At 57.1% G+C, this 56,540-nt stretch carries 50 protein-coding genes and 1 pseudogene (1 of these 51 running past the window's edge); 32 read left to right on the top strand and 19 right to left on the bottom strand.

Features of this window, described 5'->3' with window-relative positions; translation table 11 throughout:
* Both dusA and pspG read left to right on the top strand, forming a co-directional pair.
* Nucleotides 1–285, top strand: the final stretch of a protein-coding gene (dusA, locus tag EDF75_RS25005) for a tRNA dihydrouridine(20/20a) synthase DusA (RefSeq protein WP_133601251.1). It extends 714 nt beyond the left edge of the window; the window shows 285 of its 999 coding nt (coding positions 715–999); the start codon falls outside the window, past its left edge; the stop codon is at nt 283–285.
* Between the two features lie 138 nt (nt 286–423).
* Nucleotides 424–666, top strand: a complete 243-nt coding sequence (gene pspG / locus EDF75_RS25000) for an envelope stress response protein PspG (RefSeq protein WP_133601250.1) — start codon at nt 424–426, stop codon at nt 664–666.
* 589 nt (nt 667–1,255) lie between these two features.
* Here pspG and EDF75_RS24995 read toward each other — a convergent pair.
* The gene (locus tag EDF75_RS24995; protein WP_133601249.1) at nt 1,256–2,239 is read right to left on the bottom strand and encodes a quinone oxidoreductase; all 984 of its coding nucleotides are present in this window, start codon (nt 2,237–2,239) and stop codon (nt 1,256–1,258) included.
* Nucleotides 2,240–2,302: 63 nt separating this feature from the next.
* On the opposite strand from EDF75_RS24995, the gene dnaB reads away from it, so the two are divergent.
* From dnaB to EDF75_RS24970, 5 genes are all read left to right on the top strand, one after another.
* Nucleotides 2,303–3,718 (top strand): replicative DNA helicase, encoded by a 1,416-nt coding sequence (gene dnaB, locus EDF75_RS24990; RefSeq protein ID WP_045853454.1) that lies wholly within the window; start codon nt 2,303–2,305, stop codon nt 3,716–3,718.
* 143 nt (nt 3,719–3,861) lie between these two features.
* Nucleotides 3,862–4,941 carry an alanine racemase gene (gene alr / locus EDF75_RS24985; protein ID WP_133601248.1) on the top strand — a complete coding sequence of 360 codons (1,080 nt, stop codon included), beginning with the start codon at nt 3,862–3,864 and terminating at the stop codon, nt 4,939–4,941.
* Between the two features lie 219 nt (nt 4,942–5,160).
* On the top strand, nt 5,161–6,354 hold the full coding sequence (gene tyrB / locus EDF75_RS24980; RefSeq protein ID WP_133601247.1) for an aromatic amino acid transaminase: 1,194 nt from the start codon (nt 5,161–5,163) through the stop codon (nt 6,352–6,354).
* A gap of 288 nt (nt 6,355–6,642) precedes the next feature.
* Complete coding sequence (gene aphA / locus EDF75_RS24975) at nt 6,643–7,356, top strand: acid phosphatase AphA (RefSeq protein ID WP_133601277.1); 714 nt, start codon at nt 6,643–6,645, stop codon at nt 7,354–7,356.
* Nucleotides 7,357–7,594: 238 nt separating this feature from the next.
* On the top strand, nt 7,595–7,951 hold the full coding sequence (locus EDF75_RS24970; protein WP_045853451.1) for an MmcQ/YjbR family DNA-binding protein: 357 nt from the start codon (nt 7,595–7,597) through the stop codon (nt 7,949–7,951).
* Here EDF75_RS24970 and uvrA read toward each other — a convergent pair whose 3' ends face one another.
* Nucleotides 7,952–10,777, bottom strand: coding sequence for an excinuclease ABC subunit UvrA (gene uvrA, locus EDF75_RS24965; RefSeq protein WP_133601246.1), 2,826 nt, complete (start codon nt 10,775–10,777; stop codon nt 7,952–7,954).
* A gap of 252 nt (nt 10,778–11,029) precedes the next feature.
* Here uvrA and ssb1 point away from each other — a divergent pair, with 252 nt between their 5' ends.
* Entirely contained in the window at nt 11,030–11,566 is a 537-nt protein-coding gene (ssb1, locus tag EDF75_RS24955; protein WP_123709998.1) for a single-stranded DNA-binding protein SSB1, read from the top strand.
* A 31-nt stretch (nt 11,567–11,597) separates the two neighbouring features.
* Here ssb1 and EDF75_RS24950 read toward each other — a convergent pair whose 3' ends face one another.
* Nucleotides 11,598–11,933 (bottom strand): hypothetical protein, encoded by a 336-nt coding sequence (locus tag EDF75_RS24950; RefSeq protein ID WP_133601245.1) that lies wholly within the window; start codon nt 11,931–11,933, stop codon nt 11,598–11,600.
* Nucleotides 11,934–12,003: 70 nt separating this feature from the next.
* Between EDF75_RS24950 and EDF75_RS24945 the strand changes: the two genes are divergently transcribed.
* From EDF75_RS24945 to EDF75_RS24935, 3 genes are all read left to right on the top strand, one after another.
* Nucleotides 12,004–13,092: a cellulase family glycosylhydrolase gene (locus EDF75_RS24945; RefSeq protein ID WP_133601244.1), complete on the top strand. Its 1,089-nt coding sequence runs from the start codon at nt 12,004–12,006 to the stop codon at nt 13,090–13,092.
* A 45-nt stretch (nt 13,093–13,137) separates the two neighbouring features.
* A complete protein-coding gene (locus EDF75_RS24940) occupies nt 13,138–14,532 on the top strand; it encodes an MFS transporter (RefSeq protein WP_133601243.1) in 1,395 nt (464 codons plus the stop codon).
* A gap of 275 nt (nt 14,533–14,807) precedes the next feature.
* The gene (locus EDF75_RS24935) at nt 14,808–16,151 is read left to right on the top strand and encodes a carbohydrate porin (protein WP_133601242.1); all 1,344 of its coding nucleotides are present in this window, start codon (nt 14,808–14,810) and stop codon (nt 16,149–16,151) included.
* 40 nt (nt 16,152–16,191) lie between these two features.
* On the opposite strand, the gene EDF75_RS24930 is transcribed toward EDF75_RS24935, so the two are convergent.
* A complete protein-coding gene (locus EDF75_RS24930; RefSeq protein WP_208113328.1) occupies nt 16,192–16,992 on the bottom strand; it encodes an SDR family oxidoreductase in 801 nt (266 codons plus the stop codon).
* 206 nt (nt 16,993–17,198) lie between these two features.
* On the opposite strand from EDF75_RS24930, the gene EDF75_RS24925 reads away from it, so the two are divergent.
* Nucleotides 17,199–18,101: an AraC family transcriptional regulator gene (locus EDF75_RS24925; protein WP_133601241.1), complete on the top strand. Its 903-nt coding sequence runs from the start codon at nt 17,199–17,201 to the stop codon at nt 18,099–18,101.
* A gap of 69 nt (nt 18,102–18,170) precedes the next feature.
* Here the strand turns inward: EDF75_RS24925 and EDF75_RS24920 are convergent, their stop codons facing one another.
* The gene (locus tag EDF75_RS24920; protein WP_133601240.1) at nt 18,171–19,721 is read right to left on the bottom strand and encodes an MltF family protein; all 1,551 of its coding nucleotides are present in this window, start codon (nt 19,719–19,721) and stop codon (nt 18,171–18,173) included.
* An 83-nt stretch (nt 19,722–19,804) separates the two neighbouring features.
* Complete coding sequence (locus EDF75_RS24915; protein ID WP_115193780.1) at nt 19,805–20,155, bottom strand: helix-turn-helix transcriptional regulator; 351 nt, start codon at nt 20,153–20,155, stop codon at nt 19,805–19,807.
* Between the two features lie 650 nt (nt 20,156–20,805).
* On the opposite strand from EDF75_RS24915, the gene bamA reads away from it, so the two are divergent.
* Both bamA and iraM read left to right on the top strand, forming a co-directional pair.
* Nucleotides 20,806–23,229: an outer membrane protein assembly factor BamA gene (gene bamA / locus EDF75_RS24910; RefSeq protein ID WP_133601239.1), complete on the top strand. Its 2,424-nt coding sequence runs from the start codon at nt 20,806–20,808 to the stop codon at nt 23,227–23,229.
* Between the two features lie 442 nt (nt 23,230–23,671).
* A complete protein-coding gene (gene iraM, locus EDF75_RS24905; RefSeq protein WP_133601238.1) occupies nt 23,672–24,022 on the top strand; it encodes an anti-adapter protein IraM in 351 nt (116 codons plus the stop codon).
* A gap of 11 nt (nt 24,023–24,033) precedes the next feature.
* Here iraM and EDF75_RS27445 read toward each other — a convergent pair whose 3' ends face one another.
* Nucleotides 24,034–24,501: a hypothetical protein gene (locus EDF75_RS27445; RefSeq protein ID WP_241784026.1), complete on the bottom strand. Its 468-nt coding sequence runs from the start codon at nt 24,499–24,501 to the stop codon at nt 24,034–24,036.
* Between the two features lie 21 nt (nt 24,502–24,522).
* Nucleotides 24,523–25,401: a winged helix-turn-helix domain-containing protein gene (locus EDF75_RS24895; protein WP_133601237.1), complete on the bottom strand. Its 879-nt coding sequence runs from the start codon at nt 25,399–25,401 to the stop codon at nt 24,523–24,525.
* 470 nt (nt 25,402–25,871) lie between these two features.
* On the opposite strand from EDF75_RS24895, the gene EDF75_RS24890 reads away from it, so the two are divergent.
* From EDF75_RS24890 to EDF75_RS24865, 6 genes are all read left to right on the top strand, one after another.
* A complete protein-coding gene (locus EDF75_RS24890; RefSeq protein WP_133601236.1) occupies nt 25,872–26,447 on the top strand; it encodes a LuxR C-terminal-related transcriptional regulator in 576 nt (191 codons plus the stop codon).
* A 140-nt stretch (nt 26,448–26,587) separates the two neighbouring features.
* The gene (gene ecpA / locus EDF75_RS24885; protein WP_133601235.1) at nt 26,588–27,172 is read left to right on the top strand and encodes a common pilus major fimbrillin subunit EcpA; all 585 of its coding nucleotides are present in this window, start codon (nt 26,588–26,590) and stop codon (nt 27,170–27,172) included.
* 58 nt (nt 27,173–27,230) lie between these two features.
* A complete protein-coding gene (locus EDF75_RS24880) occupies nt 27,231–27,899 on the top strand; it encodes an EcpB family pilus assembly chaperone (protein WP_041143617.1) in 669 nt (222 codons plus the stop codon).
* Nucleotides 27,900–27,923: 24 nt separating this feature from the next.
* A complete protein-coding gene (locus tag EDF75_RS24875; protein ID WP_133601234.1) occupies nt 27,924–30,452 on the top strand; it encodes a CS1-pili formation C-terminal domain-containing protein in 2,529 nt (842 codons plus the stop codon).
* A 40-nt stretch (nt 30,453–30,492) separates the two neighbouring features.
* Complete coding sequence (gene ecpD / locus EDF75_RS24870; RefSeq protein WP_076947886.1) at nt 30,493–32,085, top strand: fimbrial adhesin EcpD; 1,593 nt, start codon at nt 30,493–30,495, stop codon at nt 32,083–32,085.
* Nucleotides 32,075–32,770, top strand: a complete 696-nt coding sequence (locus tag EDF75_RS24865) for a fimbria/pilus periplasmic chaperone (protein ID WP_133601232.1) — start codon at nt 32,075–32,077, stop codon at nt 32,768–32,770. The genes ecpD and EDF75_RS24865 overlap by 11 nt, the downstream gene beginning before the upstream one ends.
* Here the strand turns inward: EDF75_RS24865 and EDF75_RS24860 are convergent.
* Genes EDF75_RS24860 through EDF75_RS24850 form a run of 3 tightly spaced genes read right to left on the bottom strand, consistent with a single transcriptional unit; the run spans nt 32,767 to nt 35,325 of the window.
* Nucleotides 32,767–33,528 carry an inositol monophosphatase family protein gene (locus EDF75_RS24860; RefSeq protein ID WP_133601231.1) on the bottom strand — a complete coding sequence of 254 codons (762 nt, stop codon included), beginning with the start codon at nt 33,526–33,528 and terminating at the stop codon, nt 32,767–32,769. The two genes, EDF75_RS24865 and EDF75_RS24860, sit on opposite strands and share 4 nt — an antisense overlap.
* Nucleotides 33,529–33,538: 10 nt before the next feature.
* Complete coding sequence (locus tag EDF75_RS24855) at nt 33,539–34,558, bottom strand: LacI family DNA-binding transcriptional regulator (RefSeq protein WP_133601230.1); 1,020 nt, start codon at nt 34,556–34,558, stop codon at nt 33,539–33,541.
* Nucleotides 34,555–35,325, bottom strand: a complete 771-nt coding sequence (locus EDF75_RS24850) for an MBL fold metallo-hydrolase (RefSeq protein WP_133601229.1) — start codon at nt 35,323–35,325, stop codon at nt 34,555–34,557. Before EDF75_RS24850 ends, EDF75_RS24855 begins: the two co-directional genes overlap by 4 nt.
* Before the next feature lie 171 nt (nt 35,326–35,496).
* Between EDF75_RS24850 and EDF75_RS24845 the strand changes: the two genes are divergently transcribed.
* The 4 genes from EDF75_RS24845 to EDF75_RS24830 all read left to right on the top strand — a co-directional run bounded on the left by EDF75_RS24845 (nt 35,497) and on the right by EDF75_RS24830 (nt 39,471).
* Nucleotides 35,497–36,546 carry an ABC transporter ATP-binding protein gene (locus EDF75_RS24845; RefSeq protein ID WP_133601274.1) on the top strand — a complete coding sequence of 350 codons (1,050 nt, stop codon included), beginning with the start codon at nt 35,497–35,499 and terminating at the stop codon, nt 36,544–36,546.
* Nucleotides 36,547–36,575: 29 nt separating this feature from the next.
* A complete protein-coding gene (locus EDF75_RS24840; RefSeq protein WP_133601228.1) occupies nt 36,576–37,715 on the top strand; it encodes an ABC transporter substrate-binding protein in 1,140 nt (379 codons plus the stop codon).
* Nucleotides 37,716–37,783: 68 nt separating this feature from the next.
* The gene (locus tag EDF75_RS24835; protein WP_123709977.1) at nt 37,784–38,614 is read left to right on the top strand and encodes an ABC transporter permease; all 831 of its coding nucleotides are present in this window, start codon (nt 37,784–37,786) and stop codon (nt 38,612–38,614) included.
* 14 nt (nt 38,615–38,628) lie between these two features.
* Entirely contained in the window at nt 38,629–39,471 is an 843-nt protein-coding gene (locus EDF75_RS24830; RefSeq protein ID WP_133601227.1) for an ABC transporter permease, read from the top strand.
* A 53-nt stretch (nt 39,472–39,524) separates the two neighbouring features.
* Here EDF75_RS24830 and EDF75_RS24825 read toward each other — a convergent pair whose 3' ends face one another.
* Nucleotides 39,525–39,806, bottom strand: coding sequence for a YjcB family protein (locus EDF75_RS24825; RefSeq protein WP_133601226.1), 282 nt, complete (start codon nt 39,804–39,806; stop codon nt 39,525–39,527).
* Between the two features lie 545 nt (nt 39,807–40,351).
* Between EDF75_RS24825 and EDF75_RS24820 the strand changes: the two genes are divergently transcribed.
* Nucleotides 40,352–41,956: an EAL domain-containing protein gene (locus tag EDF75_RS24820; protein WP_133601225.1), complete on the top strand. Its 1,605-nt coding sequence runs from the start codon at nt 40,352–40,354 to the stop codon at nt 41,954–41,956.
* Here the strand turns inward: EDF75_RS24820 and soxS are convergent.
* Nucleotides 41,941–42,270, bottom strand: coding sequence for a superoxide response transcriptional regulator SoxS (gene soxS, locus EDF75_RS24815; RefSeq protein WP_041143630.1), 330 nt, complete (start codon nt 42,268–42,270; stop codon nt 41,941–41,943). The genes EDF75_RS24820 and soxS overlap by 16 nt on opposite strands.
* Before the next feature lie 86 nt (nt 42,271–42,356).
* Between soxS and soxR the strand changes: the two genes are divergently transcribed.
* The 4 genes from soxR (at nt 42,357) to EDF75_RS24790 (ending at nt 47,282) form a co-directional block, all read left to right on the top strand.
* Entirely contained in the window at nt 42,357–42,815 is a 459-nt protein-coding gene (gene soxR / locus EDF75_RS24810; RefSeq protein ID WP_133601224.1) for a redox-sensitive transcriptional activator SoxR, read from the top strand.
* A 258-nt stretch (nt 42,816–43,073) separates the two neighbouring features.
* Nucleotides 43,074–43,742 carry a glutathione S-transferase family protein gene (locus EDF75_RS24805; protein ID WP_133601223.1) on the top strand — a complete coding sequence of 223 codons (669 nt, stop codon included), beginning with the start codon at nt 43,074–43,076 and terminating at the stop codon, nt 43,740–43,742.
* 395 nt (nt 43,743–44,137) lie between these two features.
* On the top strand, nt 44,138–45,487 hold the full coding sequence (locus EDF75_RS24795) for an NCS2 family permease (RefSeq protein ID WP_045853429.1): 1,350 nt from the start codon (nt 44,138–44,140) through the stop codon (nt 45,485–45,487).
* 148 nt (nt 45,488–45,635) lie between these two features.
* Nucleotides 45,636–47,282, top strand: a complete 1,647-nt coding sequence (locus tag EDF75_RS24790; protein WP_045853428.1) for a Na+/H+ antiporter — start codon at nt 45,636–45,638, stop codon at nt 47,280–47,282.
* A gap of 85 nt (nt 47,283–47,367) precedes the next feature.
* Here the strand turns inward: EDF75_RS24790 and EDF75_RS24785 are convergent, their stop codons facing one another.
* On the bottom strand, nt 47,368–48,252 hold the full coding sequence (locus EDF75_RS24785) for a LysR family transcriptional regulator (protein ID WP_133601222.1): 885 nt from the start codon (nt 48,250–48,252) through the stop codon (nt 47,368–47,370).
* 103 nt (nt 48,253–48,355) lie between these two features.
* Between EDF75_RS24785 and EDF75_RS24780 the strand changes: the two genes are divergently transcribed.
* Nucleotides 48,356–48,766: a CidA/LrgA family protein gene (locus tag EDF75_RS24780; protein WP_133601221.1), complete on the top strand. Its 411-nt coding sequence runs from the start codon at nt 48,356–48,358 to the stop codon at nt 48,764–48,766.
* Nucleotides 48,759–49,448, top strand: a complete 690-nt coding sequence (locus tag EDF75_RS24775; protein WP_041143637.1) for an LrgB family protein — start codon at nt 48,759–48,761, stop codon at nt 49,446–49,448. Before EDF75_RS24780 ends, EDF75_RS24775 begins: the two co-directional genes overlap by 8 nt.
* A 33-nt stretch (nt 49,449–49,481) precedes the next feature.
* Here the strand turns inward: EDF75_RS24775 and actP are convergent, their stop codons facing one another.
* The 3 genes from actP to acs all read right to left on the bottom strand — a co-directional run bounded on the left by actP (nt 49,482) and on the right by acs (nt 53,588).
* Nucleotides 49,482–51,131, bottom strand: coding sequence for a cation/acetate symporter ActP (gene actP / locus EDF75_RS24770; protein WP_133601220.1), 1,650 nt, complete (start codon nt 51,129–51,131; stop codon nt 49,482–49,484).
* Nucleotides 51,128–51,442, bottom strand: coding sequence for a DUF485 domain-containing protein (locus tag EDF75_RS24765; RefSeq protein ID WP_045853423.1), 315 nt, complete (start codon nt 51,440–51,442; stop codon nt 51,128–51,130). The genes actP and EDF75_RS24765 overlap by 4 nt, the downstream gene beginning before the upstream one ends.
* Nucleotides 51,443–51,629: 187 nt before the next feature.
* Nucleotides 51,630–53,588, bottom strand: coding sequence for an acetate--CoA ligase (gene acs / locus EDF75_RS24755; RefSeq protein ID WP_045853422.1), 1,959 nt, complete (start codon nt 53,586–53,588; stop codon nt 51,630–51,632).
* A 414-nt stretch (nt 53,589–54,002) separates the two neighbouring features.
* Here acs and gltP point away from each other — a divergent pair, with 414 nt between their 5' ends.
* Complete coding sequence (gene gltP, locus EDF75_RS24745) at nt 54,003–55,313, top strand: glutamate/aspartate:proton symporter GltP (RefSeq protein ID WP_133601219.1); 1,311 nt, start codon at nt 54,003–54,005, stop codon at nt 55,311–55,313.
* Between the two features lie 197 nt (nt 55,314–55,510).
* Here gltP and EDF75_RS24740 read toward each other — a convergent pair whose 3' ends face one another.
* Both EDF75_RS24740 and EDF75_RS24735 read right to left on the bottom strand, forming a co-directional pair.
* Entirely contained in the window at nt 55,511–56,194 is a 684-nt protein-coding gene (locus tag EDF75_RS24740; protein WP_133601218.1) for a tetratricopeptide repeat protein, read from the bottom strand.
* A 189-nt stretch (nt 56,195–56,383) separates the two neighbouring features.
* A pseudogene (locus EDF75_RS24735) lies at nt 56,384–56,540 on the bottom strand (formate dehydrogenase); the annotation flags it as partial.

Here is a 56,540-nt window from a genome sequence, read left to right as displayed (position 1 = left end):
TACCAGAATCCGGGCATCCTGACCGCGGTTGACCGGGAGATTTTTGCGGCCAGTGGCGCGGATGCTGACCCGGTTGCCGTGGTGCGCGCCATGTATCCGTATATTGAGCGTGAGCTGAGCAACGGGACCTATCTTGGCCATGTAACCCGCCATATGCTGGGCCTGTTCCAGGGGATCCCCGGCGCTCGCCAGTGGCGTCGCTACCTGAGTGAAAACGCGCACAAGGCCGGGGCGGATATTAACGTCCTGGAACACGCGCTGAAGCTGGTAGCCGATAAGCGTTAACGTTTCGCTAAAATTTAGTCAAATACGCCACGCCCTGAAGTTAACTTCAGGGCGTTTTGCTTTAAATTCAATAAATTATAATTGGCGCGCTTCTTGTAATGCCTGAGTACAGAGGGTTATTGCCGGGGAGAGAAGACGATGCTGGAACTGCTATTTATTATTGGGTTTTTTGTGATGCTGCTGGTGACCGGCGTGTCGCTGCTGGGCATTATTGCCGCGATTGTCGCGGCGACGGCGCTGATGTTCGTCGGCGGCCTGTTTGCGATGATGATTAAACTGCTGCCGTGGCTGCTGTTGGCCGTTGCGGTGGTATGGGTGATTCGGGCGATAAATAAGCCCAAAATCACCCGCTACCATAGCAACAACCGCTGGCGTTATTAAGGGAGTGAGTGGTAGGTCACAACCTGAGGAATTTTGCATAAAACGGCGTAGGTTTTGCTTATTAAATCTGTCACTATTAGCGCGTTAACGAATTCATCGCGCTGTACCCTACATACAGCCGAACTAAAAAAAGTAAGGGCTTCCGAATGGAAGCCCTAAACTTTTCCCCCCCCTCCCGTCATACTTCAGACTACAGGGGCGTTGGCCGCGTTAACTCACCCCGGTCACTTACTGGAGTAAGCTCCCGGGGATTCGCTATCTTGCCGCCTTTCTGTCGCCCGAATTATTTAGGGAGGGCCTCCTCCCGTTATACTTCAGACTACAGGGGCGTTGGCTGCGTTAACTCACCCCGGTCACTTACTGGAGTAAGCTCCCGGGGATTCGCTATCTTGCCGCCTTTCTGTCGCCCGAATTATTTAGGGAGGGCCTCCTGTCATACTTCAGGCTACAGATGCGTTGGCTGCGTTAACTCACCCCGGTCACTTACTGGAGTAAGCTCCCGGGGATTCGCTATCTTGCCGCCTTCCTGTAGCCCGAATTATTTAGGGAGGTTTCCCGCCATACTTCAGGCAGCAGGGGCGTTTAACTATTACGGCAGCAGCAGGCTTGAGCCTTCGGTGGCGCGGCTTTCGAGCACCTCGTGCGCGCGTCGGGCGTCGGCCAGCGGATATTTTTGACTCTCGGCAACGTCGACGTTTATCACGCCGCTGGCGATCAGCGAAAAGAGCTCGTTACTGGCTTCTACCAGCTCTTCGCGGCTGGTGATATAGCCCTGCAGAGAAGGGCGGGTAACGTACAGCGAACCTTTCTGGTTGAGGATCCCCAGATTAACGCCGGTAACCGGACCGGAGGAGTTGCCGAAGCTGACCATCAACCCTCGACGCTGCAGACAGTCAAGCGAGGCCTCCCAGGTGTCTTTGCCTACGGAATCATAGACTACGTGCACCTTCTTACCCTCGGTAATCTCTTTTAGCCGCTCGGCGATATTCTCTTCACGATAGTTGATCGTCTCCCAGGCTCCGGCCTGCTTCGCGCGCTGCGCCTTTTGCGCGCTGCCGACGGTGCCGATGAGTCTGGCGCCCAGCGCCTTCGCCCACTGGCAGGCTATCAGCCCGACGCCACCGGCCGCGGCGTGGAACAGGAACGCCTCACCGGCTTTGATTTCGTAGGTTTTACGCAGCAAATAATAGACCGTCAGCCCCTTAAGGAAGGAGGCCGCCGCCTGCTCGAAGGAGATGGCCGCAGGCAAAATAGCGGCCTTATCGGCGGGGACGTTATGCACCGAGCTGTAGGCGCCCAGCGCCGACTGGGCGTAGACGACGCGATCGCCGGTTTTAATATGGGTGACGCCGCGCCCGACCTTTGTCACCACGCCGGCGGCTTCGGTACCTAATCCGCTAGGAAGCGAAGGGGGCGGATAGAGGCCGCTGCGAATATAGGTATCGATGTAGTTGATACCAATAGCTTTGTTCTCTACCTGTATCTCGTGCTCTGCCGGATCCCCTGCCACAAACTCCACCACCTGCAGAACTTCGGGGCCACCGTGCTTGTGAAATTCAATACGTGTTGCCATGCTTCCTCCTGAACTATGTGGTAACCTTTCGAGCCAATTTCTATTCCGGGAATTCCATTCAATATGGCAGGAAATAAACCCTTCAACAAACCCCAGACTGAACCCCGAGTTCGCGATCCGCAGGTCGCCGGGCTGAAAGTACCGCCGCACTCGATTGAAGCGGAACAGTCGGTGTTGGGCGGTTTAATGCTGGACAACGAGCGCTGGGACGACGTCGCCGAGCGCGTTGTTGCAGAAGACTTTTACACGCGTCCGCACCGTCATATCTTTATTGAAATGGCCCGCCTGCAGGAAACCGGCAGCCCGATTGACCTTATTACGCTCGCGGAATCGCTTGAGCGCCAGGGGCAGCTGGACAGCGTAGGCGGTTTCGCCTATCTGGCTGAACTCTCAAAAAATACGCCAAGCGCGGCGAACATCAGCGCTTATGCCGACATCGTGCGCGAACGAGCCGTTGTCCGCGAAATGATCTCGGTGGCGAACGAAATTGCCGAAGCGGGCTTTGACCCCCAGGGCCGCACCAGCGAAGACCTGCTGGATCTGGCGGAGTCCCGGGTCTTTAAGATCGCCGAGAGCCGCGCGAATAAAGACGAAGGTCCGAGAAATATCGCCGAAGTGCTTGATGCGACCGTGGCGCGTATCGAGCAGCTGTTCCAGCAGCCGCACGACGGCGTCACCGGCGTGAATACCGGCTATGACGACCTGAATAAAAAGACCGCGGGTCTGCAGCCGTCGGATTTGATCATCGTCGCGGCGCGTCCGTCGATGGGTAAAACGACGTTTGCGATGAACATCGTCGAAAATGCGGCGATGCTGCAGGATAAGCCGGTGCTGATTTTCAGCCTCGAGATGCCCTCTGAGCAGATTATGATGCGTACCCTGGCCTCGCTGTCGCGCGTCGACCAGACGCGTATCCGTACCGGCCAGCTCGATGACGAAGATTGGGCGCGAATTTCGGGCACCATGGGCATTCTGCTGGAAAAACGCAATATCTATATCGATGACTCCTCCGGCCTGACGCCGACGGAAGTGCGCTCCCGTGCCCGCCGTATCGCCCGCGAGCACGGCGGCATTGGCCTGATTATGATCGACTACCTGCAGCTGATGCGCGTGCCGTCGCTCTCCGATAACCGTACCCTGGAGATCGCCGAAATCTCCCGCTCGCTGAAGGCGCTGGCCAAAGAGCTGCAGGTGCCGGTGGTGGCCCTGTCGCAGCTTAACCGCTCCCTGGAGCAGCGCGCCGATAAGCGCCCGGTAAACTCCGATCTCCGTGAATCAGGCTCTATTGAACAGGATGCCGACTTAATCATGTTTATCTATCGTGATGAGGTTTATCACGAGAACAGCGACCTGAAAGGCATCGCCGAAATTATTATTGGTAAGCAGCGTAACGGCCCCATTGGTACGGTACGTCTGACGTTTAACGGGCAATGGTCGCGCTTCGATAACTATGCCGGCCCTCAGTATGATGATGAGTAAATCTCCGTAGTCCTTCACGCCGCTGGTACGTTGACGCGCCCGCCCGCCTCGGTCACTTAGCCTGTTAAGCTCCCGGGGCGCCCGGACCTGTCGCCTTCCCGCAGCGCGATGGATACCGGCGACTCTTTTATTAAGGAACTTAAATGCAAGCGGCAACTGTAGTCATTAACCGCCGCGCTCTGCGACACAACCTGCAACGTCTGCGTGAACTGGCGCCTGCCAGCAAGCTGGTTGCAGTCGTGAAAGCGAACGCTTACGGACACGGTCTTATCGAGACCGCGCGAACGCTCCCTGATGCCGACGCCTTTGGCGTCGCCCGGCTTGAAGAAGCCCTACGCCTGCGGGCGGGCGGCATCACGCAGCCGATCCTGCTGCTGGAAGGCTTTTTTGAGGCCAGCGATCTGCCGGTGATTGCCGCCGAGCGCCTGCAAACGGCGGTGCATAGCCCCGAACAGCTGGCCGCGCTGGAAAGCGCCGAGCTGAGCGAACCGGTCAGCGTCTGGATGAAGCTCGATACCGGCATGCATCGGCTGGGCGTGCTGCCGGAAGAGGCGGAGGCTTTCTACCAGCGCCTGAGCCGCTGTAAAAACGTCCGCCAGCCGGTGAACGTCGTCAGCCACTTTGCCCGCGCGGATGAGCCGGAGTGCGGCGCAACCGAGCGGCAGCTGGATATCTTCACCACCTTTACCGATGGCAAGCCTGGCCTGCGCTCTATCGCCGCCTCCGGCGGGATTTTGCTGTGGCCGCAGTCGCATTTTGACTGGGTGCGGCCGGGCATTATTCTCTACGGCGTGTCGCCGTTAGAGAATCAATCCACCGGCGCCGACTTTGGCTGCCAGCCGGTGATGTCGCTGACCTCGAGCCTGATTGCCGTTCGCGAGCATAAAGCGGGCGAGCCGGTGGGCTACGGCGGGACCTGGATTAGCGAACGCCATACCCGGCTGGGCGTAGTGGCGATGGGCTACGGCGATGGCTATCCGCGCGCCGCGCCGTCCGGTACGCCGGTGCTGGTTAACGGTCGGGAAGTGCCGATTGTCGGCCGCGTGGCGATGGATATGATCTGCGTCGACCTCGGCCCCGAGGCGCAGGAGAGGTCCGGCGATCCGGTGGTGCTGTGGGGAGAAGGTTTACCCGTTGAACGGATTGCAGAAATTACAAAAGTAAGTGCTTACGAACTTATCACGCGCCTGACTTCACGCGTTTCGATGAAATACGTCGATTAGCCCCGATTTACCGCAATATTCCCCGGCAGCGTCGCGGCCGCCGGGGCCAGGGTGCTACCCGACAGCCCGGCTACGGTGCCAGCGCTGCGGCCGGGAAAAGCCCCGCCAGCGCCCTATAGGGCGATCGTCATCGGCAATCCGCTAACATCCTCTCGACCTGCCACGGCTTCCGGTTTATTGTGTTATGACCTGCCTTTTGTAAACCTGGAGAAACATCGCGTGTTTCAGAAAGTTGACGCCTACGCTGGCGACCCCATTCTCTCCTTAATGGAGCGTTTCAAAGAAGATCCTCGCAGCGACAAAGTAAACCTCAGCATTGGTTTGTACTACAACGAAGCCGGAATTATCCCGCAGCTGAAGGCGGTGGCGGAAGCGGAAGCGCGCCTTAACGCGCAGCCGCACGGCGCCTCGCTGTATCTGCCGATGGAAGGACTGAATGCCTATCGTAGCGCCATTGCGCCGCTGCTGTTTGGCGCCGATCACCCGGTACTGCAGCAGCAGCGCGTGGCTTCCATTCAGACGCTGGGCGGTTCCGGCGCGCTGAAGGTGGGGGCGGATTTCCTCAAGCGCTACTTCCCGCAGGCGCGCGTGTGGGTCAGCGATCCGACCTGGGAAAACCACATCGCTATCTTTGAAGGGGCTGGCTTCGAAGTAAGTGCTTACCCTTGGTTTGATAATGAGACCAACGGCGTGCGCTTTGAGGCGCTGCTCGAGACGCTGCGCACCCTGCCTGAAGGCGATATCGTGCTGCTGCATCCGTGCTGCCATAACCCCACCGGCGCCGATCTGAGCCATGACCAGTGGGATGAAGTGGCAAAAGTGCTGAAAGCGCGCAGCCTGATCCCTTTCCTCGACATCGCCTACCAGGGTTATGGCGCGGGCATGGAAGATGACGCCTGGGCAATTCGCACGATTGCCAGCGCCGGGATGCCGATGCTGGTCAGCAACTCCTTCTCGAAAATCTTCTCCCTGTACGGCGAGCGCGTCGGCGGCCTGTCGGTGGTTTGCGAAGATAGCGAAACGGCGGGACGCGTGCTCGGCCAGCTGAAGGCGACCGTACGCCGTAACTACTCCAGCCCGCCGAACTTCGGGGCGCAGGTGGTTGCCACCGTGCTGAACGACGCGGAGCTGAAGGCCTCATGGCTGGCGGAAGTCGAAGAGATGCGCACGCGCATTCTGGCGATGCGTCAGGAGCTGGTGAACGTCCTGAAAGAGGCGGTCCCCGGCGTTAACTTTGACTACCTGCTCAAGCAGCGCGGTATGTTTAGCTACACGGGATTGAGCGCCGCTCAGGTCGATCGCCTGCGCGAAGAGTTTGGCGTCTATCTGATTTCCAGCGGCAGGATGTGCATGGCGGGCCTTAACTCGGGCAACGTTCAGCGCGTTGCGCAGGCATTTTCTGCAGTGATATAACCCCCCAGCAATATCTGGCCCTTTCCGACGTATAAAGGAGAGGGCAATTCCCTTCCTGAAGTGTGATCATTCTCTTTTTCTATGACATTCGAGCAGAAACCTCTTTTCATCACCGGATGCCGGGGTTAAGGTCATGGTGAATTTATAAGCACCCACATTATTGAAAATTATAATGATTCGGTTATTTACACTCGCCATCATGCAAAATGCGTCTCAGCCCCAGGGAGCGTTCGGCTAACCGTAGCCGTCAAAGAGGCCGTTTGAATGATGACGTTTATAGGGATAAATATGCGCAAAATCACCCTGGCCTTCGGGGCCGTCTGCCTGCTGTTCACGCTTAATAGCGCCGTCGTTGCCCGCGCCTCGACGCCGCAGCCCCTCTCGACGGGAACCAACGTTGCTAAGCTCGCTGAACAGGCGCCGATCCACTGGGTATCAGTGGCGCAGATTGAAAATAGCCTGCTGGGGCGCCCGCCGATTGCGGTGGGCTTTGATATTGACGATACGGTGCTGTTTTCCAGCCCAGGATTCTGGCGCGGCCAGAAAACCTTCTCGCCCGGCAGCGATGCTTACCTGAAAAATCCCGAGTTTTGGGAAAAAATGAACAACGGTTGGGATGATTTCAGCATGCCGAAAGAGGTCGCGCGTCAGCTGATTGCGATGCACGTGAAGCGCGGCGATAGCATCTATTTTGTGACCGGCCGCAGTCAGACCAAAACCGAAACGGTATCAAAAACCCTGCAGGATGATTTCCTGATCCCCGCGACAAGCATGAACCCGGTCATTTTTGCTGGTGATAAGCCGGGACAGAACACGAAAACCCAGTGGCTGCAGGAGAAAAACATCAAGGTCTTCTACGGCGACTCGGATAACGATATTTCCGCCGCCCGAGAGGCGGGCGCGCGAGGTATTCGCGTTCTGCGCGCCTCCAACTCCTCTTACAAGCCTTTACCGATGGCCGGGGCCCAGGGGGAAGAGGTTATTGTGAACTCCGATTACTGATCGCCTGCGGGCGAAATAGCAGCCAGCAACAGCGGCAGCCGGAGGGCTGCCGTTTTTTTGTACAAAATCCGCTCCGGAAGGTTTTACCTTTTCGCTTATTGCTGCACACTTAGAAAGATTCATTCGCAGCATGAATGGCTTATCTGACATCGACAGCCGGGCCGCGGTGCGGCTCGCGGAATATCGCATTCACGGCGGTTCGCGCCATCGCGTCGGGACGCTCATGGGGGAATATTAGATGACAATTTCGGAGTTATTGCTCTACTGCATGGCCAAGCCTGGCGCGGAGCAAAGCGTACACAGCGACTGGAAGGCGACGCAGATTAAAGTGTCGGACGTGCTGTTTGCGATGGTCAAGGAGGTGGAGGATAAGCGCCCCGCGGTGTCGTTGAAGGCCAGCCCGGAACTTGCCGAGCTTCTGCGGGAGCAGCACGTAGACGTGCGCCCTAGCCGGCACTTGAACAAGGCCCACTGGAGTACGGTATTCCTTGACGGTTCGCTGCCGGATTCGCAGATTTACTACCTGGTCGACGCCTCTTATCAGCAGGCGATTAGGCTGCTGTCGGAGCCGACCCGACAGCAGCTTTCGCAGTGATTAGCTCAGCAACGGCTTGAGGAAATGCGCGGTGTGCGAGGCTTTGCACTCGGCAACCGTCTCTGGGGTCCCGGAGACGAGAATTTCCCCGCCGCCGCTGCCGCCTTCCGGGCCGAGGTCCACAATCCAGTCCGCAGTTTTGATGACGTCCAGGTTGTGCTCAATGACCACGATGGTGTTGCCCTGATCGCGCAGCTGATGCAGAACGTCCAGCAGCTGCTGGATATCGGCGAAGTGCAGACCGGTGGTCGGCTCATCGAGAATATACAGCGTCTGGCCGGTTCCGCGCTTCGACAGCTCGCGCGCCAGCTTCACGCGCTGAGCCTCGCCGCCGGAGAGCGTGGTCGCCGACTGGCCAAGACGGATATAGGTCAGGCCTACGTCCATCAGGGTTTGCAGCTTACGCGCCAGCGCAGGGACGGCGTCAAAGAACTCGCGCGCCTCTTCGATGGTCATATCCAGCACTTCATGGATAGTCTTACCCTTGTACTTAATCTCCAGCGTTTCGCGGTTATAGCGCTTGCCCTTGCACTGGTCGCACGGCACGTAGATATCCGGCAGGAAGTGCATCTCGACCTTGATAACGCCATCGCCCTGGCAGGCTTCGCAGCGGCCGCCGCGAACGTTAAAGCTAAAGCGCCCCGGCGTGTAGCCGCGTGAACGTGATTCCGGCACGCCGGCGAACAGTTCGCGTACCGGCGTAAACACGCCGGTATAGGTTGCCGGGTTAGAGCGCGGCGTACGGCCAATGGGGCTCTGGTCGATATCGATAACCTTATCGAAATGCTCCAGCCCCTGCACGTCGCGATAGGGCGCCGGTTCGGCGATAGTCGCGCCGTTGAGCTGGCGCTGGGCTATCGGGAACAGCGTATCGTTAATCAGCGTTGATTTACCGGAACCGGAGACGCCGGTAATGCAGGTAAACAGGCCCACCGGCAGCGTCAGCGTAACGTCCTTCAGGTTGTTACCGCGCGCGCCGGTCAGCTTCAGCACCTTCTGCGGGTCGGCGGCTACGCGCTGCTCAGGCACCGCAATCTTGCGCTTGCCGCTCATGTACTGCCCGGTCAGGGATTCAGGCACCGCCATAATATCCTGCAGCGTGCCCTCAGCCACCACCTGCCCGCCGTGTACGCCAGCGCCGGGGCCGATATCGATCACGTGGTCAGCGGCGCGAATCGCGTCCTCATCATGCTCAACGACAATGACCGTATTGCCCAGGTTACGCAGGTGAACCAGCGTTCCGAGCAGGCGTTCGTTGTCGCGCTGATGCAGGCCGATGGACGGCTCGTCGAGCACGTACATGACGCCGACCAGCCCGGCGCCGATCTGGCTAGCCAGACGAATACGCTGGGCTTCGCCGCCGGACAGCGTCTCCGCCGAACGCGAGAGCGTCAGGTAGTTCAGGCCGACGTTGACGAGGAACTTCAGGCGATCGCCGATCTCCTTCAGCACCTTTTCCGCGATTTGCGCCCGCTGGCCGGAGAGCTTCAGGTTGGTGAAGAAGTCCATCGCGTGGCCAATGCTCATATCGGAGATTGTCGGCAGCGGCGTATTTTCGACGAAGACGTGGCGCGCTTCGCGGCGCAGACGGGTGCCATCACAGCTGGTACAGGAGCGGTTGCTGATAAACTTCGCCAGCTCTTCGCGCACCGCGCTGGATTCGGTCTCTTTGTAGCGGCGTTCCATATTGTGCAGCACGCCTTCGAACGGATGGCGGCGCACGGAGGTGTCGCCGCGATCGTTCATGTACTTGAATTCAATATTCTCTTTGCCGGAGCCGAACAGAATGACTTTCTGCACGTCGGCATTGAGGGTGCCCCAGGGCGCTTCGATATCGAACTGGTAATGCTCGGCCAGCGACTTCAGCATCTGGAAATAGTAGAAGTTACGCCGATCCCAGCCGCGGATCGCCCCGCCCGCCAGCGACAGCTCCGGGTTTTGGATCACGCGTTCGGGATCGAAATACTGCTGCACGCCAAGGCCGTCGCAGGTGGGGCAGGCGCCGGCCGGGTTGTTGAAGGAGAACAGGCGAGGTTCCAGTTCGCGCATGCTGTAGCCGCAAATCGGACAGGCGAAGTTGGCGGAGAACAGCAGCTCATCCGCTTTCGGGTCGTCCATATTGGCAACAACGGCGGTTCCGCCGGAGAGATCCAGCGCCGTTTCAAACGATTCGGCCAGCCGCTGGGCGAGATCGTCACGCACCTTGAAGCGATCGATAACCACTTCAATGGTGTGTTTCTTCTGCAGCTCAAGCTTTGGCGGATCGGAGAGATCGCAAACTTCGCCGTCGATCCTCGCGCGGATATAGCCCTGGCTCGCCAGGTTCTCCAGGGTCTTGGTATGCTCGCCTTTACGCTCTTTGATAATCGGCGCCAGCAGCATCAGGCGCTGGCCTTCCGGCTGGGAAAGCACGTTATCGACCATCTGGCTGACGGTTTGCGCCGCCAGCGGGACGTCGTGGTCCGGGCAGCGCGGTTCGCCGACGCGGGCGTACAGCAGACGCAGATAGTCGTGAATTTCGGTAATGGTGCCTACCGTAGAGCGGGGGTTATGGGACGTTGATTTCTGTTCGATGGAAATCGCCGGCGACAGCCCCTCGATATGGTCGACATCCGGCTTCTCCATCAGCGACAGGAACTGACGCGCGTAGGCGGAGAGTGATTCAACGTAGCGGCGCTGCCCTTCGGCATACAGCGTGTCGAAAGCCAGTGAGGATTTGCCTGACCCTGAAAGCCCGGTGACGACAATCAGCTTGTCGCGGGGGATAACGAGGTTGATGTTTTTGAGATTATGGGTGCGGGCGCCCCGAACTTCGATCTTATCCATTCACCTTTCCCGGTAGGTAGATACACGGATTGCCTGGTTTGTATGAAGAACAAACGGCGGAAACGGCTAATTATGGCACAATCCGACCTGTTTGAATATACAGTATTGGAATGGCAGCGTGGGTTGATGGTGAAAAATTGTATAGCGATAAGATGTTTACTGGAATCGACGTCCCAGCTATCTAAAAGGGCCTTTGTGGTGTTAGAATTACCGGTTTACACTTATTAAGAAACGTATTCAGGAGATTCGATCATGGCCAGCAGAGGCGTAAACAAGGTGATTCTCGTCGGTAATCTGGGGCAGGACCCGGAAGTACGCTACATGCCAAGTGGCGGCGCCGTCGCCAACTTCACGCTGGCGACTTCCGAATCCTGGCGCGATAAGCAGACCGGCGAAATGAAAGAACAGACCGAATGGCACCGCGTTGTGCTGTTCGGCAAGCTGGCTGAAGTGGCTGGCGAATACCTGCGTAAAGGTTCGCAGGTTTATATCGAAGGCCAGCTGCGTACCCGCAAATGGACCGATCAGTCCGGTACTGAGAAGTACACCACTGAGATCGTGGTCAACGTTGGCGGCACCATGCAGATGCTGGGTGGCCGTCAGGGCGGCGGCGCTCCGGCAGGCGGCGGCCAGCAGCAGGGCGGTTGGGGTCAGCCTCAGCAGCCACAGCAGCAGCCGCAGGGTGGCAACCAGTTCAGCGGCGGCGCGCAGTCTCGTCCGCAGCAACAGGCTCCGGCAGCACCTTCTAATGAACCGCCGATGGATTTCGACGACGACATCCCGTTCTAATCAGTACGTATTGAGAACGGTAGTCCTGGAATCATAAACCCTGCTTCGGCAGGGTTTTTTTTGTCCTGGCGAGGCCCGCCTTTCGCCTTTCTGCTCTCCGTTTCCCGTTTCCCGTTGCCTCTTCTTCTTCCTCTGCTTCCTGCTCCCATTTCCGGACTGAACTGACCGCCGTGCCTGACGCCATATTTAAATAAATTATCTTAATAAACAAGGGATTAAGTATTCTATCTTCGTTCAGTCGCTTTCCCGTCCTCTGCTCACCGTCTTGCGAAACAGCCTTCTTATCCGGCCAGCGTCTTCTGCGCAGTCGATCACGTTTCATCGACATCAGCGCGCCAGGTTTGTGAGGATTATCTCTTTTCTGCATGCCGCTATTTGCTCATTGATGCCGTAACTAATATTTATTAGCTAATTATTATCAGCGGTAAGGAGCAGTGATGAAACAGCAGTGGAGCAAAGAGCAGGCGCAGGCGTGGTATCAGCAGCAGGGTTGGCTTTGCGGGTTTAACTATCTGCCTTCGACGGCGGTCAACTGGACCGATATCTGGCAGGAGGAGACGTTCGATGCGCCAACCATCGAACGTGAACTGGGCTGGGCGGCAGAGGCGGGCTACAACACGCTACGCATCAACCTGCCGTTTATCGTCTGGGAGGCCGATCGCGATGGCCTGATGGCGCGCATCGAGCGTTTCCTGACAATTGCGGATAGCCGCGGCTTTAGCACCATGCTGACGCTGATGGACGACTGCGGCTTTTCGGGTGACGAACCCTATCTGGGGCCGCAAAAACCGCCGGTACCCGGCAAGCACAACAGCCAGGCGGCGGCGAGCCCCGGGCGGGACAAGGTTTGCGACCGCGACTGCTGGCCGCAGATCGAATGCTATATCCGCGACGTTATTCGCCAGTTCCGCGACGATAAGCGCGTTCTGCTCTGGGATCTCTATAACGAGCCGGGCAATCGCGGCATCTTTGCCACCGGCACGGTTGAGGTGCTGTACGACGAAAAGCTGGAAACCTATGCTCAGGAGCTGATGGAGCTCGCCTTCCGCTGGGCGAGGGAAGAGGACCCGACGCAGCCGCTCACCGTCTGCGCGTGGCGCCTGCCGGAGGAAGTTGAAGGAGAGACATTCTACCAGCACCCGCTGGATCGGGCTGCGCTGGCGCTTTCGGACGTGATCAGCTATCACGCCTACACCAATACCGCCCGCATGACGGCGATTATCCAGCAGCTCCAGCAGCTGGAGCGGCCGCTTTTTTGCACCGAATGGCTGGCTCGCCACGTCGGCAGCACCATCGAAGAGCAGCTGCCGCTGATGTATATAGCGAAAGTCGCACCTTACCAGTGGGGCCTGGTGCGCGGTAAAACCCAAACCTGGCTGCCGTGGCCGGTGGTGATGAAGGAGTCTGTCGATTACTGCCGGCTCTGGTTCCACGACGTCTTTGAAGAGAATGGGATCCCGTTCTCCCGCAAAGAGATTGCGCTTATGCGCAGGCTTCGTCACATTGCCCAGCCGTCACGGGCATAATAATAATATATCCGGCGGTGCGCCGCCGGGATTAGGGTACGCACTATGGCAACGACAATGAAAATACCGTCTCGCGAGTTGTGGTCTTATTTTGGCTATGGTTTAGGTCAGTGTTTTAGTTTTGGTTTAGTGGGCTCGTTTATTAACTATTTTTATACCGATGTGCTGGGAATATCGGCGCTGGCGGCGAGTACGATTTTCCTTATCGCACGCGCGTGGGATGCGGTTCACGACCCGCTGTTCGCCAGTATCATGGATACTATTAACAGCCGCTTTGGCAAGTTTCGTCATTTCCTGCTGATTGCGCCGCTGTTAATTACCGGGGTCACGCTGCTGGCGTTTTATAAAATCGAAGCCGACATGACCACCATGATTATCTACGCCGGGGTGACCTATATCCTGTGGGGCACGCTGTACGCGATATCGGATATTCCGTTCTGGTCGATGTCCTCGGTGATGACCAACGACTCCGGCCAGCGCACCCGAGCGGTGACGGCGGCAATGCTCGGCGTTAATGCCGGGATTGCCTGCGCCAATATCTTCTTCCCCAAGCTTGCGGCCTTCTTTGCTCAGTACAGCAACGATAAGGGCTATTTTATGGCGGCGCTGGTGATGATGATGGTCGGCCTGCCGCTGATGCTTAACGGCTTTTTCCAGATTAAAGAGCGGGTGCAGGCCGGACCGGAAAAGGTCACCATGCGCGATACCTTCCATAATCTGCGGCAAAATAAGCCGCTATTTATTGTCCTGCTGTCGTTCTTTTTCTGCATATTCCACAACGTCGCCGGCGGGATTTACATCTATTTCTTTATCTACAATATGGGCGACGGCGGGCTGCAGATGGCGATCGGTATTATGGGGATCGTCGCCGCGGTGCTGTGCCTCGTCGCCCCGATGCTGACGCGCAGAATGCAGAAGCGAAAGCTGTTCATGATCCTTTGCGGGCTGGATATCCTGGTGCGCGTGGTGATGTGGTTTGCCGGCTATCAGCACGCGATGCTGCTCTTTATTCTGCTGGGCCTCAGCACGCTGTTTGTGATGATGTCCAATATTCTGACCTCGTCAATGATTGCCGATACCATTGAATACGCCGAATATCACACCAACAAACGCTGCGCGGCGATTACCTTCTCCGGACAAACGTTTACCGGCAAAATGTCGGTGGCCGTCGGCGGCGGATTAATCGGCGTATTTCTGACCCTGATAGGCTACGTGCCGCAGGCGGCCAGCCAGAGCGAGAGCGTGCTGAACGGGCTGTTCTTCGGTATCTGCCTGCTGCCCGCAGTTGGCTCGCTGATTCGTATGGGCTGTATGTCACGCTACACCTTTACGGAAGATAAGCACGCGGAGATTTGCGCGTTACTGGCGGAGCGCCGACAGGCTGCGCGTCCGGAAAACGATAGTGAGGACAATCTGAAGCAGCCGCTGCCGATAAACTAGCTACGCCGATAAAATATACCGTCCGGGGAATCATTGAGAATATTCCTGTGCGGAGATAGATCCTCAGGAGAAAATAGACCGGCAGGCCTGAATAGTCCTGCGATTATATCGCCGTGGGGTGCTGGCGCCGCCGTCCGGTCGCGCGAATAATATTGCTACTGTTGTTAATAACCCGTCCGTGACGATGGGCGGGTTATTATTGTCATCATCGTCATGCTTTATTCATAAACCCTAAAAATAAACTCTATTTAATTAAATAATAAAAGGCTCTACCGATGAATAAATTCTGGGTCGGCTGTTTTTTGACGTCTTTATTTACCCCTGTGGTCAATGCGCAGGCGCCGTTATCCCTTGAGGAGCGTCTGGCACAAATGGAACAACGGCTGAAGGCGACCGAGCAGCGGGCGGCCAGCGCGGAGGCGGAGATCGACGAGTTAAAACGTCAGGATACGCCGGCGGCGGTCGCCAGCGCCGCGCCGGCCAAACCCGCGTTACAGCTTAATGATTATGGCGATATCAAATTCTACGGCGACGTTGAGTTTAATATGGACGGCGCCAGCCGCACCGGCAGCCTGACCTCGATAAAAACCAGCGCCAATAAAAACTGGGCTCCGGGAGATAAAGAGCGCTGGGATATTAACGGACGAATTCTTCTGGGCTTTGATGGGTTGCGGAAAGGCGCTAACGGTAAATACGCCGGGTTTAGCGTGCAGCCGCTGGCGGATATGAACGGCAAAATGAATCTTGATGACGCGGCGTTCTTCTTTGGCCAGGAGGATGACTGGAAAATTAAAATTGGTCGCTTCGAAGCCTACGATATGTTCCCGCTTAATCAGGATACGTTTATTGAATATTCCGGCAACACGGCCAACGACCTGTACAGCGACGGCTACGGCTATATCTACATGATGAAAGAAGGGCGCGGGCGCAGCAGCAGCGGCGGTAACTTCCTGCTCAGTAAAACCCTCGATAACTGGTATTTTGAGGTCAATACGCTGGTGGAGGACGGCAGCTCGCTGTTTGTTGACCAGAGCTATCACGGCAATGCGCTGGATAATCGGAAAAACGCGGTTTACGTCCGTCCGGTGGCGGCGTGGCGTTCCGGCGCCTGGTCGGTCGCGGCGGCGCTGGAGAGCAACCTCGTGAATAACGCCTACGGTTACCAGAACCAGGAGGGGCGCTGGGTCGATCAGTCCAGCCGTACCGGCTACGGTATGACCCTCAGCTGGAATACGCAGAAGGCCGACCCGCAGGATGGGGCGGTGGTCAATCTGAGCAGCGCCTATCTGGATGCGGCGGACGAAAAGGACTTCAGCGCCGGTATTAATGCGCTATGGCATCGCGTGGAGCTAGGCTATATCTACGCGCACAACAAAATCGACCAGTTCAATCTGTCCGGCGTGAGCGCGGAGTGCGACGGCGACTGCGCGATTCTGGCGCCGGGACGCTATGACATTCACACCCTTCATACCTCGTGGCAGCTGCCGAATATCATGGATATGCCGAACTTTAATATCTACCTCGGGGCCTACGCGTCGTGGCTGGACTCGTCGGCAGCCAAAACCGGCAATACCGATGAACGCTACGGCGCGCGGGTGCGTTTCAAATACTTCTTCTGATAGGGAAAACGGCCCGGGAGGATTTTCCGGGCCGCAGTCGTCAGCGCGGCTGCTGCGGAGGCCCGGACGGCAACGAGCGGGCGCGACGGCCCATCTCTTCGGCCTCCGCGCGCCTCAGCGTCGCGCGCGGGTTGAGCCGTCCGATCAAGCGAAGGAGCCAGGCCATTCCGGGCAGAATTTCCTCGCGATCGCGCTCCAGATCGCGAAGAGCAGCCTGGGCAAGCTTGTCTACGTCCATGAGGCGGGCGGTGTTCATCTCCTCCTGCCCCTTGTTGAAATTTGTTCTCGTTGCGGGTGGCGCCAGCTCGATAACCTTGATGTTCGATTGCCTGAGCTGCACCCGAAGCGACTGGGTGTAGGAGTGCATTGCGGCCTTGGTCGCGCAGTAGATCGGCTTCAGGGGGAGAGGAATGAACGCCAGGCCAGACGTCACGTTGATGATGGCGGCGGAGCCCTGCTGTTTCAGGTGCGGAAGAAGCTGCCCGATCAGCTGCAGGGGACCGATAAGGTTCGTGCGTATCTCTGTTTCCAGATCTTCCAGATCGCCGCGAGTATCGTTCAGATCGAGCCTGCGGCCAATGCCGGCGTTGTTGATCAGAATATTAACCTGCGGGAAGTCTCGCGTAACGACAAAGCAGAGACGCTTAATCGAAGCCGGATCGTTTTGATCGCAAACAAACGTATGCAGACCGGGCGCCGACCTGCGGGCGTCCGCAAGCCTCTCTTCCGCTCTACCGGTTACCAGCACGGTGTTGCCCCGGGCCAGCAGCGCTCTTGCAAGGGCGAGGCCTATCCCGCTGGTCCCACCGGTGATAAGTATTGTGTTACCTGATAAATTCACAGCGCTTCTCCATATTCCCATATAGCCCGCATGCCGCTTTTTCACCGAGGCCAGCGTGCGCGGTAGCCGGGCTTCTGCGTGCCAGCCTCTTGTTTGCAGCATAGGGAGCCGGGCCCCGGGCGTGAATGCCAAAAATGGTCAAATTCTTGCCCGATCCCAGCTGAAAGGGTAATTTTTAGTTTTTATTCAACGCAGCAGGCGGAGCAATGATCGATTTATTAGCCGCGGCACTTCTGCGCTATTCCGGGCGAATGGCCGGGGAGGGGATTATCCCGACGGCGATCGAATGCATGGCAATTTTGCGATCCGATCGCCCAAAGCCGCCCGTGCACATCATCACGCGTCCGGCCATATGTATCGTTGCGCAAGGCGCCAAATGGGCAACCTTTGGAACCCGCCAGCTGGAGTATAAAACCGGCCAGGCGCTGGTGGTGGGGGTCGAAACTCCGTCCGTGGGGCGGGTTTTTGAGGCCAGCCCGGGTAAGCCTTGTTTAGTCCTCGCTCTTGAGCTGGACCTTGGGGTCATCCGCAGCGTTGTCGAAGAGCTTGACGATCCGCCGGCGCCCGTCGGCGAGCCGGGCTGCGGGGTGTTTGTCGCGGACATCGAAGGGCCGTTGGCCAACTGCGCGCTGCGGCTGGTCGCCCTGCTGGATACTCCGCGGGCCATTCCAACGCTTTACCCGCTCATCATGCGGGAGATGTGCTATTGGCTGCTGGCCGGCCCAAAAGGCGGCGAAATCGCGCGCCTGGCTTTGGCTAACCCATCGCAAAGCGTTATCGCCGCAATGCACCACCTCAGAATGAACTTCCGTCATGCCATGCGGCTCGACGAGCTGGCAGAACTCGCGCGGATGAGCCCCTCAGCGTTTCATCGCCACTTTAAGGCGCTCACCTCCCTGTCACCGATTCAGTATCAGAAGCAGCTCCGACTGCTTGAGGCCCGTAGGCTGATGTTTCTGGAAAATATGAATGTCGAGCGCGCGGCCTTTTCCGTCGGCTATGAGAGTCCGTCCCAGTTCAGCCGGGAGTATGCCCGTATGTTCGGCGCGCCGCCGAAGCGCGATGTGGCGCACATGCGCACGGCGCTGCTTCAGCAGGGCGAATCGTAGCCGAGATTGAGAGAGAAGGAAGCCGATCTCAGACCGTCCCCCAACTGACGAAAACCGCGCCGTTCGGCCTTACTGCGCCGCCGGGACGTCGCCCGTCTTGAGCGGCGTCTCCTCGCGCTGGGCGTCGGCGGTGGCCTTCTGCTTGCGCGTCATCTCATCGATAATCAGCCGATAGGCGATGTAGTACTTATAGATATTGCTGACATAGGTGACGGTCTCGGAGCCGATTTTCTCCGCGGCCAGGTACTCCACGTTACCAAACCAGATATTAGGGTCAAAGCCGCGCTTTTTGGTTTCAGCCCGCAGGCGGGCGATCCTCGCCGGTCCGGCATTGTAGGAGGCGAAGGAGAACAGCGCCTTATCGAGCTGGGTCATCGGCTCGTCGCCGTAGTACTGGTCTATCATCCAGCGCATATACTTCACCCCGGCGTGGATGTTGGGATCGAGCTTGCTGATATCACCGACCTTCAGCTCCTTACCGGTGCGCGGCATAACCTGCATCACGCCTATCGCCCCGACGTGGCTGCGCACCGACTGATTGAGGCGCGACTCCTGATAGCCCTGGGCCGCCATCAGCAGCCAGTCGACGTCATAGCGATCGCCGTACTTACGGAAGATCTCCACCATCGCTAAAAATTTCTGCCGCTCCTTTTTCGCCGCCGCATTTTTGACATATTTAGCGTCTTTCAGGTAGCGCAGCAGGATGGTATTCCCCAGCCTGCTGCCCTGGCTATTCGTCTTCACAAACTGATTAAGCGAAGCGAGCAGCTGGGGGCTATCTTTGCGCACCGCCCAGGCGATGCTGCCATCGTCGCGCAGGACGATATTCTGGTGTACCTCGATTTTAGGGAATACCTGTTTCCAGAACAGCGCCTTATGGCGATCGACAACGGTCAGGGGGATAAGGCCGGCGTTGAGCATCTCAATCAGGTCCTCATCCTCAAGCGATTCCGGCGCGGCATCAACGATCACCGGCTGGCGCGACTCTTTGATAAAGCGCGCGTTTAGCGCGATCAGACTCTGGTAATAGCTTGAGGAGCGGCGCACGAACACCGTCTTGCCCGAAAGCTGGTCGATGTCGGCGACCGCGGGAGAGCCCGGCCCCGAAAGCAGCAGCTCCTGAACGCGGGTATAAATCGGCGCGCTGAAGGCGACCTGCTGCTGGCGCTCGGGGGTGATGGTGAGGTTCGCGGCGACGATATCTCCCTTACCGGCATTGAGCGCCTCGGTCAGCTGGTCGCGCGCCACCGGAACGAAAACGATCCGCACCTTAAGATGACGGTGCCGGAGCTTTTTCTCCTTCATCAGCTGACGATTCAGGTCGCGCTCGTACTCCATGAAAATGTCGTGGGTGGCGCCGCGCTGGGTGCCCTTATCGATAAAGAAAAAGGTTTTGCTGTAGGTGGTCAAAACCCGGATGGTCCGCCGGTCGAGCATGCCGGAGAGATCCCCCTGCCAGGGTTTTAGCATCTCTTCGGTATTGACCTCCAGGGTCTCCCGTGGCTCGGGCGCCGGCGGTTTTTTCTCAGCGGAAGCGGCATAAACGGAGCCAACCAACAGCATCGCGAGGAGGCAGGTAGACCAGGCGATAAATAATCGCGGCAAACAGAGGATGTTCATGGCGCGGTGCTCCGCAGGGACATCCTTTTATTTTAGTCAACTCTGCCGGGTTAGCGTGTCGGCCAGGCGCCTGGACTGTGATTTTATGCCGCTGAAATTTTACGGAACTGGCTGGGTGTGACCGAATAGTATTTTTTAAAGGTCCGGTTAAATGCGCTGATGTCCTCATAGCCGGCCATGATGCAGATATCGACGATGCGAAAGGCCGGCTTTATCTGCAGCAAATCCCGGCACAGCAGCATCCGCTGCCGCCTGATGAATTCCATCGGTGACATCTGGAAGTATTGCTGGAAGAGGCGAAACAGGTGCCACTCTGAATAGCCGGAAAAAACGCTTAGCGCATTGACGGTGAGTTTTTTCTCAAGATTATTTTTTATCCAGCGCACCAGTTCGTGCAGCACGGCCTGTTGGATCCCATTTTTACGCTGATTCATGCCGGTTCCAGAACGATGCTGCCCGTCGCTTCATGGCGCGGGCAGAGGGTTACGTCACGGTCAGGTTGCCGCCCGGCATGGCTCTCTGCCGGGCCTCGGTGTCCAGCGCCGTCGCGGGAAAATGCCTTACCGTCCCTGGCAAGGCGCCACTACTTTGCTTTTAGATATCGCAATCGGCTTTCGATGATGCTCCCATAAGCCTCTGCGACCATATCCTGTCATTTTGAGGAAAATATGAAGAATCTGGATTAATATCCCTGCAGATATATTTTGCGCATACGTGATGGTCTCTCTGCATAATTTTTTCAATATCTCTTCATTTTATCTGCGGTATTTTAAGCTAACTTTTGCGTGTTCCTGGTCAACCCCAGAGAGCATCATTCCTAACAAGATCTTTCCCCCTTTCAACCAATGCGAAAGGGGGCTTTTTGTTTTTTTTAATTAATTAAAAATACGCTATATATTACTTCTCGACCCTCTCAGACAGAAAAAACAGGCTCAAGTTCCGGCGATAAATTTTTTTATTTACGGTTCTTTAAGATCCATTTTTTCTCCATTGTTTCACCATAATTAAGTGCAATTCTGCGCCTCGCTTAGGTTAATCCCAGCAGACTCCTGCTATTTCTAAATCTCTTTTAAATAAAACGCCCATGCTAAAGAAAACAAATATCATTGCCGGATTATTGATTTCACCCTTAACGCTTTATGCCGCGACTTCGTACACGATTAATGATATTCGCTTTGAGGGCCTGCAGCGCGTTACCGTAGGAGCAGCACTGTTGAACATGCCCGTTCATCCGGGAGAAGAGGTCTCGAACGACGATATCAGCGACGCGATACGCGGCCTGTACGCCAGCGGCAACTTTGAGAGCGTGCAGATCCTGCGCGATGGCCGTGCGCTGGTGGTGCAGGTTAAAGAGCGCCCGACTATTGCCAGTATCAGCTTCGCCGGCAATAAATCGGTGAAGGACGAGATGTTGAAAGAGAACCTCACCGCCAGCGGCGTTGATGCGGGTAGCGCGCTGGATCGTAACGCCCTCAGCGAAATAGAAAAGGGGTTGCAGGATTTCTATTACAGCGTCGGAAAATATAGCGCCACGGTCCATGCGGTGGTGACGCCGCTGCCGCGCAACCGTGTGGATTTAAAATTTGTCTTTCAGGAAGGGAAGTCGGCAACCATTGCCCAGATTAATATTATTGGCAATAAAGCGTTTAGCGAAGAAACGCTGCTCGACCAGCTTCAGCTCCGCGACCGGGTTCCGTGGTGGAACGTTATCGGTGATAAAAAATATCAAAAACAAAAAATGGCGGCGGATCTTGAAACGCTGCGCAGCTATTATCTCGATCGCGGCTATGCGCGTTTTGCCATTAATTCCAGCCAGGTCAGTATTACCCCGGATAAAAAATCGCTCTATCTTACGATCGACCTTGCAGAGGGAGAACGCTACAAGGTCAGCCGCACCGTGGTGGCGGGTGAGATGGCCACGCATGGCCAGGAAATTGAGGCGCTGGCCCAGCCGCTGTCCGGCAGGTGGTATAGCGGAGCCGAGATTACCGCCGTCGAAAATGCGATTAAAAAGCGCTTCGGTAAATATGGCTATGCCTGGCCGCAGGTGACGACGCACGCCGAAATTGACGATCGGCAGAAAAGCGCCACGCTGCGCATTAGCGTCGATGCCGGGCGCCGCTACTCCGTACGCCAGATTCGTTTTATCGGCAACGATACCTCGCGCGATGCCGTTTTACGCCGCGAAATGCGGCAAATGGAGGGCGCGTGGCTCAACGATGAAAAGGTGCAGCAGGGAAAAGAGCGTCTTGACCGCACGGGCTATTTCGAGAGCGTTGATAAAGAGATAACCCCGGTTGCCGGCAGCCAGGACCAGGTTGACGTCGTCTATAAGGTGAAAGAGCGCAATACCGGCTCATTTAACGTTGGCCTGGGCTTTGGTACCGATAGCGGCGTCAGCTACCAGCTGGGAGTGACCCAGGATAACTGGCTGGGCACCGGCAACAGCGTCAGCTTTAACGGCACCCGCAATAGCTATCAGTCCTACGTTGAGCTCGGCGCGACTAACCCCTATTTCACCGTCGACGGCGTAAGCCTCGGCGGCAAGATTTTCTATAACAGCTACGACGCCTCCGATGCCGACTCCGGCAGCTACAACCAGCAAAGCTACGGACTTGGCAGCAATCTCGGCTTCCCGATTAGCGAAAATAATTCGCTGAATCTGGGCGTTGATTATGTCCACAACCGCCTGACCAATATGGATCCGGAGCTCACGACCTGGAATTACCTTAACTCACGAGGCATTTATCCGCAGGTGGTAACCAAAGATGGCGACAGCGGGGCGGAATACAGCGCCAACGATTTTTTTGTCAGCCTCGGATGGAGCTATAACGATCTCGATCGCGGGTTTTTCCCCCGCTCCGGCAATAAAAGCAGCCTGAGCGGCAAAGTGACCGTCCCGGGATCGGATAACCGCTATTACAAGCTCACCCTTGATAGCACCCAGTATGTGCCGCTAAATGAAGGCCAAAGCTGGGTATGGATGGAACATCTGAAAGCGGGCTATGCCGGCGGCCTGCAGGGGAGCACGGTGCCCTTTTACGATAATTTCTACGCCGGGGGATCGTCATCGGTGCGCGGTTTCTCTTCCAATACTATCGGCCCGAAGGCGGCCTACTATCGCTGTAATGGCTCTGAAAGCAGCTATAGCGGCTGCCCGCTGGAGAGCTCTTCCGACGCGGTTGGAGGAAATGCGATGGCGGTGCTGAACAGCGAGTTTATTATTCCTACGCCGTTTATTAGCGACAAATATGCCGACAGTTTGCGGACCTCGCTCTTTGTTGATGCGGGCACGGTATGGAGCACCTCGTGGCAGAATAACGCCCAAACCCTGGCGGCGGGGATCCCGGACTATAGCGACCCGCTGCATATCCGAATGTCGGCGGGGATTGCGGTACAGTGGATGTCGCCGCTGGGGCCGCTGGTCTTCTCCTGGGCTGAGCCCTTTAAAAAGTACGATGGCGATAAGGCCGAGCAGTTCCAGTTTAATATCGGCAAAACCTGGTAAGCGGGGGCAAGACCGCGCTATTACCGCCGCGTCGCCGCGTGAGAGATGACGCTTTGATATCTATCATTCACGCCGTGGGCGCCGAGGCCTTTCTACTCCCATAACCCCCGGCGGCGAGCTGCCCGCCAGGGGGAAGCGTGAGCATGGACGGCAAAACAGTCTATTTTTCCGTTATGTCGTTGTTTAATCTGAATTCCGCGTCGATATTTTTTTTGTAAAGTTATGCAGGGCTATTTTATGCTTTTTTGACTTTACATATAAATATGTATTTTCAGGGGCGAAATATACGTATTAAATATTATGGCGATTACTTCTAAATAGCTAGAACGGATGTAGTCGATGGCTGTCCCATATCACATTATTGCGCTGAGGACTTGCGGTTAATTATAATATTTGCTATTTCTGAAGTCATGATTGCTGGCCAGAGATACAAGGATGAAACATGAAATGGACGGTGCTTAATACAATCATATGCCCGCATTCTGGCGTCGCGTTCTCCAGTATCTGCGGGCTGCGTTTTTTAAAGTTTATCATCTGGTATGAAGCGGACATTCTGTTGATTCCCGGTGAATCAATGAAGCTGTATTCATCTAAAGTTCTGATAAATAATCAATATCATTTCTTTAAGGTTTACAATATTGCGACCTATAGCGATACGCAGTGGGAGTCGCTGAGAGAGCGGCCATCCTGCCCCCATGACTTTAGCGCAACCACCGCAGAGGGGTGCTGCTACCAGCCGCACTGCGTCATTAAGCGATGCCCCGGCAGCTATCATCGCCACGCTTTATGCTAAGCTAGTGGCTGTTAAGAACGGGTATTTTCACAGACAAAATAGGGCGTGTTGGTCGACATAAATACCCACGAGCCAGCTTTTATCTTTATTATTTTAATAATGAAGTTATCTTCCTTGCTCATTTCAGTAAAGAACGGTGGGAGAATATCATCGAACTTTTCGGAGAATGCCGGTGAACTGGTTCGCATGTTGGAATCATTATTTTTAAAAATAAAAATATCGCTCTTGTTTTTAGTATAGGAGAAATATTTGCGAATGCTGATGTTATCCTGATTATTTCCGGAATTGCCGGTAAAGGTCATTAGACCATTGCCATTTTTAGTGAAGAATGTAACTGAAAATGAGAAGGTTTCGTCATCATTGATAATCGAAAAGGCCGACGTACAGTCAATACTATCATCCTCTTCGCGGAAGTGAGTGTAATATACAGCACCGCCGATCATAAGAATAATGATGATGAGAGTTATTATTTTCTTCATTTTATATGCCGATATTATCTTTTATTTTAAGTAGTAGGAGGAGGTACAGAATGATTTCTTGCTTGATGTGATCGGATAGCGACAAACGATCAGCGACGTTCTGCTCGACGGATAGTGGTTGGTAATATATACCGTTTGGCCATCGGAACAGCTGATATGCTTCTCCTGCATAAAATTAATAAAAAATTCATCAAATCTTAAATCATCATTACGAAACACCTTGCAGGTCCCTGGCGCGGCCAGCTCGGTGTAAGAGGAGAAAGGCGCGCTGGTCTGCGGAAAATAATAAACATAGACCAACAGAACGATCGCCAGCAGGCTGGCGAAACCCGCAACTCTACAGGTTCCTTTTTCACTGCCAGCGAACCTGAGGCCGGAAAGCATCCGCTGGGTGAACTGGTCTTCGTTCACCGGCGGCGACGTCGATAGGTTATCCCTGGGCGGTTCCGGGTCTGGCTGCTGCGGTGCGATACTTTCTACTGCCGGAGGTTGATGCGGGTTATTAACATTTTCTTCAACGTTCGGTCCACTATCGTTTTCGGACCCCGGGTCGCTTTCAATATGCCGGGCCAAAATGGTGGTGTCGTCGGCAATCATAAATCCCCGTTTCGGGATCGTTTGAATTATGCTGCCGTTAACGTGCAGGCGATTTAATGATTTACGCAGCAAGGAGATGTTTTGGTGTAGAGTATTTGGCGTAACGTTCATCCCTCTTTCTCCCCAGGCATTATGCAACAGCTCTGCCTGAGTGACTATTCTGCCGTGGTTTTTAATTAATAAAATAAAGCAAAGGCTTGCCGGTATTGCCAGAGTGATACGCTCATTGCTTTCTATAGAATGGAGAGTATGCGCCGTAGGATTGAACCTGAGCGTGTTCTCGATAACGTAAATAGTTTCCATATATCGTGTCTTATCGTGAGAATAGTTACCGCTAATAAAGTTTGCCTAAGATTTGATATTGAGATACTAGCATTAAAGCTTACGCCCGGCATTCATTCATAACTAAGAATTATCTTAATCCAATAAGATGTTTGTTGTAAAAAGGCTTCTGTTTGTTAATTTTTATGTGTTTATCTCAGTAATTTCAGTGGGTTATGTTTTTACATAAAATCAACAAATGTGATTTCTTTACGCTTCATAACTTTATGAGTAATAAAATATGAGCACTACGATTATTATTGCTGCACAAAATGTTGCGGCCGTGACGTAACAAGCTTAATAAAAGGATGTGGTTGTTCTACGATAACAATGTTAATGAATGGCAGGGGCGTGCCGGGTTGTTGTTACGCACCTCGTCATAATCAGTAGCGAAGGCATCGTGGAGGTGTTTTTTCCGGACCGGTGGCCCAATGGAACAGAGGCTGGTTATTATGGCTGTACTGATTGTAACTGATAATTATTTCTTTATACAAGGCCTGAGCCATATGGCCGATGACTTCTGTTATATCGGTTGTGCCGGCAGTTTTGATAGCGAGTTGGCCCGCAGGCAGTGTGCGGCGCTGAGCGCTGACGACTATGTGATTATCCATTTTGCACATTTAGATCATATATTATGTTTCTACCGATACTATCTGTCTAACAGCCAGGCGAAAGTTGTTGTCGCTCCGGATGCAAAATTTGTTAGCGACGTTTCGGACATTAATGATATTTATTTTCTCTCGGCCAATGCCAGCGTCAAGGCGGTAGAGAACATGTTTAAGCTTAAAAAGTATAAAATCAGAAAGCGAAGCCTGACTCCGCGCGAAGAGAAAATAATGTCCTTAATGATTATTGGTAATTTAATTAATGACATTTCGCAAACGCTCGGCTTAAGCATTAAAACGGTCAGTTTACATAAAAGCAATACCAGCAATAAAGTTGGTTTGCTTAATAATAACAATATCACGATGTTGGCCCTGATGCGTTTTATTCTGCCGGCATCAAAGAACGGCCTGCGGCTTATTTAATCTGCCGCCGAAGCGCATTCTGTCGATTTATTAAGGTATTTGTTTTTAAGGACTCAGGGTTCTTAAAGGCGATCATTCCATAAAGAACTATGGAACAGTACGGGCCATAAAAAGCCTCTTATCTTTATCAGGTGATAAATATGAAATTGAAAATGTTGGCAGCAGCTCTGATGACTACTCTCTGTGTTGGCGCTGTTCAGGCCGCTGATGTTACGGCTCAGGCAGTGGCGACCTGGTCAGCAACCGCTAAAAAAGATACCACCAGCAAGCTGGTTGTCACTCCGCTGGGCAGCCTGGCGTTCCAGTACGCTGAAGGGATCAAAGGCTTTAACTCGCAGAAAGGCCTGTTTGATGTCGCGATTGAAGGCGATGCTACCGCAACGGCCTTTAAACTGACTTCCCGTCTGATCACCAATACCCTGACTCAGCTGGACACCTCTGGCTCTACGCTGAGCGTTGGCGTTGATTACAACGGCGAGTCCGTAGAAAAATCGGCTGACACCATCATGATCGATACCGCTAGCGGCAAGCTGGGCGGCAACCTCAGCGCGCTGGCTAACGGCTACGACCAGGCCGGCCGTACCACCGCTCAGGATGGCTTCAACTTCTCTATCGTTAGCGGCACCACCGACGGTACCACGGCTGTAACGGATTACAGCTCGCTGCCGGAAGGGATCTGGAGCGGCGACGTCAGCGTACAGTTCGACGCGACCTGGACCAGCTGATTTCCCTGTAGCACAAAGCAGGGGCTTCCCCCTGCTTTCTTTCACGGATTGAATTCCCATGAAAAACCACATTCTGGCTATTGGCCTCTGTTTCTGCGCAATCATGCCGGCCCGGGCGCTGGACGTTGGCGATATCTCCTCGTTTATGAACAGCGACAGCAGCGTGCTCAGCAAAGAGATAAAAAATACCACCGACAGTGGACGCCTGATCAATATCCATATGGAGCGCCTCTCCTCGCCGCTCGATGGCGGTAACGTCATTGCGATGGAGAGCCAGGACGAAGTTTTGCTCACGCCTGCCAGCCTGCTGCTGCCGGCGAAAAGCAGCGATGTTATTCGCTTTTTCTACAAAGGCCCGACGGATGACAAAGAGCGCTATTACCGCATCGTCTGGTTCGATCAGGCGCTAAGCGACGCCCAGCGCAATGGCGCAGCCCGCAGTGCGGTGGCGACGGCATCCGCCCGTATTGGCACCATTTTGGTCGTGGCGCCCCGCAAGGTGAACTACCGCTATCAGTACGCCAACGGCACGCTGGTGAACAGCGGAAACGCCACGCTGCGCATTCTCGCCTACGGCCCATGCCTCAAGGCGGCGGATGGCAAAGAGTGCAAAGAAAATTATTACCTCATGCCCGGTAAAGAGCGCCGATTCACGCGCGTCAACGTTGCCGATAAAAAAGGACGGGTCGCGCTCTGGCAGGGCGAGCAGTTTGTTCCCGTAAAATAACAATTGTGCTGACGGGATAAGGTTATGCCGCGACTACGGATTTCCCCGGAGCTGAAAGCGCTCCTGGCCTACGGTATGGTTATTTTTTCTGTTCCGCTCAGCGTCAGCGCGGCGCCGGAACTGATACCGCAAATCGGCGGCGTAATTATTCCCCAGGCGTTTAGCCAGGCCCTGCAGGACGGGATGAGCATCCCACTCTTTATTCATCTGGAAGGCAGTGCGGGAAACGGGGACGATCAGCGCCTCGGCAGCGCCTTTATCTGGCTGGATGGCGGCGTGCTGCGCGTGCGCCAGATCCGCCTGGAAGAGAGCGATAATAATGCGACCGTGAGCGCCCAAACCCGGCAGACGCTCGCTTCCCTGGCGAACGAATCCTTCGACAGCGACCTGCGCATTAAGATCTCCGCCGACGCGCAGCTGCAGCTCAGCCTGCGCCAGCTTCTGCTCCAGCTGGTGGTGAAAAAAGAGGCCCTGGGCACCGTGCTGCGATCGCGCAGCGAAGATATCGGCCAGTCCAGCGTTAACGCTCTCAGCAGCACCCTGAACTATAACCTCGGCGTCTATAACAACCAGATGCGCAACGCGGGGAACAGCACCTCCAGCTATCTGTCGATGAACAATGTTACCTCCCTGCGCGAGCATCATCTGGTGCTCGACGGCTCGCTCTACGGCGCCGGAACCAGCAATCAGGACAGCGAGATCTATAAGGCGATGTACGAGCGTGACTTCGCCGGCCACCGCTTTGCAGGCGGAATGCTCGATACGTGGAACCTGCAGTCCCTCGGGCCGATGACCGCTATTTCGGCAGGCAAAATTTACGGCGCCTCCTGGGGCAACCAGGCCAGCTCGACGGTCTTTGATAACTCCCAGTCGGCGACGCCGATTATCGCGTTCCTGCCTTCCGCCGGTGAGGTGCATCTGTCGCGCGACGGCCGCCTGCTGAGCGTGCAGAACTTCACGATGGGCAACCATGAGGTTGATACCCGCGGCCTGCCGTACGGGATTTACGACGTGAATGTTGAAGTTGTCGTCAACGGCCGGGTGGTCAGCAAGCGCACCCAGCGGGTGAACAAGCTGTTCACCCGGGGACGCGGCGCCGGCGCGCCTTTGGCCTGGCAGGTCTGGGGCGGAAGCTTCCATATGGACCGCTGGTCAGAGGGCGGCAAAAAGACGCTCCCCGCCAAAGAGAGCTGGCTGGCCGGGGCTTCGGCAACGGGCTCGCTGGGCGCCTTCAGCTGGGCCGCAACCGGCTACGGCTACGATAACAACGCCGTCGGCGAGACCCGGCTGACCCTGCCGCTGACGCAATCTATCAACGTGAACCTGCAAAACATGCTGGCCAGCGACAGCTCGTGGAGCAGTATCGGCAGCGTCAGCGCCACGCTGCCCGGCGGCTTTAGCTCGGTTTGGGTCAACCAGGAAAAGACCATAATCGGCGACAGGCTGCGGCGCAGCGACGCCGATAACCGGGCGATTGGCGGGACGTTGAACCTCAGCCCGCTGTGGTCAAAGCTGGGCACCTTCAGCATCAGCTATAACGACGATCGCCGCTATAGCAGCCACTACTACACCGCGGATTACTATCAGACCCTCTACAGCAACGCCTACGGTTCGCTGGGCCTGCGCGCCGGGATCCAGCGCTTTAACAACGGCGACAGCAGCGCCAGCACCGGGAAATATATCGCGCTCGACTTTTCTCTGCCGCTCGGCAACTGGTTTAGCGCCGGGATGACCCACCAGAACGGCTACACCATGGCCAACCTGGCGGCGCGCAAGCAGTTTGAGGAAGGGAGCACCATTCGCACCGTCGGCGCCAATATCTCCCGGGCCATCTCCGGCGACACAGGGGATGACAAAACCCTGAGCGGCGGCGCCTATGCCCAGTTCGATACCCGCTACTCCAGCGGGACGCTGAACGTGAACAGCGGCACCGACGGCTACGTGAATACCAACCTCACCGCCAGCGGCAGCGTGGGCTGGCAGGGGACAAATATTGCCGCCAGCGGGCGTACCGACGGTAACGCCGGGGTGATTTTTAATACCGGTCTTGAAGATGACGGCAAGCTCAGCGCCAGGGTAAACGGCCGGGTATTCCAGCTCTCGGGCAAACGCAGCTATCTGCCGCTCTCGCCCTACAGCCGCTACGAAGTCGAGCTGCAGAACAGCAAAAACTCGATCGACAGCTACGACATCGTCAGCAGCCGCAAAAGCCGTCTGACGCTCTATCCGGGCAACGTGGCGGTGATCGAGCCGGAAGTGAAGCAGATGGTGACCGTCTCCGGGCGTATTCGCGCCGAAGACGGCACGCTGCTGGCCAATGCGCACATTAATAACCACATCGGGCGTACCCGCACCGATGACAAAGGCGAGTTTGTGATGGATGTAGATAAAAAATTCCCGACCATCGACTTCAGCTACGGCAACAACCAGCGCTGCGAAGTGGAGCTTGAGATTAACAAAGCGCGCGGGGCGGTATGGGTCGGCGATGTGACCTGTAACGGCTTGAAAACCTACGCCAGCAACCTGGCGACGGGAGAGAACTATGAAGGCTAAATGGGGTGCGCTATTGGCGATTGTGCTCGCCCTGGGCGCAATGACGCGGGCCTCTGCGGCGGTGACCAAAACGAACTGGCCCGACGCGGCGGCGATGCAGTATGTGTTTGTGGAAAACAACTCTGACGATAACTACTTCGTCACCCCCGGCGGCGCGCTCGACCCGCGCCTGACCGGCGGCAGCCGCTGGACCGGGCTGAAGTATACCGGTACCGGCACTATCTATCAGCAGAGCCTGGGCTATATCGATAACGGCTACAACACGGTGCTGAACGCCAACTGGCAGTTCGACATGTGGCTGGAGAACTCGCCGGTATCCAACCCGCTGAGCGGCCTGCGCTGTATAAACTGGTACGTCGGCTGCGATATGGCAACCAGCCTGATTCAGGCGCCGGCGCTGGATGCGAGCGGTTTCTACGGCGTGACGGTGACCTCCGGCGGGGCTAAATGGATGCACGGGATGCTATCCGACGCCTTCTATCAGTATCTCCAACAGATGCCGGTAGGCGGCAGCTTCTCGATGACCATCAACGGCTGCCAGACGTCCGTTAAGTACGATGCCAGCAGCGGGGCGCGCTGCAGGGATCAGGCTTCGGGGAGCTGGTATACCCGCAAGGTCACCCATACCAAGGCCGCCAACTTAAGGCTGCTCAATACCCACTCCCTTACCGAGGTGTTTATCAACACCGACGGAGTGCCGACGCTCGGCGAGGGGAGCACCAACTGCCATGCCCAAACCATCGGCACCCGCTCCGGCCTGAGCTGCAAGATGGTTAACTATGCTCTGGAAAACAACGGTCTGAGCAATACCTCTATCCATATTTTCCCCGCCATCAGCAATTCGTCTCTGGTCTCCGCGGTGGGCATCTATGATATGCAGTTCAGCCTCAACGGCAATTCGTGGAAGCCGGTGAGCGGTATCTCCTACTACTACAATTTCAATGAGATGAAGTCCTCTGACTCCATTTACATCTTCTTCTCGAATAACTTCTTTAAGCAGATGGTCGCGCTGGGGATCAGCGATATTAATACCAAAGATTTGTTTAACTTCCGCTTCCAGAACATTACGTCGCCGGAGTCCGGCTGGTATGAGTTTTCTACCTCCAACTCGCTGGTTATCAAGCCGCGTGATTTCAGCATCAGCATTATTTCCGACGAGTACACCAGCGCGCCGAGCCGCGAGGGCTACGTCGGGCAGGGCAAGCCCTCGCTGGATTTTGGCTATATCGTCACCACCAGCGGCAGGACCGCCGCCGATGAGGTGCTGATCAAGGTTAACGGCCCGGCGCAGACCATCGGCGGGCGTTCATACTGCATCTTCAGCTCCGCGGACAATACGACGAAAGTCCCTTTCCCGGCGACGCTGACCTTCACGACGCAAAGCGGCGGCAACAAAACCTACGATGCCGGCTGCGACGATAGCTGGCGCGACATGACCGATGCGCTGTGGATGAGCACGCCGTGGAACGATGCTTCAGGCGATCCTGGCGTGATGAATAAAACCACGGTCAGGTTCTCCATCCCGATGAATGACGCGATCTCGCTGAAAACGATTGATGATGACGGCTGGTTCGGGGAAGTGAGCGCTTCAGGTGAAATTCGGGTTCAGGCGACGTGGCGAAATGTTAACTAATACGATACGCGCGATGGCGTGGCTGCTGGCCCTCTGCCTGCCGGCGGTCGGAGAGGCCATATCGGTCGGTAACCTGACCTTCTCGCTGGGGGCGGAGGAGAGCTTTGCCGCCAAGCGGGTGCTGAATAATAACAAGAGCGCGCGCCTGTATCAGGTCTCGGTGGTCGGCATCGACCGTCCTGGCGGGAAAGAGGTTCGCTCCCGTCCGGCGGACGGCGAGCTGCTCTTTGCGCCGCGCCAGCTGACCCTGCAGGCGGGGGAGGGGGAATATTTTAAGTTCTACTATCACGGGCCGCAGGACAACCGCGAGCGCTACTATCGGGTCTCGTTTCGTGAAATCCCTACCCGCAACCGTGTCGAGCGCAATACCGCCGGGGCGGCGGTGAGCATCGACCCGGTGGTGGTGGTGGAGACTATCCTGGCGGTGCGTCCGCGTCAGGTCGATTTTAAATGGGCCTTTGACCGCCGGGCGGGCACCGTCAGCAACAGCGGCAACACCTGGTTTAAGCTGCTGATTAAGCCCGGATGTGGGGCAACGGAAGAGGACGGCGACGCCTGGTACCTACGCCCAGGCGACGTGGTGCGCCAGGCCGCGCTGCGCCAGCCTGGCGACAAGTACATAATTTACAACGATCAATTTATCAAAATATCCAACGACTGCCCGTCGCCATCGGCGGGCGGTTAGCTGCCCGTCAGGGCCATCAGGCGCGACTGAACCTCGGGGCAGCCGGCCAGCACCAGGTTACCGCTGAGCAGGCCGTCGTTGGCCAGAAAGTCGCTGCTCGCGCCGCCCGCTTCGACGATCAGCAGGATACCCGCCAGCGCATCCCAGCTGTTCATATGCGCCTCATAATAGGCGTGCACCTGGCCGGCGGCGACGTGAGCCAGCATCAGCGCCCCGGCGCCAAAGCGGCGGTACTCCATACCGGCGTCAATCACCCGCTCAAGCATGCGGGCGTAGTTTGCGGCAGGCGCCCGGCTGGAGCGCCCCATGCCAATCACCACCGTTTCCGGGTCCGGCTCGCGCAGCGCCAGGCGCTTATCGTTGAGAAATGCGCCTTCGCCGCGGCGGGCAAAGAAAAACTCGTTGCGATCCGGGGCGTAGATAATTCCCAGCTCCAGCACGCCCTGGCTGACCCAGGCCAGAGAAATACACCAGTAATCCATGCCCAGAATATAGTTGGTGGTGCCGTCGATAGGATCAATGACCCAGGTTCCCTGCTTCCCGGCCCGCAGGCCGCTCTCTTCGCCGAGAAAACCGTCCTCCGGGCGATGGGCCTCCAGCCAGGCCTTGATCTCCTGCTCGACGAAAACGTCGGCCTGGGAAACAAAATCCTGGCGCGCTTTTTTATCCACCTGCAGTCCCGCATCGCGCAGCTCCTGCGCGCGCGTCCCCAACTGGCGAATCAAACTGCATAGCGACTGCTGCTGTTCTTCGGTCATAGCCTGGCTCTTATGTGGTTGATGGCGACGTGCGCCGGTGAATTAAATCGACCTTCACCCACGTGGTGCGTGAAGGCTGGAGCGGATCGCTGGCCCTCTCCAGCAGGCGGGTGAGCGCCTGGCGGGAGATCTCCGCCACGTCCTGATGCAGGGTGGTGAGCCGGTAGCTGTACTGTGCCGTTTGCGGCGTGTTATCAAACCCGATGAGCTGAAAATCCGTCGGGGCCTCTTTGCCGCGCTGGCGCATGCCGTCAAGAAAGCCGCAGGCCAGCTGCGCGTTGGCGCAAAAAATCCCCTCCAGCGCGTCGTCGGCGGCGGCGGCGGCCTGCAGCCCGCCCTCGTAGCCCTCAAGGGTGGCAAGCAGCGGCTGAAGATCGCGCCGCGTATCCACCCCAAGTTCGCTGAGCGCCTGATAGAACGCTTCCCCGCGCATTTGTCCGGCCCAGGTCGAGTGGCGATGGTTTAGCCAGCCAAAGCGGCGGCAGCCGGCTGCCACCAGCTGCTTCGCGGCCAGCGCCGCCCCGGCTGCATTGTCCGAGCAGACGTAGTCGACGCCGGGAATATTCGGCTGGCGGTTAATGCCGACGACCGGAATTTGCTGCTGGGCGAACTCGTAGACCAGCGACTCGGGCGGCTGGCCGGAGGTGACGATCGCCCCGGACACGCGAAACTGCGCGAAGCGGCGAAGGGTCTGGGCCAGATCCTGCTCGCTGCGGATCTCGCTGACCAGCGCCTGAAAATCGCGGCGCTGGATCTCGCTCAGCAGCCCGTCGAGCAGGCTGCTGCGAAACGGATCGTTGATGCGGGAAACGATCACCCCGATCAGATGGCTGCGCCGGCGGTTGAGCCCCTGGGCGAGAAAGTTGACCTGATAGCCCAGCTCTTCTGCGGCGCGCAGCACCCGCTCGCGGGCGGCGGGCGAGATGCTGCCGTTATTGCTCAGCGCGCGGGAAACGACCGCGCGCGAGACGCCGGCGCGGCGGGCAACGTCCTCGGCGGTAATGCTCTGTTTTCGGGGAAGTGCGCTCATGCCGGGCTTTCCTCGCCGCTACGCGGTGGCTGATGAAGATCGTATTGTAAGCCGTCCTGGCTGACGAACAACCCGTTCCACGGCCGGCAGGCTACCCGCAGCGCCGGCAGGATCGCGTCGTAGCAGTGATAGAGCCCCATGGCGGGCAGCGCCAGCGTTTGAAACAGCGCCAGGCAGGCCGGGAAATCGCCGTGGGAGGCGTCGTCGCTCAGGGCGGTGAGCGAGGCGCACTCCTGGAACGCCAGGTCCGACCCCGCCATCAGCGCGATCGACTGCGCCGTCGGCCGGCCGTCGCCGCTGTAGAACAGGCTTTTCCCGGCGAGGGTGATGCGAATTGCGCGGTTGCTGAGCTCGTGCTGGGTTTCGGCGGTGCGGATCTGCCAGTCGTGCCAGGTCCACGCCGGGGTGGCGTCGCGCCACTCAATCGCAAAGCACAGCGCGGTGTCCGGCCAGTTTGCCAGCTGCGCCAGCTGCATCAGCACCGGACGCTGCTGCGGCTGGCTGTAGATAATCAGCGGCTTGTGGCGGGAAAAGCTTTTCCAGTAGTTGAGCAGCGCCGTCAGGCCGGTACAGTGATCCGGGTGGACGTGGGTGAAGTAAATGGCATCGATATCGTTAATATTGCCTCCGCGCTGCCACAGGGCGCGAGGGATGGTGGGGCCGCAATCAATCAGCCACTGGCGATTGTTATTATCAATAACGCGCAGCGCAGAGGTATTTTGGCTCTCTGAGAAGGCGCTACCGCAGCCGAGAACGTCTATTTTCATTTACCCTCGCCAAAAAATTTTCGCACTTAATTAAATTGTCACAAATACCCGACAAAGTAGGCTCACATCATGTCGAGTCAAGGTTGCATTTTTTTTACAGCCAAATGAACACGTGTTCATCCTGGCGCGAATAAATAAAAAATGCCTACAGAAGAGTTTTGGGTACCGAATATGAGCTATCTGCACATTGCCAGCCTGAGAATTAGCTACGGCGATAAGGTTGTCCTGCATAATATCGACCTGGCGGTAGAGAAGGGGGAGATGATCGCCCTGCTGGGGCCATCGGGCTGCGGGAAAACCACGCTGCTCAATGCGCTCTGCGGCTTTATCCCGGCGCAGAGCGGGGAGATCGTCGTCGCCGGCAGGGATATCACCCATAGCCCGCCGGAGCAGCGCAATATTACGATGGTTTTTCAAAGCTATGCGCTGTGGCCGCATCTGACGGTGGCTCGCAATATCGGCTATGGCCTGAAGCTGCGCCGGTGGCGGCGCGACGATATCGACCGCCGGGTGGCGGAGCTGCTGCAGATAGTCAACCTCTCGGGGCTGGCGGAAATGAAAGTGACCGAGCTTTCCGGCGGCCAGCGTCAGCGGGTTGCCCTGGCGCGCGCCCTGGCGATTGAACCGGACGTGCTGGTGCTGGATGAACCGCTCTCCAATCTGGATGCCAAAGTCCGCCTTAACGTCCGCCATGAAATAAAAGCGCTGCAAAAGAAGCTCGGCTTTACCTCATTAATCGTCACCCATGACCAGCAGGAAGCGCTGGTGATGGCTGACCGTATTGCCGTATTAAATAACGGCAGGATTGAGCAGTTAGGGACGCCGGAAGAGATATATCAGCGTCCGGCCACGCCTTTTGTCGCCGATTTTATGGGGGCCGATAATAAAATAAATAGCCGTGATATCCGCACCCTCGACGGTATTCACTGGCGCAGCCCACAGGCATATTCCGCTACCGATTCTGGCGAACAGGTTATTTATTTCCGCAGCACCGACGCGGCGCTCCTTTCAGTCGCGGATAGCGCGCCGCAGGAGGGGCTGACCCTCGACGGCATCGTCGAACAAAGCGCCTTCCTCGGCCATTTATATCGCCACAGCGTGCGCTGCCGCGATCGCCTGCTGCTGGCGGACTCTACCCGCTGCTGGCCCGCCAGCTCCCCGGTCAGGCTGCACGTGCCGACGCCGGCGCTGCATATTTTTCCTTCATCTCATGCAAGTTGACATCATCGTGTTCATTCTGGGGATAAACCATGTTTACTAAAACAAACGTTGCGCTGGCGACCGCCGTACTCCTGAGCTACGGCGCGCAGGCCGATACCATCCTGAACGTCGCGACGGCGGGCGATCAGAATATGGTGGATTACGTAAAAACCTGGCTGGGGCCAAAGTTTGAGGCCGCGCATCCGGGCGTCAAGGTGCAGGTTATCGGTACCGGGCCGGGGGATGCGGGCTCGAACAAAATTATCGAAAAGCTGACGGCGCAGAAGGAGAGCGGCGCCAGCAGCTGGGATATTGACGTCGCCGTGGTGCATCAAAAAGCCGGCGGCGAGCTGGTGGAGAAGGGGTTATTAGAGAAGTACCGCCAGCAGATTAAGACCGGCAGCCTGGTCAGCGCCGACAACGCTAAAAATGCCCTCGGGGTTAACGTCGACGGCTACGTGATGCCGATGTTTTTAAGCCAGACCGCCATTGCCTGGAACAGCGAGACGATCAAAACCCCGCCGGCCTCCTACGATGAGCTGGTGGCCTGGGCGCAGAAAAACCCGCAGGCCTTCGGCTATAACGGGATCAAAAACGGCATGTCCGGGGTCAGCTTCGTGGTGGGCTGGATGTACGCCTACGGCACCGACGCCCAGCGCCTCTCCTCCCTGCCGTACGATAAAAGCGTGGAGAAAAACTGGGGCCAGGCCTATGAAAAGCTGAAGGCTTTTAATAAAAACGTCACCTTCACGCCGGGCAACGCCGGGACGCTCGATATGCTGACCCGCGGGGAGATCGCTATGGGGCCGGTATGGGTGGATATGTTCTATAGCTGGAAGGATCAGGGGAAGCTGCCGCCGTCGATCAAGCTCTCCCTACTGGCGCCGGGCATGCCGGGTCAGCCGATGTATTACGTGACCCCGGCGAAGGCGGCGAATCCGCAGCTGGCGCACGAGTTTATCGAGCTGGCGACCAGCCCGGAGGTGCAGGCGCAGGGGATCGTGAAGCAGTTTAACTGGTATCCCGGCATCGATGCGCAGCACGTTAAGCCGCAGCTGGACGCGGGGACGTGGCAAAAGCTGTTTGCGGAGATCTCGCCGCAGGCGCTGGCGGAATACGGCAAGAATTTCCCGATTACCGCCTATTTTGACGATATTAAAGAAGGCTACGAAAGCCAGGTCGCCAACTAATCTTCGTCGATGCCCGGGGCGGCCGCGCGTCGACCCGGGCGTTTCTCCTCGCTGATATCAGGTTTGCTATGCGTATTTCGCTGAAATATCTGCTGCTGGTGGCTCCCGCCGCGCTGACCATTGCCGTGCTGTTTTTATATCCGCTGGGCTTCTCGCTGATTGCCGCCTTTACCGACGATGCGCAGCGGCTGACCCTGGCCCACTTTCGCAAAGTCTATGCGCTCTATTCCACCGATATTCTGTTCACGCTGATCGTCGTGCTGAGCTCCGTGGCGCTGCTGGCGCTGATTTCCATCACCCTTTCCGCAGTGATTACCCTGTCCTCCTGCCGGCCGATCGTACAGATGCTGGCATTTTTATATCGTCTGCCGCTGTTTATTCCTTTTATCGTTGCGGCGCAGATGATGCGCACCTTTCTGGCCAAAAACGGTTTAATGAACAATGCGCTGGTTGCCAGCGATCTGCTCACGCCGATGGAGACTCTCTCCTGGCTGGGCTGGAAGGGCATCATTATCACCTTCGTCTGGAAGCAGCTGGCGTTCGCCACGCTGCTTATCTGCGGCGCAATGGCGGCGCTTGAGCAGTCGCAAATTCTGGCGGCGCGCAACCTGGGCGCCTCTCGCCCGCGGATCCTGTTCGATATTATTCTGCCGCAGGTGCTGCCCGCCATCGGCGTGGCGCTGGTGCTCTCGACCGTCACCATGATGTCGGTGCTGTCGGTGCCGCTGATGATAGGCGTCGGTACGCCGACGATGATCACCGTTGATATGGCGTTTCGCGTGAACTCCTACGGGGATTACGCCGTGGCTAACGCTCTGGGCGTCGTGTCGCTGCTTATCTGCGGCGCGCTGTCGTGGTTCTATCTGCGCCACAGCCTGCGCCAAAAAGGGGGAGAATAATGAAGGAGGTTACGATGACACCACCTGCGACGCTGCTGGCGAAAGGGCGGAGAAAGCTGAGCGCCAGCCTGCCGCTGCAGACGCTGCTGCTGGTTCTGATGCTGCTGGCGATGTTTGGTCCGCTGCTGAATCTGCTTATCTGGACGGTGGCCGAAAGCTGGTTCTTTCCCCATGCCCTGCCCAGCCAGTGGGGGCTGAAATACTGGTATCAGGTGTTCAGCCCCTATAGCGATGTTTCGGGCTCTTTGCTGACCAGCGTGCTGATTGCCGTGCTGTCGGTGCTGGTGTGCCTGCTGATTTCGATCCCTGCCGGCTATGCGTTATCGCGGCGAGGGATGCCGCTGCGGGTGGGCTTTATGCTGCTGTTTCTTATTCCGCAGGCGTTCCCTAACCTGACGGTATATATGAATATTGCCCGGCTTTTCTATCAGTGGGGGCTCAACGGCACCGTGGCCGGCGTGGTGCTGGTGCACAGCGTGCACGGGCTGATGTATTCGGTATGGATCTGCGTGGCGGCGTTCTCGGCGGTCGATCCGCTGCTGGCAAGAGCGTCGCGCAATCTGGGGGCCGGGGCGGTGTATACGTTTTGGCATATCGTTTTGCCCCAGGCATCGCCGGGGATTATTGCCGCCAGTATTTTTGTCTTTCTGGAGTCGCTGGACGAGTTCACCGGCACCTTTTTTGTCGGCGCGCCGGATATCACCACGCTGCCTCTGCTGCTATACAACGCCAGCATGTCGGGAAACTATCAGGTGTCGTCTATTACCGCGCTGATTTTATTACTGCCGTCGCTGCTGTTTATGCTGGTTATTCATAAATTTATGCGCCCGGAAATGCTGGCAAAAATGGGCAAATAGCGCTCAGGCTACTCGCCAGTAAAAACGCTTCCCGGTGGGAAGCGTTTTTACTATCAGGTCATCATCATCGGCCACTCTGGCGGCGTCTGGCTCATCACTTCCACCATGACGTCTTTAATGTTGCCCCAGATTTTGGCAACGTCGATCAGCGTGATACCGAGCAGGCCGGTGGCAAACCAGCAGGCGGCGGCCAGCCCCAGGCAGCTGCAGATCACCGCTAAGCCGGCATAGTCGCTTTTACGCAGCTGAATATTCATCGAGCTGGCTAAAAACATCAGCACCGCGCTCAGCAGCGGCCAGCGCAGGAGTATGACACTGGTAGTAATGGAAGCCATTAACCTGATCCTCAAAGAAAGTCGGGGGCCTTTGACAACCTGGCGAGACTAACGATGACGTGGCGCTCTGGCTATCGACGGGCGAAAAAACGTATAATGAAACAATGTTTCCGTTTCATTAGGATGTGTGAACTATATCACACTTGTTCTTTTATTCACCAGCCAAAAATTGCGTTTTTTATGTGCTTATAAACCATTTAAATGTTGTGGTTAACGGCGCGGTGCGCCATAGCCATACCCGCCATGATGCTGAAGCTAATGTATTAATACGATGGACTGTTTTTTTGCCAGGCTTATATCTACTGGTTTTATTACCTGTTCGCGGTAATCATACGGATAAACCGAATCAGAAAGCGGTGCCGCTCTCATTATGTCGAGAATGTTTCTCGATTGTTCTATAAGTTAGTATTATTCATCATTATCGGCTGTGGGGTTTTTACCCTCAATAGCCGAATGCCTAAATGACCGGCATTGTATAGGCGCAGGCATCTGCCATTGTGGACTGTTACCGTGATTAAGGCGTATCGCATGGATAAAAAGCGGAAATGAGTCGTAGCGCGCCGCATAAGGCGTTGAAAATATTTGGTATTGCCCTGGTTATCCTGCTGCCAGTGGTGCTGGCCTTGTGGCTTGCCCAACACCGGGCCAGGGTGGAAACCAACGACCAGCTCCGCTCGTTTTCTCAACTGGCGCTGCAGAAAACCGAAATGGTTATTCATGAGGTCGAGCAGGCGCGTAAAAAGGCCATGCAATATCAGGGGATAATATGTTCGCCGCAGCACCAGCGATATATGCTGGATATTGTTCGCAGCCTGCTTTACGTCGAAGATTTAGTCTATGCGGAAGGCGCTGATTTCTTTTGCTCAACCGCCGTTCATCCCGATACGGTCTGGCATGTTGAGACGGCTAATTATATAAAAAAGCCGGATGTCGCCATCTATTACTATCGCGATACGCCGTTCTATCCCGGTTTTGCCATGACCTATATGCAGCGCGGTCACTATGTTGCGGTTATTAATCCACTTTCCTATAGTGCGTTAATATCCAGCGATAGAGATTTAGCCTACGGTCTGTTCGATACCAAAACGAATCAGTTTTTCTCCGTCAGCAAAAATACCGACGCCGCGGCGTTACGTCCGCTGATCCGCAGCGAAGACACCTTTTTCCAGCAGGATCGCCGGGTATACACCGTTGCCCATTCGGCGAACCGCCCTATCGCGGTGATCATGTCCACCTCGCGCGTGGGCTATTATCAAAATTTATATGACCAGATCGTGCTCACTTTGCCGCTGGGCCTGATTGGTAGCGGGCTGATGTTAACGCTGTGGCTACGCATCCGGCGGCAGTACCACTCCCCGCGCAGCAGGCTGCAGCGCGCGCTGAGCCGTCGCCAGCTGTGCCTGCACTATCAGCCGATCGTCGATATTAAAACGAACCGCTGCGTCGGGGCAGAAGCGCTGCTGCGCTGGCCCGGATGCGATGGCCCTGTGATGAGCCCGGCGGAGTTCATTCCGCTGGCGGAGAACGAAGGGCTGATTGCGCAGGTGACGGACTACGTCGTGGATGAAGTGTTTGCCGATCTGGGCGAATTTCTCGCCAGCCATCCGCAGCTGTACGTCGCGATTAACCTCTCGGCCACGGATTTCCACTCCGCGCGGCTGATTAGCCAAATTAGCGAAAAGGCGAAAAGTCACGGGGTATGCATCAGCCAGATTAAAATCGAAGTGACCGAGCGCGGTTTTATTGACGTGCAGAAAACGACGCCGGTCATTCAGGCGTTTCGCGAGGCGGGATATGAAGTCGCCATCGACGATTTCGGCACCGGCTACTCCAACCTGCATAACCTCTCTTCGCTCAACGTGGACATTCTCAAGATCGATAAATCCTTTATCGATACGCTGACGACCCGCGGCACCAGCCACATGATCGCCGAGCATATTATTGAGATGGCGCGCAGCCTGCACCTGAAAACCGTGGCCGAGGGCGTCGAAACGCTGGACCAGGTGAAGTGGCTACACAAGCGCGGCGTCCGCTACTGCCAGGGCTGGCATTTTGCGAAGGCGATGCCGGTGCAGGAGTTTAAGCAGTGGCTGGTTAAGGCACCAGCGCGGCTTAACGCCTGCGCGCAAAGTCGTCAGGCAGAAATCTGATGGCGATAGTCGCTGGGCGTGCGGTCATACTCCCGGCGGAACACCCGTGAAAACGTCTGCTGCGAGACGTAGCCCAGATCCATCGCGATATCGAAAATCGGGCGCTGGGTGGTTCTGAGGGCTTCAGCGGCCAGTAACAGCCGACGTTGGCGAATGTAATCACCCAGCGTCTGATGCGTAACGGCGCGGAACATCCGCTGGAGATACCACTTCGAGTACCCCGATTTTTTGGCGACTACATCAATGTTAAGTGGTTGATCGATATGTTCATCAATCCATTCAATAAGCGTTTGGATAATATCCTGATGGGACATAAAGCGGCCTCTCTCTCAATTCTCGATTCGTCGTTTTGTCTGCGGGCGAGTATAATTCCTCAAGTTAACTTGAGGTAAAGCGCTTTATGGAAAAGAAATCACCCCGTATTAAAATGCTGTTGACCCCTGGCGAAGTGGCAAAACGTACCGGCGTTGCCGTCTCGGCCCTCCATTTCTATGAAAGCAAAGGGCTGATTCACAGCCAGCGCAATCCGGGCAATCAGCGGCGCTATCGTCGCGACGTGCTGCGCGCGGTGGCGATTATCAAGATTGCGCAGCGCATCGGCATTCCGCTGGCGACTATCGGCGATGCCTTTGGCGTGCTGCCCGAAGGGCACAACCTAAGCGCCAAAGAGTGGAAGCAGCTGTCGTCGGTGTGGCGGGAAGAGCTGGACCGGCGCATTCATACGCTGACCGCGCTGCGCGATCAGCTGGATGGCTGCATCGGCTGCGGCTGCCTGTCGCGACGGGACTGTCCGCTGCGTAACCCCGGGGACATGCTGGGTGAAGAGGGGACCGGCGCGCGGCTGCTGGAGGATGATTAAAAAACTAAAGCGCCACAACAGGGCGCTTTAGTTGTTTTCCGGTCTTTGTCTTTCGCTCTATCCCGCTGGTTCACAGGAGGGTTTCCCCCGACGTCGGCTCCCCTCAGTATTGCGCAACAAGTTGATGGAGGTTCCGGATTGCGCCGACACCTTAATTGTGGCACATCACCTTAAATCCACCCGCTTATTTTGGCGAATTTTTCCCGTCATTCACCGCCAGTTCCTATAGTTAATTTGAACAAACGACGGGAGAGACCCATGCTGACGGTACATCACCTTAATCAATCGCGATCGCAGCGCGTGCTCTGGGCGCTGGAAGAGCTGCTGCTGCCCTATCAGATTGTCTGCTATCCGCGGCAGAAAAATATGCTGGCACCGCCGGAGTTAAAAAACATTCACCCGCTGGGCAAATCCCCGGTGGTGGAGGACAACGGCTACGTGCTGGCGGAGTCCGGGGCGATCCTCGAATATCTGCAGGAAACCTACGATAGCACGCAGCAGCTGCGGCCGCAGGCGATGGCGGACAGGCTGCAGTACCGCTTTTGGCTGCACTATGCCGAAGGCTCGCTGATGCCCCTGATGCTGATGAAGCTGGTCTTTTCCAGCCTCGGCAAGGCCCCGGTGCCGTTCGGCATGCGCACGCTGGGCGGTGCGCTGGGGAAGGGGATGCAGAAGGCCTGGCTGGACCGGCAGATTGCCACCCACGCCGGCTTTATCGAAGATCACCTCTCCCGATGGCCGTGGTTTGCGGGCGAAAACCTGAGCATGGCCGATATCCAGATGAGCTTTCCGCTGCTGGCGCTGCAGTCGCGCGGCGGAATTGACGGACTTGCGCACGTCGCCCGCTGGACGCAGCGTATCGAGCAGCGTCCGGCCTGGCAGCGCGCCATCGAGCGCGGCGGCCCCTTTACGCTACCGGGTGCCTGAGGCATCACCTTTTACGATGGCCGAGGCGAATTGCTATCAGCGCAATACAAAAATGTTAGCAGATTGCGCATAGACGATAACGTTTGCGCATCGGCTGGTTATTTCCTGAACGTCATAAGCGAAATTTAGCGAAATACGACAAACTTCAGTTGAAAAGGGCCATCTAAAGGCTGGATAATCGTTTGCCTTATTATTTTGCTCGCTATTTATCCTGCTAACAGGGGGTGAGTAAAGTAATTTTGACCACCGTATTGTATGCGCGGAGTTAAACGTTTGCTTTTTTTGCAGCCCCCCTGGCGCTGCGATATCTAGCACAAGGAGATCGCGTTGAACTGGCAGTGGATGGTCCACCACGCATACCGACGAATGATAAAAATTCTCAGGGGAAGTTTTCTATGTCTACGCCTTCAGCGCGTACCGGCGGTTCATTAGACGCCTGGTTTAAAATTTCGGCTCGCGGCAGCTCCGTGCGTCAGGAAATTCTTGCAGGTTTAACCACTTTTCTCGCCATGGTGTACTCGGTAATCGTGGTACCGGGCATGCTGGGTAAAGCCGGGTTCCCACCGGCAGCGGTGTTTGTCTCCACCTGCCTGGTGGCGGGCGTGGGCTCTCTGGTGATGGGGCTGTGGGCCAACCTGCCGCTGGCAATCGGCTGTGCTATCTCGCTGACCGCCTTTACCGCCTTCAGCCTGGTGCTGGGGCAGCAAATCAGCATTCCGGTTGCGCTGGGCGCCGTGTTCCTGATGGGCGTGCTGTTTACCATTATCTCCGCGACCGGCATTCGTAGCTGGATCTTACGCAACCTGCCGCAGGGCGTTGCGCACGGCACCGGTATCGGTATCGGCCTGTTCCTGCTGCTGATCGCCGCCAACGGCGTGGGCCTGGTGATTAAGAACCCGCTGGACGGCCTGCCGGTGGCGCTGGGTAACTTCGACAGCTTCCCGGTGATTATGTCGCTGGTGGGGCTGGCGGTGATTATCGGCCTCGAAAAGCTGAAGGTACCGGGCGGCATCCTGCTGACCATTATTGGCGTGTCGATCGTGGGCCTGATTTTCGACCCTAACGTTCACTTCTCCGGTATTTTTGCCATGCCGTCGCTGAGCGACGATAAAGGCAATTCGCTGATCGGCAGCCTGGATATTATCGGCGCGCTGAACCCGGTCGTTCTGCCGAGCGTGCTGGCGCTGGTGATGACGGCGGTATTTGATGCCACCGGCACCATCCGCGCGGTCGCGGGGCAGGCGAACCTGCTGGACAAAGACGGGCAGATCATCAACGGCGGTAAAGCGCTGACCACCGACTCCCTGAGCAGCGTCTTCTCCGGCCTGGTCGGCGCGGCGCCGGCGGCGGTGTATATCGAATCGGCTGCGGGTACCGCTGCCGGCGGTAAAACCGGCCTGACCGCGGTGACGGTTGGCGTGCTGTTCCTGCTGATCCTGTTCCTTTCCCCGCTCTCCTATCTGGTTCCCGCCTACGCCACCGCTCCGGCGCTGATGTACGTCGGCCTGCTGATGCTGAGCAACGTGGCGAAGATTGATTTCAACGATTTTGTCGATGCGATGGCGGGGCTGATTACCGCGGTCTTTATCGTGCTGACCTGCAACATCGTTACCGGCATCATGATCGGCTTCGCGTCGCTGGTTATTGGCCGTCTGGTCTCCGGGGAGTGGCGCAAGCTGAACCTCGGCACCGTGATCATTGCCGCGGCGCTGGTTATCTTCTACGCCGGCGGCTGGGCGATTTAAGCGATTTATGCTGACGGCGGGCGGCTCAGGCCGCCCGTTTAATTTTTAAGCCACATCCTGTTTCCTTTTGCGTTAATCTGGGTAGCGTATCATTTCGAGACATGACGCCTCAGATGTAAAATAAGAACACGCAGCAAACAGGGAACACATGGAAATATTCTTTACCATACTCATCATGACCCTCGTGGTCTCTCTCTCCGGGGTGGTTACACGCGTACTGCCCTTTCAGGTTCCACTACCTTTAATCCAGATTGCCATCGGCGCGCTGCTGGCCTGGCCTACGTTCGGGCTGCACGTCGAATTCGACCCCGAGCTCTTCCTGGTCCTCTTTATTCCGCCGCTGCTTTTTGCCGACGGCTGGAAGACGCCGACCCGCGAGTTCATCGAGCACGGGCGAGAGATTTTTGGCCTCGCGCTGGCGCTGGTGCTGGTCACGGTGGTGGGGATTGGCTACCTCATCTACTGGATTGTCCCGGGCATTCCGCTGATCCCGGCCTTTGCGCTGGCAGCGGTGCTGTCGCCAACCGATGCGGTGGCGCTCTCCGGGATTGTCGGCGAAGGGCGGATCCCGAAAAAAATTATGGGGATACTGCAGGGCGAAGCGTTGATGAACGACGCCTCCGGCCTGGTCTCGCTGAAGTTTGCCGTCGCGGTGGCGATGGGCACGATGGTCTTTACCGTTGGCGGTGCGACGGTCGAGTTCTTCAAGGTGGCGATAGGCGGCATCCTCGCCGGTTTTGTCGTCAGCTGGCTCTACGGGCGCTCGATGCGCTTCCTCAGCCGCTGGGGCGGCGATGAGCCGGCAACGCAGATTGTGCTGCTGTTCCTGCTGCCGTTTGCCTCCTACCTGATCGCTGAACACATCGGTTTTTCCGGGATTCTGGCCGCGGTCGCGGCGGGGATGACCATCACCCGTTCCGGGGTGATGCGCACCGCGCCGCTGGCGATGCGCCTGCGCGCCAACAGCACCTGGGCGATGCTGGAGTTCGTGTTTAACGGCATGGTGTTCCTGCTGTTAGGCCTGCAGCTGCCGGATATCCTGTCGAGCTCGCTGGTGGCGGCGGAGGCGGATCCCAACGTCGAAACCTGGATGCTGTTTACCGATATTATCCTGATTTACGCCGCCCTGATGCTGGTCCGCTTTGGCTGGCTGTGGACGATGCGCAAGCTCAGCCAGCGCTTCCTGAAGAACAAGCCGATGGAGTTTGGCTCCTGGACCACCCGCGAGCTGCTGATCTCCTCGGTCGCCGGGGTACGCGGGGCGATTACCCTCGCCGGCGTGCTGTCGATACCGCTGCTGCTGCCGAGCGGCGACGTTTTCCCTGCGCGCTATGAGCTGGTGTTCCTTGCCGCCGGGGTCATCCTGTTCTCGCTGTTTGTCGGCGTGATTGCGCTACCGATCCTGCTGCGCCACATTGAGTCGACCGACCATGTCCAGCAGCGTAAAGAGGAGCGCCTGGCGCGCGCCGCCACCGCGGACGTGGCGATCGTGGCGATTCAAAAAATGGAGGAGCGGCTGGCGGCGGATACCAAAGAGAATATCGATAACCAGCTGCTGACGGAGGTCAGCTCGCGGGTGATCGGTAACCTGCGCCGGCGGGTCGACGGCCGTAACGACGTGGAAACCTCGATCCTCGAAGAGCAGCTTGAGCGCCGGTTCCGCCTGGCGGCGCTGCGTTCAGAGCGCGGCGAGCTGTACCATCTGCGCGCCACCCGCCAGATCAGCAACGAGACGCTGCAGAAGCTGCTGCACGACCTTGACCTGCTGGAAGCGCTGTTAATCGAAGATCAATAATCGCCGCCGCGCCCCGTCGGGGCCGTGCGGTTGGCTGATCTGTAGTTGGTAGCCCGGACCGGCGCAACGCGTCGCCTCCGGGCGCTTACTCATTGAGCCAGAAGCTTTTACTGCACGCCAGCCACGCCTGGGCGCTATGCGACAGATAGACCCCCTCCCGCCAAATCATCCCCAGCTCCCAGCGCAGCTCGCTCTGCAGAGGGATCGTGCAAAAATGTCGGGCGTCGAGGCGCTCGCAAATCGGCTGCGGCAGGATAGCCACGCCAATTCCCGCCTGAACCATCGCGGCGAGGAAGTCCCACTGCCCGCTGCGCACCGCGATGCGGGGCTTGACGTCATGGTCGGTAAACAGCTGCATCAGCTGCTGGCTAAGGGCGAAATCTTCGTTATAGATAACCAGCGGATGGGCGGCGAGCGCCTGCGGCGACAGCGAGCTAACCGCCTCCCACTGCGCCGTTCTCGGCGCCAGCACGCACAGCGGATGGTTGAACAGCGGCAGCGTCGCCAGGCCGCTCTCCTCATCGACCGGCAGCGCCGTCATGGCCAGATCCAGCTCGCCGTTGCTGACCGCCTGCTGCACGGTCAGGCCGCCGAACTCGGCAATTTTCAGCTCTACGCCCGGATAGCGCTGGCGAAACAGGCCGATCGGCTCGGCCATCAGCATCCCGACCATCGGCGGGATACCCAGCCGCAGAATGCCCTTATGCAGGTGATTAATATCGCTAAGCTCCGATTCCAGCTGGCGGAATTCGCCCAAAATCGCCTGCCCGCGCTCGAAAACCACCCGGCCGGTATCGGTTAGCAGCAACCGGCGGCCGTCGCGAATAAGCAGCGTACAGTTGAGCTCATCTTCGAGGTTTTTTAGCATCTTGCTGATGGTGGGCTGCGTGACGAACAGTTTTTCCGCCGCGCGGGTGAAGCTCTGCTGACGGACGACTTCGACAAAATAACGCAGCGTGCGGATATCCATAATTATTCCCTGAGACTATACCTGTGATGATTTTAATTCATTTCTGTCCAACCTGGCGGCTCACTATACTGCTCGCCTGGCTTCTTTTTCAGGAATATCGCTCATGGCCTTCGCGCCAGCTCGCGTTACCCCCTTCGTTATGCAACGCCTTCAGGTACCGGTTCAGGTACTGGTTTATGCCGGACTCTTTGTCTGCGCTCAATATCTGGTTAACTGGCTGCACCTGCCGCTCCCGGCAAATCTGGTCGGCATGCTGATGCTGCTGGCGCTTATCGTCTGTCGGATTATCCCGCTGAACTGGGTGCGCGCCGGCGCCCGCTGGCTGCTGGCGGAAATGCTGCTGTTCTTCGTGCCGGCGGTGGTGGCGGTGGTCAACTACACCCAGCTGCTGATGGTGGACGGCTGGCGTATTCTGCTGGTGATCGCGCTGAGCACGACGCTGGTGCTGGGCGCCACGGCGTGGGTGGTGGATAAAGTTTATCGCTATGAAATCAGCAGGATGAAGCATGAGTGATCTCCATCTGAGCATTCTGTGCCTGATCGTGACGCTGGTGCTCTATTTTGCCAATAAGCGCCTCTATCGCCGCTTCCACAAGCTGCCGCTGATGCCGCTGGTTTTTACCCCAATCCTGCTGGTGCTGATTCTGGTCTTTGGCCATATTTCGTATCAAAGCTATATGGGGGAGGCCCACTGGCTGCTGTGGCTGCTGGGGCCGGCGACGATCGCTTTCGCCGTGCCGGTATATGACAACCTGGCGATTATTAAACGCCACTGGATGTCGCTGAGCGCCGGGGTGGTGACGGCCTCAATCGTGGCGGTCTGCAGCTCGGTCTGGCTGGCGCGCCTGTTCACCCTTTCCGATGAGATTCAGCGCAGCCTGGCGGTGCGTTCGGTCACCACGCCTTTTGCGCTGGCCGCGGCCCGGCCCCTCGGCGGTCAGCCGGATCTGGTCGCTCTGTTTGTGGTGGTCACCGGGGTATTTGGTATGGCGATCGGCGATGTGCTGTTTTTGCGCCTGTCGATTCGAGAAGGGATGGCGAAAGGGGCGGGTTTCGGCGCCGCCTCGCACGGCGCAGGAACCGCGCGCTCCTACGAGCTCGGGCCGCAGGAGGGCGTTGTCGCCAGCCTGGTGATGATGCTGTCTGGAGTGGTGATGGTGCTGGCGGCGCCGCTGGTGCGCCTGCTGATGTTCTGATGAACCCCGGCCGAACGGCCGGGGTTAAGAGGCTTAATGCGCCTGGCCGCGTTCGATACCGATACCGGTCTGCGAGCGGATAAACTGGGCGCGGAACAGCTCGCGTTCGCGCAGCCCTTCCGCCGAGTTATCGGTGGCGGAGAAGAACCAGATACCGATAAAGGCAACGGCAATCGAGAACAGCGCCGGGTACTCGTACGGGAAGATAGCCTTCTCATGGCCGAGGATCTGCACCCAAATCGTCGGGCCGAGGATCATCAGGATAACGGCGGTCAGCAGCCCCAGCCAGCCGCCAATCATCGCCCCGCGGGTGGTCAGCTTCGACCAGTACATCGACAGCAGAATGATGGGGAAGTTACAGCTGGCGGCAATCGAGAACGCCAGTCCGACCATAAAGGCAATGTTCTGATTTTCGAACAGGATCCCCAGCAGAATGGCGACTACGCCGAGGATCAGCACGGTGATTTTCGATACCCGCAGCTCGTCGCGCTCGCTGGCGCCCTTACGGAAGACGTTGGCGTACAGGTCGTGGGAGACCGCCGAGGCCCCGGCCAGGGTGAGGCCCGCAACCACCGCAAGAATGGTGGCGAAGGCCACGGCCGAAATAAAGCCGAGGAACAGATTACCGCCCACCGCGTCAGCGAGGTGCACCGCCGCCATGTTGTTGCCGCCGATAAGCGCGCCCGCAGCGTCTTTAAACGCCGGATTTGCGCCAACCAGCATGATGGCGCCGAAGCCGATAATAAAGGTCAGGATGTAGAAGTAGCCCATAAAGCCGGTGGCGTAGAATACGCTTTTACGCGCTTCGCGCGCATCGCTCACGGTGAAGAAGCGCATCAGAATATGCGGCAGACCGGCGGTACCGAACATCAGCCCCAGCCCAAGCGACAGCGCCGATATCGGGTCTTTCACCAGCCCGCCAGGGCTCATGATCGCCACCCCTTTTGGATGGACCGCCATCGCTTCGCTGAACAGGTTATTGAAGCTGAAGCCGACGTGCTTCATGACCATAAAGGCCATAAAGCTGGCGCCGCAAAGCAGTAGAACCGCCTTAATGATCTGTACCCAGGTGGTCGCCAGCATGCCGCCAAACAGCACGTATAGCACCATCAGCACGCCGACCAGCACCACCGCAACGTGGTAGTTAAGGCCGAACAGCAGCTGGATAAGCTTGCCCGCGCCGACCATCTGCGCAATCAGATACAGCGCCACCACCACCAGCGAACCGCAGGCAGAGAGGGTACGGATTGGCCCCTGCTTCAGGCGATAGGAGGCGACGTCGGCAAAGGTATAGCGTCCGAGGTTGCGCAGGCGTTCGGCAATCAGGAACAGAATGATCGGCCAGCCGACCAGGAAGCCGAGGGAGTAAATCAGCCCGTCGTAGCCGGAGGTATAAACCAGCGCGGAGATCCCGAGGAAGGAGGCGGCGGACATAAAGTCGCCGGCAATCGCCAGCCCGTTCTGGAAGCCGGTGATGTTCCCCCCGGCGGTATAGTAATCGCTGCGCGAGCGTACCCGTTTTGACGCCCACCAGGTGATATAGAGCGTCAGGGCGACGAAGATCAGGAACATGATAATCGCCTGCCAGTTTGTCGGCTGGCGCTGGACCGCGCCGGCGATCGTATCGGCCGCGTTTGCGGCAGCCGGGAGCGTGGCGGCAAGCGCCGTCAGAACTTTCTTCATGATGCCTGCACCTCTTTGAGAACGCTTTTCGTCAGACGATCGAATTCGCCGTTGGCCCGCCAGACGTAAACGCCGGTGAGCAGGAAGGAGATAACGATGACGCCAATGCCGATGGGGATGCCGCGGGTGACGCTGGTTCCCGCGTGCAACGGCGTACCCAGCCAGCCGGGGGCAAAGGCGATAAGCAAAATGAAGCCGACATAGATAACCAGCATGATCAGTGACAAGATGGCGGCAAACCTTTGCCGGGTTGCAACTAACTCCCTGAAATGCGCACTATTTTCTATCCGCTGACAAATTTGATCATTCATCTTAGCGTCTCCAGAGGTATTCCTTTCGTCATCCACGCGCGAGACGTCGGCAGCACGCGTCCGCCCGACGGTAAACCGTCGGGAATCTGCCTGCTTACCGCTTTCCTGCTGCCTGGAATCCTTAGGAAGGTTTTATGTTTATCTCCTCTCCCCGATTGGGGAGAGGGTGTAGGGATTCAGTACGTATTTACGACGGCATTGCGATGGACTGCTTCTCTTCGAGCAGTTTTTCCACCACGCCAGGATCGGCGAGCGTTGAGGTATCGCCGAGGTTGCTGGTGTCACCGGCGGCAATCTTGCGCAGGATGCGGCGCATGATTTTACCGGAGCGGGTTTTCGGTAACGAATCGGTCCAGTGCAGCACGTCCGGGGTGGCCAGCGGGCCTATCTCTTTACGCACCCAGTTGCGCACTTCTGCATACAGCTCCGGCGTCGGCTCTTCACCGTGATTCAGCGTGACGTAGGCGTAAATGGCCTGACCTTTGATGTTATGCGGGATGCCGACCACCGCCGCTTCGGCGATTTTCGGGTGTGAAACCAGCGCCGATTCAATTTCTGCGGTGCCCAGACGGTGGCCGGAAACGTTCAGCACGTCGTCCACGCGGCCGGTTATCCAGTAGTAGCCATCCTCGTCGCGACGCGCGCCGTCGCCGCTGAAGTACATGTTTTTAAAGGTGGAGAAGTAGGTTTGCTCGAAGCGCTCGTGGTCGCCGAACAGGGTACGCGCCTGGCCTGGCCAGGAGTCGGCGATGGCCAGGTTGCCCTCGGTGGCCCCTTCCAGCGGCGTGCCTTCGTTATCGACGATTACCGGCTGAACGCCGAAGAACGGACGGGTGGCGGAGCCGGCCTTCAGCTCAATGGCGCCCGGCAGCGGGGTGATCATAAAGCCGCCGGTTTCGGTCTGCCACCAGGTGTCCATCACCGGGCATTTCTCGTTGCCGATTTTCTTCCAGTACCACTCCCAGGCTTCCGGGTTGATCGGCTCGCCGACGGAGCCCAGAATGCGCAGGGAAGAGCGGTCGGTGCCTTCGATAGCCTTATCGCCCTCGGCCATCAGCGCGCGGATCGCCGTCGGCGCGGTATACAGGATGCTGACCTGGTGCTTATCCACCACCTGGCACATGCGCGCCGGAGTCGGCCAGTTTGGTACCCCTTCGAACATCAGCGTCGTCGCGCCGCAGGCCAGCGGGCCGTACAGCAGGTAGCTGTGGCCGGTTACCCAGCCCACGTCGGCGGTGCACCAGTAGATATCGCCAGGATGATAGTCGAATACGTATTTGAAGGTCGTTGCCGCATACACCAGGTAGCCCCCGGTGGTGTGCAGGACGCCTTTCGGCTTGCCGGTTGAGCCGGAGGTATAGAGGATAAACAGCGGGTCTTCGGCGTTCATCTCTTCCGGCTGGTGCTGGTCGCTGGCGTTTTCCAGCAGATCGCTCCACCACAGGTCGCGACCCTCGTGCCATTCCGTTTTGCCCCCGGTGCGCTTGAGGACGACCACGTTTTCAATGCTGGTAACGTTAGGATTTTTCAGCGCGTCATCGACGTTTTTCTTCAGCGGAATGGCGCGACCGGCGCGCAGGCCCTCGTCGGCGGTGATCACCAGCCGCGAGCTGGAGTCGATGATGCGCCCGGCAACCGCTTCCGGCGAGAAGCCGCCGAAAATAACCGAGTGGATGGCGCCAATGCGCGCGCAGGCCAGCATCGCAACTGCCGCTTCGGGCACCATCGGCATATAGATAGCTACGACGTCGCCTTTTTTAATCCCGAGGCCGAGCAGGGCGTTGGCAAAGCGGCACACGTCGCGATGCAGCTCGCGATAGGTAATTTTCTTGCTCTGGCTGGCATCGTCGCCTTCCCAGATGATGGCCGTCTGGTCGCCGCGCTCCGCGAGGTGGCGATCGAGACAGTTGGCCGCCAGGTTCAGCGTTCCGTCCTCATACCATTTGATAGAGACGTTGCCCGGGGCAAACGAGGTGTTCTTCACGCGCGTATAGGGCCGTATCCAGTCGAGAATTTTACCCTGCTCGCCCCAGTACGCGTCGGGGTCGGTCACGGATTGTTGATACTGCGCCTTGTACTGTTCCGGGTTAATCAGGCAGCTGTCCGCAATATTTGCGGGAATAGAGTGTTTATGTATTTGGCTCATGGCTTTTTTTCTCCTGTAGGTTGTTAAATATATGTCAAATAAACGTTAATAGTAGGGGCTTTGCGCGCTTTGTTTGCTATTTGGGGGACAGATCACGCATTAATTCAACTGAATGAAAATTAATCAAATGAAACTTTTAAGTGGAATAATTTCGTCAGTGAATTTATAGAAATGGAATCGATTAAAATTTTTTTATAACAGATACTTATGCAATGTAAGTGGGGGAAATTAGCGGCTTTATGCATAAAACCAGAGTAAAGGCCTGTTCTTAAAGGCTTGCGCAGCATGCCGTGCAAATGATACTCATATCGCGCGTTAAAAAACCCCATAGAGCAACGCAACACAATTCATACCCCTTTCAGTGGGTAACATTACCTCCGGTAATGGTGCCTTTCATTGAGGAAGTCTGTAGTGATGAAAAAAACAAAAGTCAGCCTGGCCTGGCAAATTTTGCTGGCCCTGGTGCTGGGCATACTCCTGGGCAGTTATCTGCATTACCACGCCGAAAGCCGTGACTGGTTAATCTCGAACCTCCTGACGCCGGCGGGCGACATCTTTATCCACCTGATCAAAATGATCGTGGTGCCGATTGTGATTTCGACGCTGGTGGTCGGGATTGCGGGCGTCGGCGACGCTAAGCAGCTGGGCCGCATTGGTGCCAAAACGATTATCTATTTTGAAGTGATCACCACGGTGGCGATTGTGCTGGGGATCACCCTGGCCAACGTTTTCCAGCCGGGCACCGGCATTGATATGTCGCAGCTGGCGGCGGTCGATATTTCGAAATACCAAAGTACGACGGCGGAAGTGCAAAGCCACGCGCACGGCCTGATGGGGACGATTTTGTCGCTGGTGCCGACCAATATCGTCGCCTCGATGGCCAAGGGCGATATGCTGCCGATTATCTTCTTCTCGGTGCTGTTTGGTCTCGGCCTTTCCTCGCTGCCGGCAACGCATCGTGAGCCGCTGGTGACCGTTTTCCGCTCTATTTCCGAGACCATGTTCAAAGTGACGCACATGGTGATGCGCTACGCGCCGGTGGGGGTATTTGCGCTGATCTCCGTGACCGTCGCTACCTTCGGCTTCGCCTCCCTGTGGCCGCTGGCCAAGCTGGTGATTCTGGTCTATTTCGCGATTCTGTTCTTTGCGCTGGTGGTGCTGGGGCTGGTCGCACGGGTCTGCGGCCTGAGCATCTGGACCCTGATCCGTATCCTCAAAGACGAGCTGATCCTCGCCTACTCTACCGCCAGCTCCGAGAGCGTGCTGCCGCGTATTATTGAGAAGATGGAGGCCTACGGCGCGCCGGCCTCAATTACCAGCTTCGTGGTGCCGACCGGCTACTCCTTTAACCTCGACGGTTCGACGCTATACCAGAGTATTGCGGCGATCTTTATCGCCCAGCTGTACGGGATTGACCTGTCGCTGTGGCAGGAGATTACCCTGGTGCTGACGCTGATGGTGACCTCGAAAGGGATTGCCGGCGTGCCGGGCGTCTCCTTCGTGGTGCTGCTGGCGACGCTGGGCAGCGTCGGGATCCCGCTGGAAGGCCTGGCCTTTATTGCCGGCGTTGACCGTATCCTCGATATGGCGCGTACCGCGCTGAACGTGGTGGGGAATGCCCTGGCGGTGTTGGTTATCGCCAAGTGGGAGCACAAATTTGACCGTAAGAAAGCGCTGGCGTACGAACGTGAGGTGCTGGGTAAATTTGATAAGACCGCGCAGTAAGCGCGCGGTGAAACAGCAAGCCCGGCGCCATGCGCCGGGTTTTTTTATCGTAGGGCAGGGGATTCCAGTCAACGGTGGTTTGGGCGAAGGCCGTGTTTTAAGTTCCGTTCACATTCCACAGAACTTACGCTACAGCGCTAGCCACAACACACGCCTTCGCCCAAACCACCGTAAAAAGCCATCCGGGCGCGAAGAGGCTACCCCTTGGTTATCCGCTCAAACTCCTCGCATCCGGTATCAAACCCCTCCTGACAGCTGACGTTCAGCCAGTGCAGGGCCTTCTGCTGATTGGGCTCGATAAAGCCTTTCTCCCCCTGCTGGAACATCATCCCCGCCCAGTACTCGGCGTAGCCGGTGCGGGACAGCGAGGAGCTGCGTTTAAAATAGAGCGTGGCCGCGGCGTCATCTTCCGCAATCTGCACGCCGCTGGCGTAAATCAGCCCGAGCAGCATCTGCGCGTCAACGGCGGAGTCGCTTTCCGGGTCCTGGGCCGCGTCCTGCAGCAGGGTGATGGCGTGCGAATAGTCCGGCTTGCCGGCCTGATGATTAACCAGCACCCGGGCAAGAACGATCTCCCCGGCCTTGCTTCCCGCCTGCACCGACTTTTCCGCCAGCTGCCTGGCCTGCTTGTAATCGGCGTTCTGCGGGTTGCGGATCTTCAGCTGCGCCAGCAGCGCCAGCGCGTCGCCATCGCCGCTTTCCGCCGACTTCTGCGCCCAGTATTCGGCCTGCGGGTAATCGCCGGAGCTGACGTAGGTATCGGCGAGATAGTACTGCGCGCGCGGGTCGCCCGATTCAGCCTGCTGTTTGTACTGACTGCCTGGTTCCATGGCGCCTGCGGCGAGGGAGACCAGCGCCAGCAATAAATAGAGGTATTTCATTTTTTATTATCTATTAGGGATACAGCTAACAGTATAAAGGGAGGCGTAAGAGAAGAAAATGACAGGCGCTAAGCAGGCGTGATGAAACCGGGGCGATAAATGTGTCCCGCCGCCGAGCGTTGCGCCAGCGGGGGGACCGATCCGTCGCCCGGAAAGGCGCGGCGCGCCCCTCCGGGAAAGCGGTCTGACTTAGCCCATCGCGCTTTCGCGCAGGCGGGCTTTCAGCTTACTGTACTCATCAATGACGTACTGTTCGGCGGCGCGCTGGTCGGCAATCCGCTCAACGTTAACCGCGCAGTACTTGTACTCCGGCGTTTTGGTTATCGGGCTCAGGTTCTCGGTCACC

The sequence above is a fragment of the Klebsiella sp. BIGb0149 genome, from assembly GCF_004362605.1.
GTDB classification, from domain to species: Bacteria; Pseudomonadota; Gammaproteobacteria; order Enterobacterales; family Enterobacteriaceae; genus Klebsiella; species Klebsiella terrigena.
This window is presented reverse-complemented; position numbering and strand designations above follow the sequence as displayed.

What these genes read in the sequence shown, in the direction of transcription:
- EDF75_RS24765 (WP_045853423.1), bottom strand. Translation starts at nt 51,442, where the DNA reads ATGAATGATCAAATTTGTCAGCGGATAGAAAATAGTGCGCATTTCAGG.
- EDF75_RS24945 (WP_133601244.1), top strand. Translation starts at nt 12,004, where the DNA reads ATGAAACAGCAGTGGAGCAAAGAGCAGGCGCAGGCGTGGTATCAGCAG.
- EDF75_RS24820 (WP_133601225.1), top strand. Translation starts at nt 40,352, where the DNA reads ATGAGTCGTAGCGCGCCGCATAAGGCGTTGAAAATATTTGGTATTGCC.
- EDF75_RS24740 (WP_133601218.1), bottom strand. Translation starts at nt 56,194, where the DNA reads ATGAAATACCTCTATTTATTGCTGGCGCTGGTCTCCCTCGCCGCAGGC.
- EDF75_RS24845 (WP_133601274.1), top strand. Translation starts at nt 35,497, where the DNA reads ATGAGCTATCTGCACATTGCCAGCCTGAGAATTAGCTACGGCGATAAG.
- acs (WP_045853422.1), bottom strand. Translation starts at nt 53,588, where the DNA reads ATGAGCCAAATACATAAACACTCTATTCCCGCAAATATTGCGGACAGC.
- ssb1 (WP_123709998.1), top strand. Translation starts at nt 11,030, where the DNA reads ATGGCCAGCAGAGGCGTAAACAAGGTGATTCTCGTCGGTAATCTGGGG.
- EDF75_RS24790 (WP_045853428.1), top strand. Translation starts at nt 45,636, where the DNA reads ATGGAAATATTCTTTACCATACTCATCATGACCCTCGTGGTCTCTCTC.
- EDF75_RS24805 (WP_133601223.1), top strand. Translation starts at nt 43,074, where the DNA reads ATGCTGACGGTACATCACCTTAATCAATCGCGATCGCAGCGCGTGCTC.
- actP (WP_133601220.1), bottom strand. Translation starts at nt 51,131, where the DNA reads ATGAAGAAAGTTCTGACGGCGCTTGCCGCCACGCTCCCGGCTGCCGCA.
- soxR (WP_133601224.1), top strand. Translation starts at nt 42,357, where the DNA reads ATGGAAAAGAAATCACCCCGTATTAAAATGCTGTTGACCCCTGGCGAA.
- EDF75_RS24995 (WP_133601249.1), bottom strand. Translation starts at nt 2,239, where the DNA reads ATGGCAACACGTATTGAATTTCACAAGCACGGTGGCCCCGAAGTTCTG.
- EDF75_RS24890 (WP_133601236.1), top strand. Translation starts at nt 25,872, where the DNA reads ATGGCTGTACTGATTGTAACTGATAATTATTTCTTTATACAAGGCCTG.
- EDF75_RS24835 (WP_123709977.1), top strand. Translation starts at nt 37,784, where the DNA reads ATGCGTATTTCGCTGAAATATCTGCTGCTGGTGGCTCCCGCCGCGCTG.
- ecpD (WP_076947886.1), top strand. Translation starts at nt 30,493, where the DNA reads ATGACGCGGGCCTCTGCGGCGGTGACCAAAACGAACTGGCCCGACGCG.
- EDF75_RS24825 (WP_133601226.1), bottom strand. Translation starts at nt 39,806, where the DNA reads ATGGCTTCCATTACTACCAGTGTCATACTCCTGCGCTGGCCGCTGCTG.
- pspG (WP_133601250.1), top strand. Translation starts at nt 424, where the DNA reads ATGCTGGAACTGCTATTTATTATTGGGTTTTTTGTGATGCTGCTGGTG.
- EDF75_RS24920 (WP_133601240.1), bottom strand. Translation starts at nt 19,721, where the DNA reads ATGAACATCCTCTGTTTGCCGCGATTATTTATCGCCTGGTCTACCTGC.
- EDF75_RS24780 (WP_133601221.1), top strand. Translation starts at nt 48,356, where the DNA reads ATGGCCTTCGCGCCAGCTCGCGTTACCCCCTTCGTTATGCAACGCCTT.
- EDF75_RS24830 (WP_133601227.1), top strand. Translation starts at nt 38,629, where the DNA reads ATGACACCACCTGCGACGCTGCTGGCGAAAGGGCGGAGAAAGCTGAGC.
- iraM (WP_133601238.1), top strand. Translation starts at nt 23,672, where the DNA reads ATGAAATGGACGGTGCTTAATACAATCATATGCCCGCATTCTGGCGTC.
- bamA (WP_133601239.1), top strand. Translation starts at nt 20,806, where the DNA reads ATGCTAAAGAAAACAAATATCATTGCCGGATTATTGATTTCACCCTTA.
- EDF75_RS24950 (WP_133601245.1), bottom strand. Translation starts at nt 11,933, where the DNA reads ATGCAGAAAAGAGATAATCCTCACAAACCTGGCGCGCTGATGTCGATG.
- EDF75_RS24970 (WP_045853451.1), top strand. Translation starts at nt 7,595, where the DNA reads ATGACAATTTCGGAGTTATTGCTCTACTGCATGGCCAAGCCTGGCGCG.
- EDF75_RS24880 (WP_041143617.1), top strand. Translation starts at nt 27,231, where the DNA reads ATGAAAAACCACATTCTGGCTATTGGCCTCTGTTTCTGCGCAATCATG.
- EDF75_RS24785 (WP_133601222.1), bottom strand. Translation starts at nt 48,252, where the DNA reads ATGGATATCCGCACGCTGCGTTATTTTGTCGAAGTCGTCCGTCAGCAG.
- EDF75_RS24850 (WP_133601229.1), bottom strand. Translation starts at nt 35,325, where the DNA reads ATGAAAATAGACGTTCTCGGCTGCGGTAGCGCCTTCTCAGAGAGCCAA.
- EDF75_RS24840 (WP_133601228.1), top strand. Translation starts at nt 36,576, where the DNA reads ATGTTTACTAAAACAAACGTTGCGCTGGCGACCGCCGTACTCCTGAGC.
- EDF75_RS24925 (WP_133601241.1), top strand. Translation starts at nt 17,199, where the DNA reads ATGATCGATTTATTAGCCGCGGCACTTCTGCGCTATTCCGGGCGAATG.
- EDF75_RS24895 (WP_133601237.1), bottom strand. Translation starts at nt 25,401, where the DNA reads ATGGAAACTATTTACGTTATCGAGAACACGCTCAGGTTCAATCCTACG.
- EDF75_RS24935 (WP_133601242.1), top strand. Translation starts at nt 14,808, where the DNA reads ATGAATAAATTCTGGGTCGGCTGTTTTTTGACGTCTTTATTTACCCCT.
- dnaB (WP_045853454.1), top strand. Translation starts at nt 2,303, where the DNA reads ATGGCAGGAAATAAACCCTTCAACAAACCCCAGACTGAACCCCGAGTT.
- EDF75_RS24915 (WP_115193780.1), bottom strand. Translation starts at nt 20,155, where the DNA reads ATGAATCAGCGTAAAAATGGGATCCAACAGGCCGTGCTGCACGAACTG.
- EDF75_RS24795 (WP_045853429.1), top strand. Translation starts at nt 44,138, where the DNA reads ATGTCTACGCCTTCAGCGCGTACCGGCGGTTCATTAGACGCCTGGTTT.
- EDF75_RS24940 (WP_133601243.1), top strand. Translation starts at nt 13,138, where the DNA reads ATGGCAACGACAATGAAAATACCGTCTCGCGAGTTGTGGTCTTATTTT.
- gltP (WP_133601219.1), top strand. Translation starts at nt 54,003, where the DNA reads ATGAAAAAAACAAAAGTCAGCCTGGCCTGGCAAATTTTGCTGGCCCTG.
- EDF75_RS24775 (WP_041143637.1), top strand. Translation starts at nt 48,759, where the DNA reads ATGAGTGATCTCCATCTGAGCATTCTGTGCCTGATCGTGACGCTGGTG.
- aphA (WP_133601277.1), top strand. Translation starts at nt 6,643, where the DNA reads ATGCGCAAAATCACCCTGGCCTTCGGGGCCGTCTGCCTGCTGTTCACG.
- EDF75_RS24875 (WP_133601234.1), top strand. Translation starts at nt 27,924, where the DNA reads ATGCCGCGACTACGGATTTCCCCGGAGCTGAAAGCGCTCCTGGCCTAC.
- soxS (WP_041143630.1), bottom strand. Translation starts at nt 42,270, where the DNA reads ATGTCCCATCAGGATATTATCCAAACGCTTATTGAATGGATTGATGAA.
- EDF75_RS27445 (WP_241784026.1), bottom strand. Translation starts at nt 24,501, where the DNA reads ATGAAGAAAATAATAACTCTCATCATCATTATTCTTATGATCGGCGGT.
- uvrA (WP_133601246.1), bottom strand. Translation starts at nt 10,777, where the DNA reads ATGGATAAGATCGAAGTTCGGGGCGCCCGCACCCATAATCTCAAAAAC.
- EDF75_RS24865 (WP_133601232.1), top strand. Translation starts at nt 32,075, where the DNA reads ATGTTAACTAATACGATACGCGCGATGGCGTGGCTGCTGGCCCTCTGC.
- EDF75_RS24860 (WP_133601231.1), bottom strand. Translation starts at nt 33,528, where the DNA reads ATGACCGAAGAACAGCAGCAGTCGCTATGCAGTTTGATTCGCCAGTTG.
- alr (WP_133601248.1), top strand. Translation starts at nt 3,862, where the DNA reads ATGCAAGCGGCAACTGTAGTCATTAACCGCCGCGCTCTGCGACACAAC.
- ecpA (WP_133601235.1), top strand. Translation starts at nt 26,588, where the DNA reads ATGAAATTGAAAATGTTGGCAGCAGCTCTGATGACTACTCTCTGTGTT.
- EDF75_RS24855 (WP_133601230.1), bottom strand. Translation starts at nt 34,558, where the DNA reads ATGAGCGCACTTCCCCGAAAACAGAGCATTACCGCCGAGGACGTTGCC.